General features: G+C 67.6%; 60 protein-coding genes (1 of these 60 cut by a window edge). 37 read left to right on the forward strand and 23 right to left on the reverse strand.

Annotation, left to right across the window (positions count from 1 at the left end; all coding sequences use genetic code 11):
- The first annotated feature begins 18 nt into the window (after positions 1–18).
- Positions 19–990, forward strand: coding sequence for an FAD:protein FMN transferase (locus D7T59_RS08470; RefSeq protein ID WP_180851435.1), 972 nt, complete (start codon positions 19–21; stop codon positions 988–990).
- Complete coding sequence (locus D7T59_RS08475) at positions 987–2,591, forward strand: sulfite reductase subunit alpha (RefSeq protein ID WP_180851434.1); 1,605 nt, start codon at positions 987–989, stop codon at positions 2,589–2,591. The genes D7T59_RS08470 and D7T59_RS08475 overlap by 4 nt, the downstream gene beginning before the upstream one ends.
- A gap of 113 nt (positions 2,592–2,704) precedes the next feature.
- On the opposite strand, the gene D7T59_RS08480 is transcribed toward D7T59_RS08475, so the two are convergent.
- The 4 genes from D7T59_RS08480 to D7T59_RS21305 all read right to left on the reverse strand — a co-directional run bounded on the left by D7T59_RS08480 (position 2,705) and on the right by D7T59_RS21305 (position 5,851).
- A complete protein-coding gene (locus tag D7T59_RS08480; RefSeq protein WP_180851433.1) occupies positions 2,705–3,313 on the reverse strand; it encodes a HutD/Ves family protein in 609 nt (202 codons plus the stop codon).
- A gap of 34 nt (positions 3,314–3,347) precedes the next feature.
- Positions 3,348–4,073, reverse strand: a complete 726-nt coding sequence (locus tag D7T59_RS08485; protein ID WP_012510304.1) for a murein L,D-transpeptidase catalytic domain family protein — start codon at positions 4,071–4,073, stop codon at positions 3,348–3,350.
- Between the two features lie 16 nt (positions 4,074–4,089).
- A complete protein-coding gene (locus D7T59_RS08490; RefSeq protein ID WP_164138064.1) occupies positions 4,090–5,172 on the reverse strand; it encodes a L,D-transpeptidase in 1,083 nt (360 codons plus the stop codon).
- Positions 5,173–5,524: 352 nt separating this feature from the next.
- Entirely contained in the window at positions 5,525–5,851 is a 327-nt protein-coding gene (locus tag D7T59_RS21305) for a ComEA family DNA-binding protein (RefSeq protein ID WP_239503787.1), read from the reverse strand.
- Between the two features lie 201 nt (positions 5,852–6,052).
- Between D7T59_RS21305 and D7T59_RS08500 the strand changes: the two genes are divergently transcribed.
- The 4 genes from D7T59_RS08500 (at position 6,053) to murU (ending at position 9,680) form a co-directional block, all read left to right on the forward strand.
- A complete protein-coding gene (locus D7T59_RS08500) occupies positions 6,053–7,546 on the forward strand; it encodes a M20 family metallopeptidase (RefSeq protein WP_099553086.1) in 1,494 nt (497 codons plus the stop codon).
- Between the two features lie 69 nt (positions 7,547–7,615).
- Positions 7,616–7,885, forward strand: coding sequence for a GlsB/YeaQ/YmgE family stress response membrane protein (locus D7T59_RS08505; RefSeq protein ID WP_005415577.1), 270 nt, complete (start codon positions 7,616–7,618; stop codon positions 7,883–7,885).
- Between the two features lie 62 nt (positions 7,886–7,947).
- Positions 7,948–8,973: an aminoglycoside phosphotransferase family protein gene (locus tag D7T59_RS08510; RefSeq protein ID WP_164138066.1), complete on the forward strand. Its 1,026-nt coding sequence runs from the start codon at positions 7,948–7,950 to the stop codon at positions 8,971–8,973.
- Entirely contained in the window at positions 8,970–9,680 is a 711-nt protein-coding gene (gene murU / locus D7T59_RS08515) for an N-acetylmuramate alpha-1-phosphate uridylyltransferase MurU (protein WP_180851432.1), read from the forward strand. Before D7T59_RS08510 ends, murU begins: the two co-directional genes overlap by 4 nt.
- A 488-nt stretch (positions 9,681–10,168) precedes the next feature.
- Here murU and hda read toward each other — a convergent pair whose 3' ends face one another.
- The 3 genes from hda to D7T59_RS08530 are packed head-to-tail and all read right to left on the reverse strand — an operon-like array spanning position 10,169 to position 13,181.
- Complete coding sequence (hda, locus tag D7T59_RS08520; protein ID WP_099553089.1) at positions 10,169–10,876, reverse strand: DnaA regulatory inactivator Hda; 708 nt, start codon at positions 10,874–10,876, stop codon at positions 10,169–10,171.
- Entirely contained in the window at positions 10,876–12,045 is a 1,170-nt protein-coding gene (locus D7T59_RS08525) for an AI-2E family transporter (RefSeq protein ID WP_106551083.1), read from the reverse strand. Before D7T59_RS08525 ends, hda begins: the two co-directional genes overlap by 1 nt.
- Complete coding sequence (locus tag D7T59_RS08530; protein ID WP_164138070.1) at positions 12,042–13,181, reverse strand: DUF2066 domain-containing protein; 1,140 nt, start codon at positions 13,179–13,181, stop codon at positions 12,042–12,044. Before D7T59_RS08530 ends, D7T59_RS08525 begins: the two co-directional genes overlap by 4 nt.
- Before the next feature lie 99 nt (positions 13,182–13,280).
- Here D7T59_RS08530 and purM point away from each other — a divergent pair, with 99 nt between their 5' ends.
- From purM to D7T59_RS08565, 7 genes are all read left to right on the forward strand, one after another.
- A complete protein-coding gene (purM, locus tag D7T59_RS08535) occupies positions 13,281–14,339 on the forward strand; it encodes a phosphoribosylformylglycinamidine cyclo-ligase (RefSeq protein WP_180851431.1) in 1,059 nt (352 codons plus the stop codon).
- 21 nt (positions 14,340–14,360) lie between these two features.
- A complete protein-coding gene (locus D7T59_RS08540; protein WP_106551085.1) occupies positions 14,361–14,849 on the forward strand; it encodes a hypothetical protein in 489 nt (162 codons plus the stop codon).
- Positions 14,846–15,268 (forward strand): hypothetical protein, encoded by a 423-nt coding sequence (locus tag D7T59_RS08545; RefSeq protein ID WP_164138076.1) that lies wholly within the window; start codon positions 14,846–14,848, stop codon positions 15,266–15,268. Before D7T59_RS08540 ends, D7T59_RS08545 begins: the two co-directional genes overlap by 4 nt.
- A gap of 41 nt (positions 15,269–15,309) precedes the next feature.
- Entirely contained in the window at positions 15,310–15,972 is a 663-nt protein-coding gene (locus D7T59_RS08550; RefSeq protein WP_258012982.1) for a DUF2238 domain-containing protein, read from the forward strand.
- Positions 15,969–16,628 carry a phosphoribosylglycinamide formyltransferase gene (gene purN, locus D7T59_RS08555; protein ID WP_164138079.1) on the forward strand — a complete coding sequence of 220 codons (660 nt, stop codon included), beginning with the start codon at positions 15,969–15,971 and terminating at the stop codon, positions 16,626–16,628. Before D7T59_RS08550 ends, purN begins: the two co-directional genes overlap by 4 nt.
- Before the next feature lie 67 nt (positions 16,629–16,695).
- Positions 16,696–17,523 (forward strand): DUF3108 domain-containing protein, encoded by an 828-nt coding sequence (locus D7T59_RS08560; protein WP_164138081.1) that lies wholly within the window; start codon positions 16,696–16,698, stop codon positions 17,521–17,523.
- 2 nt (positions 17,524–17,525) lie between these two features.
- Complete coding sequence (locus tag D7T59_RS08565) at positions 17,526–18,209, forward strand: DUF3108 domain-containing protein (protein WP_180851430.1); 684 nt, start codon at positions 17,526–17,528, stop codon at positions 18,207–18,209.
- Positions 18,210–18,331: 122 nt separating this feature from the next.
- Here the strand turns inward: D7T59_RS08565 and D7T59_RS08570 are convergent, their stop codons facing one another.
- Genes D7T59_RS08570 through D7T59_RS08580 form a run of 3 tightly spaced genes read right to left on the reverse strand, consistent with a single transcriptional unit; the run spans position 18,332 to position 20,178 of the window.
- On the reverse strand, positions 18,332–18,658 hold the full coding sequence (locus tag D7T59_RS08570; protein WP_049445831.1) for a hypothetical protein: 327 nt from the start codon (positions 18,656–18,658) through the stop codon (positions 18,332–18,334).
- The gene (gene murA / locus D7T59_RS08575) at positions 18,655–19,926 is read right to left on the reverse strand and encodes a UDP-N-acetylglucosamine 1-carboxyvinyltransferase (protein WP_099553100.1); all 1,272 of its coding nucleotides are present in this window, start codon (positions 19,924–19,926) and stop codon (positions 18,655–18,657) included. Before murA ends, D7T59_RS08570 begins: the two co-directional genes overlap by 4 nt.
- 21 nt (positions 19,927–19,947) lie before the next feature.
- Positions 19,948–20,178 (reverse strand): BolA family protein, encoded by a 231-nt coding sequence (locus D7T59_RS08580; RefSeq protein ID WP_005408396.1) that lies wholly within the window; start codon positions 20,176–20,178, stop codon positions 19,948–19,950.
- A gap of 54 nt (positions 20,179–20,232) precedes the next feature.
- Between D7T59_RS08580 and D7T59_RS08585 the strand changes: the two genes are divergently transcribed.
- The 17 genes from D7T59_RS08585 to D7T59_RS08665 all read left to right on the forward strand — a co-directional run bounded on the left by D7T59_RS08585 (position 20,233) and on the right by D7T59_RS08665 (position 34,176).
- Positions 20,233–21,234 (forward strand): KpsF/GutQ family sugar-phosphate isomerase, encoded by a 1,002-nt coding sequence (locus D7T59_RS08585; protein ID WP_180851429.1) that lies wholly within the window; start codon positions 20,233–20,235, stop codon positions 21,232–21,234.
- Positions 21,235–21,300: 66 nt separating this feature from the next.
- Positions 21,301–21,849 carry a KdsC family phosphatase gene (locus D7T59_RS08590; RefSeq protein ID WP_180851428.1) on the forward strand — a complete coding sequence of 183 codons (549 nt, stop codon included), beginning with the start codon at positions 21,301–21,303 and terminating at the stop codon, positions 21,847–21,849.
- Complete coding sequence (lptC, locus tag D7T59_RS08595) at positions 21,846–22,421, forward strand: LPS export ABC transporter periplasmic protein LptC (RefSeq protein WP_099555262.1); 576 nt, start codon at positions 21,846–21,848, stop codon at positions 22,419–22,421. Before D7T59_RS08590 ends, lptC begins: the two co-directional genes overlap by 4 nt.
- A gap of 103 nt (positions 22,422–22,524) precedes the next feature.
- Positions 22,525–23,076, forward strand: a complete 552-nt coding sequence (gene lptA / locus D7T59_RS08600) for a lipopolysaccharide transport periplasmic protein LptA (RefSeq protein WP_164139472.1) — start codon at positions 22,525–22,527, stop codon at positions 23,074–23,076.
- Entirely contained in the window at positions 23,076–23,795 is a 720-nt protein-coding gene (lptB, locus tag D7T59_RS08605) for an LPS export ABC transporter ATP-binding protein (RefSeq protein WP_005408391.1), read from the forward strand. The genes lptA and lptB overlap by 1 nt, the downstream gene beginning before the upstream one ends.
- A 40-nt stretch (positions 23,796–23,835) precedes the next feature.
- Positions 23,836–25,257, forward strand: coding sequence for an RNA polymerase factor sigma-54 (locus D7T59_RS08610; protein ID WP_180851427.1), 1,422 nt, complete (start codon positions 23,836–23,838; stop codon positions 25,255–25,257).
- Between the two features lie 58 nt (positions 25,258–25,315).
- Positions 25,316–25,633: a ribosome hibernation-promoting factor, HPF/YfiA family gene (hpf, locus tag D7T59_RS08615; protein WP_004147311.1), complete on the forward strand. Its 318-nt coding sequence runs from the start codon at positions 25,316–25,318 to the stop codon at positions 25,631–25,633.
- 21 nt (positions 25,634–25,654) lie between these two features.
- Complete coding sequence (locus D7T59_RS08620) at positions 25,655–26,107, forward strand: PTS sugar transporter subunit IIA (protein WP_106551096.1); 453 nt, start codon at positions 25,655–25,657, stop codon at positions 26,105–26,107.
- A complete protein-coding gene (gene hprK / locus D7T59_RS08625; RefSeq protein ID WP_005408388.1) occupies positions 26,104–27,054 on the forward strand; it encodes an HPr(Ser) kinase/phosphatase in 951 nt (316 codons plus the stop codon). The genes D7T59_RS08620 and hprK overlap by 4 nt, the downstream gene beginning before the upstream one ends.
- A gap of 25 nt (positions 27,055–27,079) precedes the next feature.
- Complete coding sequence (gene rapZ / locus D7T59_RS08630; RefSeq protein ID WP_180851426.1) at positions 27,080–27,964, forward strand: RNase adapter RapZ; 885 nt, start codon at positions 27,080–27,082, stop codon at positions 27,962–27,964.
- 410 nt (positions 27,965–28,374) lie between these two features.
- Positions 28,375–28,767 carry a PTS sugar transporter subunit IIA gene (locus D7T59_RS08635; RefSeq protein ID WP_005408386.1) on the forward strand — a complete coding sequence of 131 codons (393 nt, stop codon included), beginning with the start codon at positions 28,375–28,377 and terminating at the stop codon, positions 28,765–28,767.
- Positions 28,760–29,029 carry an HPr family phosphocarrier protein gene (locus D7T59_RS08640; RefSeq protein ID WP_005408385.1) on the forward strand — a complete coding sequence of 90 codons (270 nt, stop codon included), beginning with the start codon at positions 28,760–28,762 and terminating at the stop codon, positions 29,027–29,029. The genes D7T59_RS08635 and D7T59_RS08640 overlap by 8 nt, the downstream gene beginning before the upstream one ends.
- A gap of 2 nt (positions 29,030–29,031) precedes the next feature.
- Positions 29,032–30,801, forward strand: coding sequence for a phosphoenolpyruvate--protein phosphotransferase (gene ptsP, locus D7T59_RS08645; protein ID WP_164136988.1), 1,770 nt, complete (start codon positions 29,032–29,034; stop codon positions 30,799–30,801).
- 188 nt (positions 30,802–30,989) lie between these two features.
- Positions 30,990–32,351: a magnesium transporter gene (gene mgtE, locus D7T59_RS08650; RefSeq protein WP_005408383.1), complete on the forward strand. Its 1,362-nt coding sequence runs from the start codon at positions 30,990–30,992 to the stop codon at positions 32,349–32,351.
- Positions 32,352–32,411: 60 nt separating this feature from the next.
- Positions 32,412–32,678 carry a hypothetical protein gene (locus tag D7T59_RS08655; protein WP_164136987.1) on the forward strand — a complete coding sequence of 89 codons (267 nt, stop codon included), beginning with the start codon at positions 32,412–32,414 and terminating at the stop codon, positions 32,676–32,678.
- Between the two features lie 71 nt (positions 32,679–32,749).
- Complete coding sequence (locus D7T59_RS08660) at positions 32,750–33,547, forward strand: carboxylesterase family protein (RefSeq protein ID WP_180851425.1); 798 nt, start codon at positions 32,750–32,752, stop codon at positions 33,545–33,547.
- A 191-nt stretch (positions 33,548–33,738) separates the two neighbouring features.
- Positions 33,739–34,176 carry an REP-associated tyrosine transposase gene (locus D7T59_RS08665; RefSeq protein ID WP_343203071.1) on the forward strand — a complete coding sequence of 146 codons (438 nt, stop codon included), beginning with the start codon at positions 33,739–33,741 and terminating at the stop codon, positions 34,174–34,176.
- 87 nt (positions 34,177–34,263) lie between these two features.
- Here the strand turns inward: D7T59_RS08665 and D7T59_RS08670 are convergent, their stop codons facing one another.
- The 3 genes from D7T59_RS08670 to D7T59_RS08680 are packed head-to-tail and all read right to left on the reverse strand — an operon-like array spanning position 34,264 to position 36,284.
- Positions 34,264–35,214, reverse strand: coding sequence for an aspartate carbamoyltransferase catalytic subunit (locus tag D7T59_RS08670; RefSeq protein ID WP_180851424.1), 951 nt, complete (start codon positions 35,212–35,214; stop codon positions 34,264–34,266).
- A gap of 16 nt (positions 35,215–35,230) precedes the next feature.
- Complete coding sequence (gene ruvX / locus D7T59_RS08675; protein ID WP_180851461.1) at positions 35,231–35,698, reverse strand: Holliday junction resolvase RuvX; 468 nt, start codon at positions 35,696–35,698, stop codon at positions 35,231–35,233.
- A 19-nt stretch (positions 35,699–35,717) separates the two neighbouring features.
- Positions 35,718–36,284 carry a YqgE/AlgH family protein gene (locus D7T59_RS08680; RefSeq protein WP_109814075.1) on the reverse strand — a complete coding sequence of 189 codons (567 nt, stop codon included), beginning with the start codon at positions 36,282–36,284 and terminating at the stop codon, positions 35,718–35,720.
- 89 nt (positions 36,285–36,373) lie between these two features.
- Here D7T59_RS08680 and D7T59_RS08685 point away from each other — a divergent pair, with 89 nt between their 5' ends.
- Positions 36,374–36,919 (forward strand): DNA-3-methyladenine glycosylase I, encoded by a 546-nt coding sequence (locus tag D7T59_RS08685; RefSeq protein ID WP_180851423.1) that lies wholly within the window; start codon positions 36,374–36,376, stop codon positions 36,917–36,919.
- 123 nt (positions 36,920–37,042) lie between these two features.
- Here D7T59_RS08685 and D7T59_RS08690 read toward each other — a convergent pair whose 3' ends face one another.
- Positions 37,043–37,750, reverse strand: a complete 708-nt coding sequence (locus tag D7T59_RS08690; RefSeq protein WP_180851422.1) for a YitT family protein — start codon at positions 37,748–37,750, stop codon at positions 37,043–37,045.
- Between the two features lie 110 nt (positions 37,751–37,860).
- On the reverse strand, positions 37,861–38,073 hold the full coding sequence (locus D7T59_RS08695) for a DUF4287 domain-containing protein (RefSeq protein ID WP_164136982.1): 213 nt from the start codon (positions 38,071–38,073) through the stop codon (positions 37,861–37,863).
- A 405-nt stretch (positions 38,074–38,478) separates the two neighbouring features.
- Here D7T59_RS08695 and D7T59_RS08700 point away from each other — a divergent pair, with 405 nt between their 5' ends.
- Entirely contained in the window at positions 38,479–39,378 is a 900-nt protein-coding gene (locus D7T59_RS08700) for a LysR family transcriptional regulator (protein WP_164136981.1), read from the forward strand.
- Between the two features lie 38 nt (positions 39,379–39,416).
- Here the strand turns inward: D7T59_RS08700 and D7T59_RS08705 are convergent, their stop codons facing one another.
- The 3 genes from D7T59_RS08705 to D7T59_RS08715 all read right to left on the reverse strand — a co-directional run bounded on the left by D7T59_RS08705 (position 39,417) and on the right by D7T59_RS08715 (position 42,801).
- A complete protein-coding gene (locus D7T59_RS08705) occupies positions 39,417–40,400 on the reverse strand; it encodes an aldo/keto reductase (protein ID WP_180851421.1) in 984 nt (327 codons plus the stop codon).
- Positions 40,401–40,521: 121 nt separating this feature from the next.
- Positions 40,522–41,664, reverse strand: a complete 1,143-nt coding sequence (locus D7T59_RS08710; RefSeq protein WP_005408369.1) for a PilT/PilU family type 4a pilus ATPase — start codon at positions 41,662–41,664, stop codon at positions 40,522–40,524.
- Between the two features lie 99 nt (positions 41,665–41,763).
- Positions 41,764–42,801 (reverse strand): type IV pilus twitching motility protein PilT, encoded by a 1,038-nt coding sequence (locus D7T59_RS08715; protein ID WP_004147099.1) that lies wholly within the window; start codon positions 42,799–42,801, stop codon positions 41,764–41,766.
- 87 nt (positions 42,802–42,888) lie between these two features.
- Between D7T59_RS08715 and D7T59_RS08720 the strand changes: the two genes are divergently transcribed.
- Both D7T59_RS08720 and proC read left to right on the forward strand, forming a co-directional pair.
- Positions 42,889–43,566: a YggS family pyridoxal phosphate-dependent enzyme gene (locus tag D7T59_RS08720; RefSeq protein WP_180851420.1), complete on the forward strand. Its 678-nt coding sequence runs from the start codon at positions 42,889–42,891 to the stop codon at positions 43,564–43,566.
- An 18-nt stretch (positions 43,567–43,584) separates the two neighbouring features.
- A complete protein-coding gene (gene proC, locus D7T59_RS08725; protein ID WP_180851419.1) occupies positions 43,585–44,406 on the forward strand; it encodes a pyrroline-5-carboxylate reductase in 822 nt (273 codons plus the stop codon).
- A 110-nt stretch (positions 44,407–44,516) separates the two neighbouring features.
- On the opposite strand, the gene D7T59_RS08730 is transcribed toward proC, so the two are convergent.
- Positions 44,517–45,392, reverse strand: coding sequence for a LysR family transcriptional regulator (locus tag D7T59_RS08730; RefSeq protein ID WP_180851418.1), 876 nt, complete (start codon positions 45,390–45,392; stop codon positions 44,517–44,519).
- Between the two features lie 98 nt (positions 45,393–45,490).
- Here D7T59_RS08730 and D7T59_RS08735 point away from each other — a divergent pair, with 98 nt between their 5' ends.
- Positions 45,491–46,093 (forward strand): short chain dehydrogenase, encoded by a 603-nt coding sequence (locus D7T59_RS08735; protein WP_164136976.1) that lies wholly within the window; start codon positions 45,491–45,493, stop codon positions 46,091–46,093.
- A 72-nt stretch (positions 46,094–46,165) separates the two neighbouring features.
- Here the strand turns inward: D7T59_RS08735 and soxR are convergent, their stop codons facing one another.
- Complete coding sequence (gene soxR / locus D7T59_RS08740; protein WP_164136975.1) at positions 46,166–46,600, reverse strand: redox-sensitive transcriptional activator SoxR; 435 nt, start codon at positions 46,598–46,600, stop codon at positions 46,166–46,168.
- A 29-nt stretch (positions 46,601–46,629) separates the two neighbouring features.
- On the opposite strand from soxR, the gene D7T59_RS08745 reads away from it, so the two are divergent.
- The gene (locus D7T59_RS08745; RefSeq protein ID WP_180851417.1) at positions 46,630–48,051 is read left to right on the forward strand and encodes an MFS transporter; all 1,422 of its coding nucleotides are present in this window, start codon (positions 46,630–46,632) and stop codon (positions 48,049–48,051) included.
- Positions 48,052–48,136: 85 nt separating this feature from the next.
- Here D7T59_RS08745 and D7T59_RS08750 read toward each other — a convergent pair whose 3' ends face one another.
- Together D7T59_RS08750 and D7T59_RS08755 are read right to left on the reverse strand one after the other, a co-directional pair.
- Positions 48,137–50,161, reverse strand: coding sequence for an esterase/lipase family protein (locus D7T59_RS08750; RefSeq protein ID WP_180851416.1), 2,025 nt, complete (start codon positions 50,159–50,161; stop codon positions 48,137–48,139).
- Positions 50,161–51,135, reverse strand: a complete 975-nt coding sequence (locus D7T59_RS08755; RefSeq protein ID WP_180851460.1) for an Lnb N-terminal periplasmic domain-containing protein — start codon at positions 51,133–51,135, stop codon at positions 50,161–50,163. The genes D7T59_RS08750 and D7T59_RS08755 overlap by 1 nt, the downstream gene beginning before the upstream one ends.
- A 172-nt stretch (positions 51,136–51,307) precedes the next feature.
- Between D7T59_RS08755 and D7T59_RS08760 the strand changes: the two genes are divergently transcribed.
- A complete protein-coding gene (locus D7T59_RS08760) occupies positions 51,308–51,712 on the forward strand; it encodes a GFA family protein (RefSeq protein ID WP_180851415.1) in 405 nt (134 codons plus the stop codon).
- A gap of 267 nt (positions 51,713–51,979) precedes the next feature.
- Here the strand turns inward: D7T59_RS08760 and D7T59_RS08765 are convergent, their stop codons facing one another.
- Positions 51,980–54,733, reverse strand: the 3' portion of a protein-coding gene (locus D7T59_RS08765; protein ID WP_180851414.1) for an efflux RND transporter permease subunit. Its footprint extends 348 nt past the window's final position; only the last 2,754 of its 3,102 coding nucleotides appear in the window; its start codon lies off the right edge, out of view; its stop codon occupies positions 51,980–51,982.

Genomic DNA, 54,733 nt, shown 5'->3' on the forward strand with positions numbered 1-54,733 from the left:
CCGCCGCAACGCATCACCATGACCGATTCCCTGCTCGACATCGCCCGCCTCGGCGGCACCACCATGGGCACCACCTGGAGCGTGTCGCTGGTCGCGCCGCGCCAGCGCGACCTGCACCCGCTGCATGCCGGCATCCAGGCGCGGCTGGATGAAGTGGTCGCGCAGATGAGCACCTGGGAGCCCGGCTCGGATCTAAGCCGCTACAACCGCACCAACACAGGCCAATGGTGCGTGCTGCCGGCCGAGACGCGCCACGTTCTGGCCTGCGCACTGGCCATCGCCGCCGCCAGTGACGGTGCCTTCGATCCCACCATCGGTCCGCTGGTGGCACTGTGGGGCTTCGGTGCACATGCCGGTGAACGCCGCCAGCCCGACGACGCTACCCTGCAGGCCACGCGCGATCGTTGCGGTTGGCAGCGGCTGCAGTGGCAGGACGATGCGCTGCTGCAACCGGGTGGACTGGAACTGGATCTTTCTGCGATCGCCAAGGGCTTTGGCGTCGATCACGTGGCCGCCTGGTTGCGTGGGCAAGGCATTGCTGCAGCGCTGATCGAAGTTGGCGGCGAACTGGCCGGCTACGGCCGAAAACCGGACGGCCAGCCGTGGCGCGTGCTGGTGGAGTCCGCACCGGAAGAGGATGCGCACACCGATACCCCGCCACGGGTGCTGGCGCTGGATGGCAAGGCGGTGGCGACCTCCGGTGATCGCTGGCACCAGTACCAGGCCGATGGCGAGGCCTACAGTCACAGCCTGGACCCGCGTTCCGGCAGGCCGGTGCGGCAGGTTGCAGCGGCGGTCACGGTGGTGGCCGACGACGCCATGCACGCCGATGCCTGGGCCACGGCACTGACCGTACTCGGTCGCGAACAGGGCATGGCGCTGGCCGAACGCGAAGGACTGGCCGCGCGCTACCTGCAACGCGCTGCAGAAGGCCCGCAGGAATTCCTCAGCAGCGCCTTCCAGCGCCTGCTCGACGAGCAGGACGCATGAGCGCACGACCGTCGCGCGCGTTGCTCGGCAACGCACTTGTACTGATCGTACTGGCGCTGATCGCCTGGGCGCTGCTGCGACTTCATCTCGGCGAAGCCTGGTGGCAGGGCGCGCCACCGGCACGGCAATCGCAGATCGCCCTCATCGCCACCGCGCTGTATGCGCTGGCCTGCGCCGCACTGTGGTGGCGTGGCCGCCCGCGCGACGACGCCGCAACCGGTGACACGTCCCCGATCCTGCTGGTCTGGTCCAGCCAGACCGGCTTTGCCCGCGAACTGGCCGAACGCAGTGCCGAGGCCCTGCGCGGTGCCGGCGTGCCGGTGCGTGTGCGCGGACTGCATGAGGTGGATGCAGCGTTGCTGGCCGACAGCCAGCGCGCGCTGTTCATTGCCAGCACCACCGGCGAAGGCGATCCGCCCGACCACGCCCTGCCGTTCCTGCGCGGGGTGATGGCCGCGCCGCCTTCGCTGCAGCACCTGCACTACGGCGTGCTCGCACTGGGCGACCGCAGCTATGGCCACTTCTGCGGATTCGGCCACCAGCTCGACCAATGGCTGCGCCAGCACGGCGCGCACCCGCTGTTCGATGCGATCGAAGTCGACAACGCCGATCCGGCCGCGCTGCGCCATTGGCAGCAGTTGCTGGGACAACTTGGCGGCGGCGCCAGCGAGCTGCCCGACTGGAGCCCGGCCGAGTACCAGCCATGGACGCTGCTGCAGCGCGTGCATCTGAATCCCGGCAGCCCGGGCGGCGCGGTGTACTGGCTGCGCCTGCAGCCACCGGCAGGCAACAACGCGCATTGGCAGGCCGGCGACATTGCCGAGATCGGGCCACAACACGCACGGGACAGCGCGCGCGCGTGGCTGGACGCGCAGGGGTTCAATGCGGATAGCGTGCTGGATGATGGGCAGACGCTGCTGGCTCGCGTTGAGCGCTCGCACCTGCCCTCGCTGGTTCCACCGGGCGATCTGCCTGCGCTGCTGGCGGCATTGCAGCCGCTGCCGCATCGCGAGTACTCGATCGCCTCGGTGGTGGCCGATGGCGCGGTGGAGCTGCTGCTGCGCCGCCAGCTGCGCGCAGACGGTACACCCGGCATTGGCAGCGGCTGGCTGTGCGACCACGCGGCCATCGGCGAACCGGTGCAGCTGCGGCTGCGTCGCAACGACAACTTCCATGGCGTGCCCGCCGATGTGCCACTGCTGCTGATCGGCAACGGTACCGGCATCGCCGGCCTGCGCGCGCACCTGCACGAACGCGTACGTAGTGGCGCGCGCCGCACCTGGTTGTTGTTCGGCGAACGCACCGCCGCGCACGACTTCCACTTCGGTGAAGAACTACGGGCGATGCTGGCCGACGGCTCGCTGGCGCGGTTGGATGCAGTGTTCAGCCGAGATGGCGGCGTGCACCGTTACGTGCAGGACCGGCTGCTGGCCGAAGCGGCAACGCTGCGGCGGTGGGTGGATGAAGGCGCGACGATCCTGGTCTGCGGCAGCCTGCAGGGCATGGCCCCGGCGGTGGATACGGTGATCGAGCAGGTGCTTGGAGCGGACGGCAAGGAAGCGTTGCTGTTGGCCGGTCGTTACCGGCGGGATGTGTACTGAGGGTGCCGCATCCACGCATGGCGTGGATCTACAACGGCGTGTCCAGGCATGGTTGCAACCGCATCCCGGTAGATCCACGCCATGCGTGGATTGCGCCCACCGACGCCCAGGAATCATCCTCCCGACGCACTTACCCGTATCGCCAACAATTCGCCGCCACCCTGCACCGCATGACGCTGCCGTTCACCCGCTGACAGCCATGCGGTATCGCCGGCCTGCAGCGCCGGCAGGCCACTGTCGGCACCAAACTCCGCCCGACCGGCCAGCAGATGCAGCGCCCAGGCCACACCCGGTTCGCAGAAGAAGAACATCGACCCTACCAGTGGCCGGTGCAGCAGTTCGGCCTGCAGCAGCTCCCGCTTCCACATCAGGTTGAAGTCATGGGTTGTGCCATCGACCAGTTCGCCGTGCAGTGTTTCCTCACCCGCAAAGCGCACCCGTCCATGCGGTGGCAACACGTCGGCCACGCGGCCATCCTCGAAGCGCAGGCGCACGCCACTGCCCTGCAGCAGCACCAGCTCGCGCTCCACGCCCGGGAAGGCGGAGAACGCGGCGTCCTGCTCGATCTCGGCCACCGACAGGCGCAGCGCCCAGTCATCGCCCTGCGCCGGCAGGCGCAGGATCTCGCGGGTCCAGCCAAGTCCATTCCGCCAGCGTTCGCGGCGATAGTCCAGGTGGGAGATCACCTGGCTCGGAGTGTGCAGCAGGGAGTCGATGTTCATCGGCGCATTGCATCACGCCGCGCGCCGTCGTGCATCACCGCGTGGCGAGCGTGCCCTGGCCACCGCACTCGCCGGCCAGCAGCTGCGAGTGCTTCAGCCAATCTTGGTCGGGGTAGTAGGCAAACACCATCGTGCCGCCACGCAACGCATCGATCAGCGGCTTGGCCACCGACAGCCGCACCGCCGGGCAACCCAGGCTGCGGCCCAGCCGTCCCTGCAGCTGCGCGGTAGCCGGGTTCACGTACGGCGCACCATGGATGACGATGGCCCGGTCACGCGCGCGGTCGTTGAAGCCCGGTTCCAGGCCGGCCAGGCGCAGCGAATAGCCGTTGCCACCCATGTAGGTCTCTTGCGCGGTGAACGCGCCGAGGCTGGACATGAAACTGCCATCGCGGTTGGAAAAATGCTCGGTGCGGTTCTCACCACTGTTGCGGCCATGCGCCACCCATTCCTCGAACAGCAGGCGCTGGTGGGCCAGGTCGAACACCCACAGGCGCGGCTCGGTGGACGGCCGCGAGTAGTCGATCACGCTCAGGCGGTCACCGTTGATGCCCAGTTCCGGCCGTTGCAGTGCGCAGCGCATGGCATGCGCCGCCAGCTGCAGCACGTGGCGGTCGGCCTTGGGCGCGCTGCGCGACAGCAGGGCAGCCAGATCATCGGCAGAGGTGGCGAGGGCGGGCGTCTGTGCCAGCGCCGGGGCGCTGGCCGAGGTCGCCAGCAGGCCGAACGCGGCCAGCCGGCACAGGCGGGATGCAGTCATTGGCACAACGAGGGCGTCAGTTGCCCTTGAGGGTGGACCCTGGCGGCTCGGATTCCAAGACCGGCTGCATTCCGGATTCAGCCGGGCTTGGGCGGACCGCCGGCAGCGAGGTGACCAGCAGGGTCGTGCCCGGCACCAGCACCTGGTACAGCTGGCGGGCGAAATCGGCCGGCAGCGCCATCGGCAGCGAGGGCGTGGCCAGCAGGTCCGGGGTGGCCTGGGCACGGTCCTGGCCCAGCAGCGGGTAGGCCGTCCACTGGTGCAGGCGCTGGTTCGCGTCCAGCGGGCTGGGGGTGTCGCTGTAACCCTGCCCCATCACGAACAGCGTGGTGCCCTGGAAGGCCGGCAGGGCGTCGGCCTTCAGCGGCGATTCGCCGATCATCACGCCATCGCGCAGCACGTACAGGCGCTGGTCATGCAGGCTGACCAGGATGCCGACCTGCCCGGCCGGGGCCGCGCTGTCGTTCCACCAGGCCTGGGTGGCCGCACCCTCGGTTTCCGGCAACGCCTGCCCGCGCGCGTTGACCGGCGCCAGCACCGACGGATAGGCCAGGGTCATCGGCGAGCTCTTGGCATCGGCCACGACCACGGTATCGCCGCGCTGGGTTTCGCTGAACAGCTTCTGTGCGAAGGCCTGCGGCAGCCGCACGCAGCCATGCGAGGCCGGGTGCCCGGGCAGGCTGCCGCCATGCAGGGCGATGCCGTCCCAGGTCAGCCGCTGCATGTAGGGCATCGGCGCACTGTTGTAGAGGTTGGACTTGTGGTCCTTGTCCTTCTGCAGGATGGTGAACACACCGGTCGGCGTCTCGTGCCCGGCCTTGCCAGAGCTGATCGTGGTCAGGCCGATGGCGATGCCGTTGCGGTAGACGTAGGCGCGCTGCTCATCGAGGCTGACCACCAGCACGATCGGGCCGGTCGGCGAGATTTCCGGATGCCACAGGTATTCGCCCGGCTTGAGGTCGGTCGGCCCGCGTACCTCGGCGGTGCCGGCAGTGGCACCTGCAGACTTGGCAGCCGACGGCGGTGGCGCAGCGTGGGCCAGCAGCGGCAGGGCCAGTGCAAGGGCGAGCATCAGGGTCGTGGGGCGATGCGGAAACATCCAGCGGGTGTCCTTTCCATGCGGAGCAGCCACCGTACACCATCGACCCGTGGTGGCCGCGGCAAAACCGGGCGCCGGAAATGAAACTGCCCGGCGACACAGCCATGTGTCGTACCGGGCAATCGTTACGTCCCTGTCGGCCTGCTGCCGCCCCCTCGCATCCTGCGCTGTGGGGGTAGCGTTGCATCCTGCACGCGGCCGCGTCTGTCCTGTTTGTATCTCAGCCCCTTCCACAGGTCTGTGATGCCACCATCCTGGTGATTGGTGCCGCGTCCTGCGGCGGTCGGTGGTCACAGGCATCCTGCCTGTGTCCGGTGAACCAGCCTCCTGCCGGTTCCGACGATTCCTGCTGTCAGCGCCTGGGTACGGTTCGCACCGGTACCGATCCGGGTACCGGATCCGCCGGCAACAGCCTGTTGCCTACGGTGATCCGCTGTCGATTCCGTTCGACGATTGCATTCCCTATTCCCTTCACCTGCGTCAGGTCCTCGACGCGATGAAACGGGCCGTGTCTGCGCCGGTGCTCGACGATTGCCTCGGCCTTGGCGGCTCCGACCATCGTCAATCCCTGCTGCAGCGCCTGGGCATCGGCGCGGTTGATGTCGATCGGTTCGGCGGCATGCGCCCCAGCGATCCCCATTACCAGTACCAGCACCCTCAACACGACAAACCAAGGCACGACGTGTATCTCCTTGTGATTCTGGCCGTCCCGACCGGCAATCCCGTCGGTAGGAACAGTGTCCGTCACCACATGTGCACAGCCTATCGGTTTCCCGGATTTCCGTAAGCCAGCCAAATACCCGACGTGATGTAGGAAAAACCCTACCCCCGGCACAGGCGTAGAATGGCGCGATCACAGCCCATGCAACCGGAGTTTCAGATGGACAGCGCCAAGCTCGGCCAATTCGTCAATGACAAGTGGGACAGCGAGATCGTCCCGCAGTTGGTCGACTACATCCGCATTCCCAACAAGTCGCCGATGTTCGACGCCAATTGGGTGCAGAACGGCTACATGGAACAGGCGGTCACCCTGATGGAGAACTGGGCCAAGGCCCAGCAGCTGCCCGGCCTGAAGGTCGAAGTGGTGCGCCTGGAAGGCCGCACCCCGCTGATCTTCCTGGAAATTCCGGCCACCGGCGCCGAAACCGGCGACGACACCATCCTGCTCTACGGCCACCTGGACAAGCAGCCGGAAATGACCGGCTGGGACGACGACCTCGGCCCGTGGACCCCGGTCCTGCGCGGCGACAAGCTGTATGGCCGCGGCGGCGCCGATGACGGTTACGCCATCTTCGGTTCGCTGGCCGCGGTACTGGCGCTGCAGGCCCAGGGCTTGCCGCACGCCCGCTGCGTGGTGCTGATCGAAGCCTGTGAAGAATCGGGCAGCTACGACCTGCCGGCCTACGTCGACCATCTGGCCGATCGCATCGGCAAGCCGTCGCTGGTGGTCTGCCTGGATTCGGGCTGCGCCAACTACGACCAGCTGTGGTGCACCACCTCGCTGCGCGGCCTGACCGGCGGCAATTTCACCGTGAAGGTGCTCAACGAAGGCGTGCATTCCGGCGATGCCTCCGGCGTGATCCCGTCCAGCTTCCGCCTGCTGCGCCAGATCCTTTCGCGCATCGAGGACCAGGACACCGGCCGCATCCTGATCGACGGCATGAACGTCGAGATCCCGGCCGAGCGCCAGGAACAGGCCAAGCGTGCCGCCGAGGTGGTCGATACCGAGATCTTCGAGAAGTTCCCGATGGTCGACGGCCTGCGCCCGATGAACGAGGACCTGACCGAGCTGGTGCTCAACCGCACCTGGCGCCCGGCGCTGTCGGTCACCGGCGTCGGCGGCATGCCCCCGCTGGAATCGGCCGGCAACGTGCTGCGCCCGCAGACCTCGGTGAAGCTGTCGCTGCGCCTGCCGCCGACCGCCGATGGCAAGACCTGCGGCGAACTGCTGAAGGAAGCGCTGCTGCGCGACCCGCCGAACGGCGCGCAGGTCACCCTGGACCTTGAAAAGGCGTCCACCGGCTGGAACGCCCCGGCCATGGCGCCGTGGCTGACCCAGGCCATCGACGACGCCAGCCAGGCCTTCTTCGGCAAGCCGGCGATGTACATGGGCGAAGGCGGTTCGATCCCGTTCATGGGCATGCTCGGCGAGAAGTTCCCGGGAGCGCAGTTCATGATCACCGGCGTGCTCGGCCCGCACTCCAATGCGCACGGCCCGAACGAGTTCCTGCACATCCCGATGGGCAAGAAGGTCACCGCCTGCGTATCCAAGGTGATCAGCGAGCACTACGCCGCCAGCCTGCGCGGCGAGACCAGCGGTTCGCCGGTGGCCGCCGACAGCGGCACCCGCCACGGCGACCACGGCTGCTGCTGATCCGGCACCCGTGACGGACGCAGCCTGGCCTTGCTAGGCTGCGTCCACACTCAAGCGGAATCCGCGCGCATGAATGGTCTGTTCGGCAGCAGCAGCTGGCTGTACATCCTGCTGGTGGGCTTCTTCGTCGGCCTGCTCGGGCGCTTCTTCATGCCCGGCAACAACCGCATGGGCTGCCTGCTGACCATCGTGCTGGGCATCCTTGGCGCGCTGCTGGCCGGCTGGTTCGGCCAGTACATGGGCTGGTACGCCCCCGGTGAGCCGGCCGGTTTCCTCGGTGCGGTGGTGGGCGCGGTGGCCGTGCTGGCCGTCCTGCGCCTGTTCAGCGGCCGCCGCTGACCCCGTCCCCTTCCTTTCCTGTTCCCGACGTTGGCGCGCCCGGCGCGCCCGGATATGCCTGCATGACCGAACCCGCTTCCGATCCCCAGCGCAGCGCGCAGCGCCTGCAGTGGGCCCGTACCCAGCTCGATGATGCCAACGCGGTGGTCGAACGCGCTTCGGTCGATGCCGGCATGCGCAGCTACTGGCGCACCACCAGCACGCGCGGCAGCCACATCGTGATGGACGCCCCGCCGGGGCTGGAAGATCCGCGGCCGTGGCTGCGCATGCGCGGCCTGCTGCACGACAACGGTCTGCGCGTGCCCATGCTGCTCGCGCAGGACCTGGGGGCCGGCTTCCTGCTGCTGGAAGATCTCGGCGGCCCGACCCTGGCGAAGATCCTCGACGAGCGCAACGCCGATGAATGGTTCGGCCGCTCGATCGAACAACTGCTGCGCCTGCAGGCGATTCCGGTGCCGGCCGACTTCGGCCAGTTCGGCGAAGCGCTGCTGCAGCGTGATGCCGGCCTGTTCGACGAATGGTTCCTGCAGCGCCACCTGAACCTGGAGCTGGACTGCGGCGAGATCGAAGGCCTGCAGCTGGTGCATCGCCGCCTGATGGACAACGCGCTGGGCCAGGCCCAGCTGATGACCCATCGCGACTACATGCCGCGCAACCTGATGCCGGTCGACGACGGCCCGGCGGTACTGGATTTCCAGGACCTGGTGCGCGGCCCGATCGCCTACGACGCGGTAAGCCTGTTCAAGGACGCCTTCCTGAGCTGGCCGCTGCAGCGTGTGGACGAATGGCTGGCGCAGTACCACGAGCGTGCGCGCGATGCCGGCCTGCCGGTGCCCGACCGCGCCACCTTCCTGCGCGATGCCGACTGGATGGGCATCCAGCGCCACGTGAAGATCCTCGGCCTGTTCTGCCGCCTGCGCTATCGCGACAACAAGGGCCACTACCTGGACGACGCACCACGCTTCATCACCTATCTGGATGAAGTGCTGCCGCGCTACCGCGAGCTGGCACCGCTGCAGCAGCTGCTGGAACACCGCATCAAGCCTGCGCTGGCCGACCTGGCCGCACCGATGCGCGTGGCCCGATGAAGGCCCTGATCTTTGCTGCCGGCCTCGGCGAGCGCATGCGCCCGCTGACCCTGCACACGCCCAAGCCGCTGCTGGAAGTGGCCGGCAAGCCTCTGATCGTGTGGCATCTGGAGCGCCTCGCCGCACTCGGCGTGCGCGAGGTGGTGGTCAACACCGCGTGGCTGGCCGGGCAGTTCCCGGCGACGCTGGGCGATGGCAGCCAGTGGGGGCTGCGCCTGCATTTCCTGTACGAAGGACAGACCCCGCTGGAAACCGGCGGCGGCATCCTCAACGCACTGCCGGTGCTGGGCGACGCCCCGTTCCTGGTGGTGAACGGCGACATCTGGACCGATTTCGATTTCGCCACACTGCCACGTGAGCCACAGGGCCAGGCGCATCTGGTGCTGGTCGACAATCCCGCGCAGCACCCGGACGGTGACTACCGCCTCGATGCGCAGGGGCTGCTGCACCACGACCGCGAAGGGCAGTGCCTGACCTACGCCGGCATCGGCGTGTACCGTCCTTCGATCGTGGCCGACTGGCGTGCGGTGATCGGCGATGCGCCGGGCAGCGAGCGGCTGCCGCCGAAGTTCTCGGTGGTGCCGCTGCAGAAGCATTTCATGGCGCAGGGGTTGATGACGGGGCAGCACCATCGCGGGCGCTGGACCGATGTCGGCACGGTGGATCGCCTGCGCGCGCTGGATGCTGAGTTGGCGGCGAACGGCTGAGCCCCTCGTGGTTGGTCGCTCAGATCAAAAGCCGTGCTTGGCCGGGSGGGGKGGGTTCGCGGGGAACGCCGTGAACCCGTCCCTGGGGGCTTGGCCGCGGCATCCATGCCGCGGACACCCCCGCGAACCCACCCCACCCGGCCTCTGACAGTTTCCGTGGGCGTCCAGCCACGGAAGAAAGAATGAAAAGCAAAAGCGGGTCGCGTCGCTGCGCTCGCTCCTGTGTCGACCAACGGTCGACACCTACCACAACAGCAGTGCAGAACGCCGTCCCGACAGATCGCGGGAACCTGTCGAAGGCGGGGTGGCTCAGGTTGCGGGGGCGTGAGCGCCATGGATGGCGCGACCGAGGCTACAGGGACGTACTTGCGCCGTCCCCCGCAACCTGAGCCACCCCGCCTCCCCTCAGGAAGCCAGCTTCTGCCGTTGACGTTGACGTTGCTTCGGCTTCGGCGGGTGCAGGGCGCAGCCCTGCCGAACAACACCCCTCAGTAGCGGGGCCGGCCTTCTTCCAGCACCTGGCGCAGGAACGGCACGGTGATCCGACGCTTCGCCGCCAGTGATTCGCGGTCCAGCCAGTCCAGCAGCGTGATCAACCCACCCAGCTCGCGACCGGTGTGCGACAGCAGCCACTCGATGGACGCCTCGTCGATCGCCAACCCACGCCGCAGCGCGCGCTCGCGCAGCACCGCTGCCCGCCCTTCCTCATCCAGCGGTTGCAGCAGCACGCGCACGCACTGGCCCAGCCGCGAACGCAGGTCCGGCAGCACCAGGCCCAGCGCTTCCGGCGCCTTCTGCGCCGTGTACAGCACGGTCACGCCCGCGGCGCGCGCACGGTTGTGGAAATCGAACAGCGCGATCTCATCCTCGCGGTTGCCGGCAACCTCGTCCAGGCCGTCCAGCGCCACCAGTTCGCGCGCCTCCAGCCCATCCAGCGCCGCTCGCACGCGGCCGGCCGCGCTGGCCAGCGGCACGTAGGTCGGCAGGCGCCCGGCCTGCTCGGCGCTGGAACACATCGCCAGCGCCTGATGGGTCTTGCCGGTGCCCGCCGCCCCTTCCAGATAGACCCAATCGTGGCTGGCGCCCACTGCGATCGCGCGCAGCTGCGCCAGCGCGCCATCCGGCGCGCCGATGAAGGTCTCCAGGCGCTGGTCCCGCGGGTAATGCAGGGCCAGCGGCAGTTGCGGCACACCCATCACTTCAGGTCGGGGCCCTTGTCGTTCGGAATGATGATATGGGGGGCATCGACCACGCCATCAAGCACGATCGCCGGCTTCTCGCCCACGTACAGCTCGCTCTGGCGGTAACGCTGATGCGCGTAGCGCAGCAGCACGTTGGTCACCGCCGCCACCGGCAGCGCCAGCAGCATGCCGAGGAAGCCGAACAGCTGGCCACCGGCCATCACCGCGAAGATCACCGCCACAGGGTGCAGGCCGATCTTGTCGCCGACGATGCGCGGGGTCAGTACGTAGCTTTCCAGCAGCTGGCCCACGGTGAACACCACGCCGACCAGGATCAGCAGCTTCAGGTCGAAGCCCTGCGCCTGCACCAGTGCGGCGATGATCGCCATCAGGATGCCGGTGGTCGCGCCCAGGTAGGGGATGAAGCTGATCAGGCCGGCAATCAGGCCGATCAGCAGGCCCAGCTTGAGGCCGACCAGCGACAGGCCGCCGGCATAGATCACGCCCAGCGCCAGCATCACCAGGAACTGGCCGCGGATGAACGCGCCCAGCACCTCGTTGGATTCACGCGCCAGCGCGCTGATGGTGCCGATCTGGTTGCGCGGAATCACCGACGCGACCCGCTCGACCAGCTTGTCCCAGTCACGCAGGAAGTAGAACGCCAGGATCGGCAGCAGCAGGATGTTGACCACCCAGGTCACCATCGCGAAGCCCGAGCGCGAGACATAGCCCATGAACGTGGTGGCGAAGCCGCCGGCCTGCTGCCAGTGGCTGCGCACCCATTCGATCAGGCGGTCCGGGTCCAGCCACTGCATCACTTCCAGGCCGGTCTTCTGCTCGAACCAGGGAATCCCCTTCTCCATCAGCCACGCCTGTGCCTGCGGCGCGACCGCGATCAGGGTGGTGATCTGGCGCTCGATCATCGGCACCAGCACCAGCAGCAGCGCCACGATCACCAGCACCATCGCCGCGAACACCAGCACCACGCCGGTCATGCGCGAGCGGCCAGTGGCCTCGATGCGGTCCACCAGCGGGTCACCCAGCCAGGCCAGTGCCAGCGCCAGCACGAACGGGGTCAGGATCGGCGCCAGCAGCCACACCACCCAGCCGATCAGGCCGGCGAACAGGATGTACTTCAGGCGGCGCAGGAACTGCGCGATTTCCGCCTCCGGGGTCAGAGTCATCGCAGGCGGTACTCATTGCTGACCGGGGCGGCCACCGGGGTACCGGTGGTGTCATCGATCGGTGTGGGCAGGGCCGGCAGCGGTGCGCTCGGCACCAGTACGCCGTTGTCGCCCAGCATGCGGTTGAAGCCGGCCAGGCCGGTGGTCATCTCCAGGCTCAGTTCAAGCTGGCCGGCCGAGGCGTGCAGCGGGGTGACGTTGCGCACCACCGGCACCTCGCGCAGGCCGGCAGCCAGGCGCAGGTAGTCGTCGGCACTGTTGATGCCGGTGACCACCACCCGGTAGGTCCCGGCCTGGCCGACGGCGGCGCCCGCCTTGGCATAGCGCTTGACCAGCGCATCGGCGGCGCCGTCGGCACCGGCGGCCATCGCACGCATGGCGTTGGCGTCCTTGCTGGTCCACTTGTTCAGTTCACGGCCGTTGTCGACGAACACCCAGTCCGCCTGCCAGCCGCCGTTGGCGCGGTACAGCTTGCCGATCAGCTGCATCGGCGGTGAGTAGCGCGAGGAGGCACGGGCCACGGCGGCACTGTCCTGGCGCCAGATCGCACCTGCCAGCGCCTGTTCGGCGGCACCACCACTGGGCAGGCCCAGCTTGTAGCCACGTTCGATGGCGCGGTTCAGCAGCGGGCGGGCGGCATTGGCCTGCTGCACGCTGACCAGGCGCGGGCCGCTGCCATCGTCGACGGCCAGCCACAGCACCGGCTTCGGTCGCGGCTGCGGCCACAGTGGCAGGCCCAGCGCCGACACCAGCGAATCCACGTCGTCCTCGCGGAAGCGGGCCACCAGCAGGGTACGGAAGCTGGGGGCGCCGTTGGCGCTCACGCTCTGGTCCTGCTTGTAGTCGTAGCTGGCCACGTAGTCCTTGGCGTTGCGCAGCGCCTGCACCACGCCGGGGCGGGACATCACGCTGCGGTCGCCGGACAGCTTGCCCAGGACCACGCTCAGGGCGCGGGCCAGGGCGCCGTTGCGATCGGCCTCGGCCTGGCTGTTGACGGGCACTTCGGCCTCGTACGCGCCACTGGCGGTGGCGACATCACCCTCGGTGCGAAGGCCGCTCTGGGCCATCGTGGCCACCGGCAGGCTCAGCGCAAGGAGCAGGGTCAGAATCAGGCTGCGGCGCATCAGGACATCCATTGGCTCGACGTATCCGGGGGAATTGTTGCCCGAATACGGCCTTTGCGCCAATGCGGCCTGTTAAAATCGCCCGTTCAACCCCTGCCAGCGCCGACGCCCGTGACCAACACCCCGTCTTCCGCCCCCTCCCCCCTCACCTATCGTGACGCGGGTGTCGACATCGACGCCGGCAACGAACTGGTCGAGCGGATCAAGCCCCTGGTCAAGCGCAGCTTCCGCCCGGAAGTGATGGGCGGCCTGGGTGGCTTCGGCGCCCTGTTCGACCTGTCCAACAAGTACCGCGAGCCGGTGCTGGTGTCGGGTACCGACGGCGTGGGCACCAAGCTGAAGCTGGCCCACCAGCTGAACCGCCACGATACGATCGGCATCGACCTGGTCGCCATGTGCGTGAACGACGTGCTAGTACAGGGTGCCGAGCCGCTGTTCTTCCTGGACTACTTCGCCACCGGCAAGCTGGACATCGACACTGCGGCGGCGGTCGTGGGCGGCATCGCCAACGGCTGCACCGAGGCCGGCTGCGCCCTGATCGGCGGCGAAACCGCTGAAATGCCCGACATGTATGCCCCGGGCGAGTACGACCTGGCCGGCTTCACGGTCGCCGCGGTCGAGAAGAGCGAGCTGAAGGACGGCGCCAGCGTGGCCGCCGGCGACGTGCTGATCGGCATCGCCTCCTCCGGCCCGCACTCCAACGGCTACTCGCTGGTCCGCCGCATCTACGACCGCGCCGGCCGCCCGGCCGATCTGGAGCTGGAAGGCGGCGTGAAGCTGGTCGATGCCCTGATGGCGCCGACCCGCCTGTACGTCAAGCCGATCCTGTCGCTGCTGAAGTCGCACGGCGAGGCCATCCATGGCATGGCCCACATCACCGGTGGCGGCCTGACCGAGAACATCATCCGCGTGGTTCCCGACGGCCTCGGCCTGGACATCCAGGCGTCGTCCTGGACCCTGCCGCCGGTGTTCCAGTGGCTGCAGAAGGAAGGCGCGGTGGCCGACAGCGAGATGTGGCGCACCTTCAACTGCGGCATCGGCTTCGTGCTGATCGTCGCGCCGGACCAGGTCGCTGCCGTGTCCGAAGCGGTCAAGGCGCAGGGCCTGGAGCACTGGACCATCGGCCAGGTGGTCACCGCCGAAGGCGCCGAGCGCGTCCGCATCGGCTGAGCCCGGCAACCAGGAGCCCGCATGGACGCAACGCCCCCCTTGTCGCCCGCCCCCGTACCGCCGCCACTGGCGACGGTACCGCCGTTCAGCGCGCAGGATGCCGACCACCTGCGCATGCTGGCCATCGCACACTACGTGGTCGGTGGCCTGATCGTGCTGTTCTCGCTGATCTTCATCCTGCACATCGTGATCGGCATCGCTGCGTTGACAGGCAGCCTGCCGATGAAGTCCGGTGGCGAGCCCTCCTCGCCGGAGGAACAGCGCCTGATGGGCTGGGTGTTCACTGTTCTCGGCTGCGTCGTCGTGTTCGGTGGCATCGCGCTGGGCTCGTTCGTGGCCTATGCCGGCCGCTGCCTGTCCCGCCGCCGCCGCCATCTGCTGTGCCTGATCGCGGCTGGCCTGGCCTGCCTGTTCACGCCGGTCGGCACGGTGCTGGGGGTGTTCAGTCTGATCACCCTGCTGCGTCCGCAGGTCAAGGCTGCCTTCGACGCCCCCGCCACGGCCGCATGACCGCCTCCAACATGCCGCCGCCGTTGCCGCAGCAGACCCTGGCGCAGCTGCAGCTGGCCAGCCACCTGCAGACGCTGGGAGTGCTGTTCTACGCGTTGGTCGGTTTCCATTGGGTCGCCGCAGTGGCGTTCCTCGCCCTCAGCGGCTGGGTGGCCCACTCGCGGGGGCTGGACGATGCCTGGATGCTGACCACGGTCTATGCCTCGATGGCCGTGCTGGCCATCGTGCTGGGTGTTGTGCAGCTGCGCACCGCCCGCCTGCTGTCACGCCGCACAGGCCTGGCCTGGTGCCAGCGCGCGGCCTGGCTGGGCGTGCTGGCCGGCCCACTGGGCATGGCGCTGACCGCCTATGCCTGGGTGTTCCTGTCCAAGCCGGACATGGCCGCGCTGTTCGACCGCGGCGACCATCTCGGCGTCTGAGCCCGCAGGCAGACGACCCGCCCTTCCCAGATCGACTCTCCATGTCCTCGCCTGCCTTCTCGACAACCGCCTCACCCACCCGCTACCGCTTCTCGGGCCCGAAGAAGCTGGCCTTCGCCGCCGTACTGGCGGTCTTCGCGATCAGCTGGATCCACCCGCTGTGGCCCACCGAACAGGCCCTGCACAGCACACTGACCGTGATCGGGCTGGCCGCCCTGCTGTGGGTCGACCGTCGCGGTGGCTGGCTGGGCAATGGCGCCTTCATCGCCATCTGCGGCTTCATCGCCCTGCACTGCGTGGCCGCGCGCTGGCTGTACTCGAACGTGCCCTACGACGCCTGGGCGCAGGCGCTGACCGGCTGGTCGCCCAACGCGGCATTCGGCTGGCAGCGCAACCATTTCGACCGCCTCATCCACTTCCTGTTCGGCGTCTGCTTCACGCCGGCGCTGCTGCAGCTTGCCCGTCATGCGTGGCCGGCGCTGCGCCCGGGCCAGGCCTTCACCCTGGCGGTTATGACGGTGATGTGCGCCAGCCTGGTCTACGAATGGTTCGAATGGGCCATCGCGCTGGCGCTGTCGCCGGATGCCGCCGAAGCCTACAACGGCCAGCAGGGTGACATGTGGGATGCGCATGCCGACATGCTGATGGCGACCGTCGGCAGCCTGCTGACCTGGCCATTGATCCGCCGGAGTTCCCTGCAATGACCGCCCCAACCCGCATCGCCGTGCTCGCCTCGGGCCGCGGCAGCAACCTGCAGGCCATCCTCGACGCGATCGGCAGCAACCGCCTGCCGGCCGAGGTGGTCGGCGTGTTCTCCGACCGTCCCGCTGCAGAAGCACTGCAACGCGTCGATTCCGGCCTGCGCTGGGCACGCACGCCGAAGTCCTTCAGTGACCGCGCCGCCTACGAGCAGGCACTGGGCGATGCGCTGGCAGCAGTACAGCCGGACTGGATCGTCTGTGCAGGCTACATGCGCATCCTTGGTCCGGCCTTCGTGCAGCGCTTCGATGGCCGCCTGGTCAACATCCACCCGTCGCTGCTGCCGCTGCACAAGGGCCTGGACACCCACGCGCGGGCGCTGCAGGCCGGCGATGCCGAGCACGGTGCCAGCGTGCACCTGGTGGTGCCGGAGCTGGATGCCGGAGCCGTGCTGGCGCAGGTGCGGGTTCCCGTGCTGCCAGGCGACGACGCGCACAGCCTGGCCGAGCGGGTGCTGGCGGTGGAGCACCCGCTGCTGATCGCCACGCTGCAGCTGCTGTGCGAGGGCCGCCTGGCTGAACGGGAGGGTCAGCCCTGGCTGGACGGTCACCCCCTGTTTAGCCCCTTGGCCCTAGATTCCGCCGGAAACCTGAACCGGTAACGCCCTTGCACACGCCCCGCTGACTGCGGGGCTGGCATCCTGCCTCCTCCTGCGGTCCCTGTCCTCCATGAAGACCACGACGCTGCTGTCCACTTCACTGCTGTTGTCGCTTGCCGTGCTTCCCGGCGTGGGCTGGGGCCAGGCGCAGCCGCCTGCGGCTTCACCGGCACCGCCATCCGCACCCGCTGCGCTGCCACCGAACGAGCCCAGCGTGCCGCTGCTGCCGGCACTGGCCTGGGAGCCACCGCCGCTGCAGCCGTTCACCGCCACCTACCAGGCCTTCTACAAGGGCAAGGAAGCGGGAGATGCCAGCATGCAGGTCACCCACACCGGCGGCAGCCAGTGGCGGGTGGACATGCAGGTGGTCGGCCGCCGCGGCTTTGCCAGCGTGCTCGGCCTGAACATCGAGCAGAGCACGGTGTTCGAAGAGCGCAGTGGCGTCTACGCACCGCTCAGCCAGAGCACGGTGCGCAAGGGCCTGTTCCTGGGCAAGAAGGCCGTGGGCACCTACAACTGGCAGGCCGGTACCGCGCAGTGGACCGGCGACGTCAAGAAGGAACGTGCGCAGCCGATCCCGCTGCAGCCGGGCGACCAGAGCGCACTGCTGATCAACCTGGCGATCATGCGCGATGCGCGCCCCGGCGCCGCCATGCATTACCGCTACGTGGACATGGGCAAGGTCCGCCAGCACGACTACCAGGCCGCGCCGCAGACCGAGAACGTCGAGGTCGGCGACCTGTCCTACAACGCGCTGCGGGTCTACCGGACCAATGGCGGCAACAACGAAACCATCCTCTGGATCGCCAACGGTGTCCCCACCCCGGTGCGCATCCTGCAACGCGAAGACGGCGAAGACCGCGTCGATCTGCGCCTGATCGAATACCAAGGAGTCTGAGCATGAGCACCCTGACCCGCCCCCTCACCTGGATCGCCGCTGCCGCGCTGACCGTGGCCAGCCTGCCGGCAATGGCGCTGGAGCCGTTCAAGGCCGACTACCTGGCCAGCTACATGGGCATGCAGGCGAACGGCACCATGACCCTGTCCAGCGAAGGCGCCAACAAGTGGCGCTACAGCCTGCAGGTGAAGAACCAGCTGGCCGACCTCAGCCAGAGCACCGTGTTCGAGGAAGTGCGCGGCCAGCTGCGCCCGCTCAGCAGCCAGGACCGTTCGGCCCTGCTGGTGAAGAAGCGCAACGTGCAGGCCACCTACAACTGGAACAGCAACCAGGCCACCTGGAGCGGCGACATCAAGCCCGACCGCGCCGGACCGATCGCACTGAAGGCCGGTGACATGGATGCGCTGCTGATCAACCTGGCGATTGCCCGTGACCTGGCGGCCGGCAAGCCGCTGACCTACCGCATGGTGGACGAGGGCCGGATCAAGAACATGACCTACCGCGTGATCGGCAAGGAATCGATCACCGTGGCCGGCAAGAGTTACGAGGCCACCAAGGTGTCGCGTGCCGATGGCAACAAGGAGCTGATCGCCTGGATCGTACCGAACTTCCCGGTGCCGGCGCGGATGCTGCAGCGTGAGAGCGGCCGCGATGCGCTGGACCTGACCATCAAGGCGATGAACTGACGCGCGAACCGGTAGTGCCGGCCGCTGGCCGGCATTCTCGCGATGCTCCACGAGGTTGATGGGGTTGCCGGCCAGCGGCCGGCACTACCGAAAAGAAAACGCCCGCTTTCGCGGGCGTTTTCTTATTTCTTCGCTTCAGCCGGCTTCTCTTCAGCCGCCTTGAACTCGGTGCGGCAGTCCACGCGGATCTGCTCGCCGGTACTGCGCCAGACAAACGTACGGCAATGGCGGTTGCCGTCCTGGCTGTCGTTCACCGCAACCGCATAGAACGACTCGATGATCTCGTCACGCGTGACCGTGCCGTCGCCGTTCCAGTCCATGTCCTTCTGCTCGATGCCCTGGGTGATGGCGATGTTGGCGTACCAGGCATAGCCCAGCCACGCCAGCACGATCAGCACCAGGGCCAGCAGCGCCTTGCGGCGCGGGCTGAACTTGCCGCGCAGGATCATGGCACGCGCCGGATGGTGGCGCCGAGCGAAGACAGCTTCTCTTCGATGTTCTCGTAGCCACGATCAAGGTGGTAGATGCGGTCGATGGTGGTGTCGCCGCTGGCCATCAGGCCGGCCAGGATCAGCGAGGCCGACGCACGCAGGTCGGTCGCCATCACCGGTGCGCCACTCAGGTGCTCGCTGCCACGCACGATGGCGGTATGGCCTTCGACCTGGATGTCCGCGCCCAGGCGCAGCAGTTCGTTGACGTGCATGAAACGGTTCTCGAAGATCGTTTCGTTGATCACGCCCACGCCGTCGGCCACGCAGTTGAGCGCCATGAACTGCGCCTGCATGTCGGTCGGGAATGCCGGGTACGGCGCGGTGGTCAGGTTGACCGCCTTCGGCCTCTTGCCCTGCATGTCCAGGGTGATGCTGTCGTCGGTGGTCTCGATCTTCGCACCGGCCTCGACCAGCTTGGACAGCACCGCGTCCATGGTGTTCGGGCGTGCGCGGTTGACGGTGACCTTGCCGCCGGTCATCGCCGCGGCCACCAGGAAGGTGCCGGTCTCGATGCGGTCGGGCAGCACTTCATGGCGGCCACCGGACAGGCGCTCGACGCCTTCGATCACCAGGCGGGCGGTGCCCAGGCCTTCGATCTTCGCGCCCAGTGCGATCAGGCAGTGCGCCAGATCGGTCACTTCCGGTTCCATCGCGCAGTTGTCGAGGATGGTGGTGCCTTCAGCCAGCACCGCGCCCATCAGCACGTTCTCGGTGCCGGTGACACTGACCATGTCGAAGGTGAAGTGGCCACCCTTCAGGCGCTTGGCGGTGGCCTTGATGAAGCCGTTCTCGACCACGATCTCGGCGCCCAGCGCCTGCAGGCCCTTGATGTGCTGGTCGACCGGACGCGAGCCGATCGCGCAGCCGCCCGGCAGCGACACTTCGGCCGCGCCGAAACGGGCCAGCAGCGGGCCCAGCACCAGGATCGAGGCGCGCATGGTCTTGACCAGCTCGTACGGTGCCACGTGCTGGTTCACCGAGCGCGGGTCGACCACGATCGCGCTGCCGCGCGACAGCGTGCCCTGGTCGATGGTGACCTTGGCGCCCAGCTCGCCCAGCAGCTTCACCGTGGTGACCACATCGTGCAGGTGCGGCACGTTGGTGATCTCCACCGGCTCATCCGCCAGCAGGGTCGCGCAGAGAATGGGGAGGACGGCGTTCTTGGCGCCGGAGATGCTCACTTCACCGTGCAGCGCAGCGCCGCCGGTCACAACGATCTTGGCCATGTATTCGGGATCTTCTGCGGTTCAGCCGGCTTCGGCCGGGGTCACGGTTTTCAGCGCCAGCGCGTGGATCGCGCCGCCCATCAGGTCACCCAGGGTGGCATACACCATGCGGTGGCGGGCCAGCGGCATCTTGCCGGCAAAGGCCTCGCAGACCACGGTCGCTTCGAAATGCACGCCATCGTCGCCCTGCACGTCGGCGCGGGCGCCGGGCAGGCCGGTTTCGATCAGATTGCGGATGGTGTCGGCGTCCAACGGGCTTTCCTAATAAAATGTGCGTCCATTCTACTTCCGCTGCGTGGCGTCCGCATGGCCGAATCCCTGTTGCCCCCCCGTTCCGTCGACCCTGCCGGCCTGGTTGCCAGCGGCCGCCGCGTGTTCGAGATCGAGCGGCAGGCACTGGATGCCGTGGCCGACCGCCTCGGCGAAGCCTTCCAGCAGGCCTGCCAGGCGATCCTGGCCAGTCGTGGCCGGGTGGTCGCCACCGGCATGGGCAAGTCCGGGCATGTCGCCCGCAAGATCGCCGCCACCCTGGCCTCTACCGGCACGCCGGCGTTCTACGTGCACCCCGGCGAAGCCGGCCACGGCGATCTCGGCATGATCACCGAGGACGACGTGGTGCTGGCCCTGTCCTATTCGGGCGAATCGGACGAGGTGCTGATGCTGCTGCCGGTGCTCAAGCGCCAGGGCAACGTACTGATTTCCATGACCGGCCGCCCGCAGTCCAGCCTGGCCACCGCCGCCGACATCCATCTGGACGTGAGCGTGCCGGCCGAGGCCTGCCCGCTGGCGCTGGCGCCCACCTCCAGCACCACTGCCTCGCTGGCGATGGGCGATGCACTGGCCGTGGCCCTGCTCGACGCGCGTGGCTTCACCGCTGATGACTTCGCCCGTTCACACCCGGCCGGCAACCTTGGCCGCCGCCTGCTGCTGCACATCACCGACGTCATGCACACCGGCGACGACCTGCCCAGCGTGGGCGCCGACGCCAGCCTCAGCGAAGCGCTGATGGAGATGAGCCGCAAGCGGCTGGGCATGACCGCCGTGGTCGACGCCGACGGCGTGCTGATCGGGCTGTTCACCGACGGCGACCTGCGCCGTGCGCTGGACAGCGCGCTGGACGTACGCACGGCGAAGATCGCCGACGTGATGACCCGCAACCCGCGCACCATCGGCGCCGACCAGCTGGCGGTCGAGGCCGCCCGGCTGATGGAGACCCACAAGATCACCGGCCTGATCGTGGTCGATGGCCAGGGCCGCGCGGTCGGCGCCCTGAACATTCATGACCTGTTGCGGGCCCGGGTGGTTTAACCGACAGTCCATAGACCCCATTCAGTCTGTAATGCCGCACCCGCCCACAACGAGCCTGCCGCCCTGATGCCCTGGTCCCCCCTGCCCGCCTTTCCCGCCCACCTGCATGCCACTGCGGCCCAGATCCGCCTGGCCTGCTTTGACGTGGACGGCACCCTCACCGACGGTCAGCTGTACTACGACAAGGACGGCAACGAGAGCAAGGCGTACTTCGTGCAGGACGGCCTGGGCCTGAAACTGCTGCAGCAGCACGGCATCCACCCCGTGCTGATCACCGCGCGCAACAGCCAGTCCGCGCTCAAGCGCGGCGCCGACCTGGGCATCGACACCCAGATCGCCGTGGGCGACAAGCTGGCCAGCGTGCAGGCGCTGTGTGCGCAGCACGGCATCGGCCTGGAACAGGTGGCGTTCATGGGCGATGACCTGCCCGACCTGGCGCCGCTGGGTGCGGTCGGCCTGGCGGTGGCCCCGGCCAATGCCCATCCGTGGATCGCCGAACGCGTGCACTGGCAGACCCGCGCCGAGGGCGGCCGTGGCGCCGCGCGCGAGCTGTGCGACATCCTGCTGGCCGCCCAGGGCCGCGTGGATGCGGTGCTGGCGAGGTTCGGCGCATGAACGTGCCCACCCTGAACTGGCGCACCCTGCTCGGCATCGGCCTGCTGCTGGCCGCCCTGCTGAGCAGCTGGGCGGCGCTGCGCAACCGCGACAAGGGGCCAGCCACCGGTGGCCAGGAAATCGGCGTGGATTACATCCTGCATGACTTCCAGATCGTCGCCCTGGATGAGCACGGCAAGGAATCGACCACCCTGCGCGCACCGCTGCTGGAACGCCAGCGCGGCGACCAGACCATCAACATCGCCACCCCGCTGTTCGAGATGCCGGACAAGGACGGCAAGCACTGGACCCTGCGTGCAGAGACCGGCTGGCTCAGCGCCAAGGGCGACGAGATGAAGCTGCGCGGCAATGTCGCCGGCGACAGCCCGGCGGGCCCGGGCGTGGTGCCGACCACCTTCCGCACCGACCACCTGGACGTGTTCCCGAAGGACAACCGCGCCCGTACCGACGCCCTGGTGACCATGACCCGCCCGGGCATGGAACAGTCCGGCGTCGGCTTCGAGGTGGATTCCAAGAACAACACGTATCATTTCCTCAGCCAGTCCAAGGGCCGCTACACGCCCAAACGCTGATTCCGCCGCCAGCCCGCGACGTCTCCGGACAGGCGCAGGGCCGGCAGCCCCACCCTCCGCCCCCGGCCCGCCCGGGAGGCCCTCACCGGTAGAACGGACCCCGATGAAGATTCCCTTTGCCGCCGTACTCGCGCTCGGTCTTCTTGTCCCCAGCGCCGCCTTCGCCAAGTCCACCGACCGCAACGAAGACATGCACATCGATTCCGGCGCCCAGTCCGGCATGCTCACCGGCGACGGCAAGACCGTGCTGTCGCAGGGCGTGATCATCACCCAGGGCACGCTGGACCTGCGCTCGTCCGAGGCCGAGATCTACCTCAAGGACGGCGAGCCCGTGCGTGCGGTGTTCACCGGCAAGCAGGCCAAGATGAAGCAGCAGCTTGACGACGGTACCTGGATGGACGCGCTGGCTGATCGCATCGACTACGACATCAAGACCGAGATCATCACCCTGACCGGCAACTACAAGGTCACCAGCGCGCGCGGCACCAATGCCGGCCAGCGCATGGTCTACAACACCCGCACCGGCGAGATGAACTCCGGTGGTGACGGCAGCCGCGTGCGCACCGTCATCCCGCCGAAGAACAAGACCCCGGCCGCGCCGGCGGCACAGCCCAAGGCCACCACGCCGGCACAGCCGGCCGGGAGCAAGAAGTAATGCTCGTCGCCAAGGGCCTGCGCAAGAAGTACAAGCAACGCGAAGTGGTCAAGGACTTCGGGCTGACCCTCGATGCGGGCGAAGTGGTCGGCCTGCTTGGCCCCAACGGCGCCGGCAAGACCACCTGTTTCTACATGATCGTCGGCCTGGTCGCCGCCGATGCCGGCAGCATCGTGCTCGACGGCAAGGACATCACCGGCGACCCGATGTACACCCGCGCCAAGCAGGGTGTGGGCTACCTGCCACAGGAACCGTCGGTGTTCCGCAAGCTGACCGTGGCCGACAACATCCGCCTGGTGCTGGAACTGCGCGAGGACCTGGACTCGGCCGGCCGCGAGCGCGAATTGAACGGCCTGCTGGACGAACTGCAGCTGGGCCATGTCGCCGACCAGCTCGGCGCCAGCCTGTCCGGTGGCGAACGCCGCCGCTGCGAGATCGCCCGCGCACTGGCCGCGCAGCCGCGCCTGATCCTGCTCGACGAACCGTTCGCCGGTGTCGACCCGATTTCGGTGGGCGAGATCCAGCGCATCGTCACCCATCTCAAGCAGCGTGGCATCGGCGTGTTGATCACCGACCACAATGTGCGCGAGACCTTGGGTATCTGCGACCGCGCGTATATCCTCGCCGAGGGCAGCGTGCTGGCCCAGGGTTCGCCGGAGGCGATCCTGGACAACGCCGACGTGCGTCGGGTCTACCTTGGGGATTCCTTCAAGCTGTGACTGCGGACGCCGGGTTCCTTTCCTTCCTTTCGGCACAGGCATGAAGACTCGGCTGCAGACATCGTTGGGACAGCAACTGGTGCTCACGCCCCAGTTGCAGCAGGCGATCAAGCTGCTGCAGATGTCGACCACCGAGCTGGAGCTGGAGATCGCCCAGGCAGTGGAGAGCAACCCACTGTTGGACTGGGCCGACAGCAACGACAGCAGCGCCGCCAATGAAGGCAGCGATGGCAACGTCAACGAAGCGCCTGCAGAAGGCAGCGATGAAGGCGACGACTGGGCGCCGGCCGAACTGGACTGGACGGCGACCGGCAGCGGTGGCAGCTTCGATGATGACGACGATACCGGCAGCGCCGCCGAACGCGTGGCCGAAACCGAGACGCTCGCCGACCACCTGCTGTGGCAGCTGCACCTGTCGCATCTTTCTGCCAGCGATCGCAGCATCGGCGCGGCACTGATCGATGCACTGGACGACGACGGTTACCTGCGCGAGCCGCTGGCCACCATCGCGGAAACCCTGTTGCCGGCGATCCACGCCGACGAGGACGAGATCCTCGCCGTGCTGCATCGCATCCAGCGTTTTGATCCGGTCGGTGTGGCTGCACGCACGCTTGGCGAATGCCTGCAGCTGCAGCTGGACGTGCTGGCCGACGAAACGCCGGGCCTGCTGCTGGCGCGACAGATTGCCGCAGGACCACTGGAGCGGTTGCCGCGCAGCGGCGTCGCCGGGCTCGCCCATGAACTGAAGCAGCCGCTGGACGAGGTCGAGACCGCGGTCGCCCTGCTGCGCTCGCTGGACCCGCGTCCAGGTACCCAGATCGCCCCCCTGTCGCAGGACACCTACGTGGTGCCGGACGTAGTGGTGTGGCGGCAGAACGGCGTGTGGCGTGCGGCGCTGGCCGGGCATGCCGGACCGAAGGTGGTGATCCATCGCGGCTATGAACAGCTGATCCGCCGCTGTGGCGACGCCGATGCCGGCTACCTGCGTGCCCAGCTGCAGGAAGCCCGTTGGCTGCTGAAGGGCCTGCAGCAGCGCGGCGAGACCCTGCTGCGGGTGGTACGCAGCCTGATCCTGCAGCAGGCCGGTTTCCTGGAGTTCGGCGAGCAGGCCCTGCGCCCGCTGACCCTGCGCGAGATCGCCGCCGAGCTCGGCCTGCACGAATCCACGGTGTCGCGCGCGATCGCGCGCAAGCACGTGCGTACCCCGCGCGGCACCCTGCCGCTGCGCGCCTTCTTCGCCTCGGGCATTGATACCGAGGGCGGCGGCGAAGCATCCAGCACCGCCATCCAGGCGATGATCCGCCGCCTGATCGACGACGAGAACCCGCGCAAGCCGCTTTCTGACGCCAAGCTGGCTGACCTGCTCAAATCGTCGGGAATTCCAGTAGCGCGACGCACCGTGGCGAAGTATCGTGAAGCCATGAACATTTCCGCCTCGCACGAAAGGGTCAGAATCGCTTGACGCGCCGCCGCGCCCGGCGGAGAGGTTCATTGGCACATCCGAACACAGGAGAAACCCGATGCGCATCGAAACGTTTGGCAAAGATGTCGAAGTCACCCCGGCCCTGCAGTCCTATGTAGAGGAGAAGCTGGCCCGGATCGGCAAACACTTCGACCAGCACTGCGAAGCGCGGGTGACCCTCAAGCTGCAGAAGACCGAACACCACGTCGACGCCAGCCTCAACATTCCCGGCCAGACCCTGCACGCCGAGGCCAATGCCCAGACCATGTACGCCGCGATCGACCTGCTTGCGGACAAGCTTGACCGCCTGGTGATCAAGCACAAGGAGAAAAAACAGCAGCACGCACCGCTGCCGGTGGGCGACAATGGTGGCTGATCGCCACTGTTCCCCGCAGACATGCCCCTGACTGACCTCCTGGCGGCCGTGCAGACCCAGCTCTGCACGGCCACCGACCGTGACAGCGTCCTGCAGGCCGCCGCCGGATTGCTGGCCTGCCGCCAGGCCAACGCCGAACAGATCTATCTGAACCTGTGCCAGCGCGAAGCGCTGGGCAGCACCGCGATCGGCCACGGCATCGCCATCCCCCACGGCCGCGCGCCGACCCTGGACCGCCCCCGTGGCGCCTTGCTTCGCCTGGCCACCCCGGTCGACTTCGGTGGCGACGAGCCGGTGGACCTGGTTTTCGCGATGGCCGTTCCCGCCCACTACACCCACCAGCACCTGATGCTGCTGTCCGAGCTGGCCGAATTGTTCTCGGCAGCGGATATCCGCCAGGCACTGCGCCAGGCAGGCGACGCGCGGGCCCTGCGCGAGGCGCTGGACATGACCCCACCTGCGAGTGCCGCATGAATACCAGCATCACCGCCCGTGAACTGTTCGAACAGCAGCGCGAGCGGCTGGGGCTGCGCTGGGCAGCCGGCAAGTCCGGCGAGAAGCGCGAGCTGGAGGCCGGCAATACGGTCTCGCGGCGCCCATCGCTGGCCGGCTACCTCAATGCGATCTACCCCAACAAGGTGCAGATCCTGGGCACCGAGGAACTGTCCTGGCTGGACGCACTTGAACCGCGCCAGCGCTGGGAAACGATCGAAAAAATCATGCAGTCGCACCCGCTGGCACTGGTGCTGACCCGCAACCAGGCCTGCCCGGAAGACCTGCGTGCCGCCGCCGATGAATCCGGCACCCCGTTGTGGCTGTCGCCCAAGCGCGGCCACGAACTGCTCAACCACCTCTCCTACCATCTGGCACGGACGCTGGCGCCACGGGTGATCCTGCATGGCGTGTTCATGGAGATCTACTCCATCGGCGTGCTGATCACCGGCGAAGCGGGATCCGGCAAGAGCGAACTGGCGCTGGAACTGCTCAGCCGTGGCCATCGCCTGGTGGCCGACGATGCCCCCGAATTCACCCAGATCGCACCCGATGTACTCGACGGCACCTGCCCGGAGCTGCTGCAGGACCTGCTGGAAGTGCGCGGCCTGGGTGTGTTGAACGTGCGCGAGATGTTCGGCGACACGGCTGTAAAGAAGAACAAGTACCTTCGGCTGATCGTTCACCTGACCAAGCCGATGACCGAACCCACCCCGCATGGCTACGAGCGCCTCACCGGCGATTCGGGCACCCGCCATGTGCTGGACCTGGACGTGCCGCTGATCACCCTGCCGGTGATGCCCGGCCGCAACCTGGCCGTGCTGACCGAGGCGGCCACCCGCCTGCATATCCTGCGCACCAAGGGCATCGACCCGGCGGCAATGTTCATCGCCCGCCACAGCAACCTGCTGGAACGGCGAACGCCCTGACCCCTGCCCTTCGAAGAGCCTGTCCATGAGCACCGTCACCCCCTCCGCCCCGACCCTGATGATCGTCAGCGGCCTGTCCGGCTCGGGTAAATCCGTCGCCCTGAAGACCTTCGAGGACCAGGACTACTACTGCTCGGACAACCTGCCGATCAACCTGCTGCCGGACTTCGTGCGCAGCCTGCTGGCCCATCGCGGCGGCAGTGCACCGCGCCGGCTGGCCGTAGGCATCGACGTGCGTGGGCAGGCCGACCTGAGCCAGCTGGGCGACTGGCGGCAGCTGGCCGCCGACGCCGGCGTGGACGTGAAGGTGCTGTTCTTCGAAGCCAGCGACGAAACGCTGCTCAAGCGCTACGCCGACACCCGCCGTCGCCATCCGTTGAGCCAGCTGGGGCTGTCCCTGCCCGAAGCCATCGCCCGCGAACGCGAGTTGACCGCACCGCTGCGCCGCGAGGCCGATGCGGTGATCGACACCAGCAGCCTCAACGTGCACCAGCTGCGGCGCCGGATCATCACCGAGTTCACGATGGACCATGCCACCGGCCTGTCGCTGCTGTTCGAATCGTTCGCCTACAAGCGCGGCGTGCCGGCCGAAGCGGACTTCGTGTTCGATGCGCGGGTACTTCCCAACCCGCACTGGGACCCGGAACTGCGTGCGCTGAGTGGTCGCGAACCCGGCGTGCGCGATTACCTGGAGGCGCAGCCGGATGTGCAGCGCTACCTGGCCCAGTTGACGGACTTTCTTGACACCTGGCTGCCGAAGCTGGGGGATGGCACCCGCAGCTATGTGACCGTGGCGTTCGGCTGCACCGGCGGCAAGCACCGCTCGGTGTTCCTGGCCGAGCGCATGGCCCGGCATGCGCGTGAGATGGGCTGGGAAGACGTGGCGACCTACCACCGCGAACAGGATTGAGGAGGTCGGCCGGGCTGCGCCCGGCACCCGCKGGTAGCGCCGGCCGCTGGCCGGCAACAGCAAAAGCAAAAGCGGCATTCCGTGGCATGGCGAGGCGGTGTGGGTAGGCAGGACACGCCGTAAACCCGTCCCTGGGGGCTCGATGGCGCCATCCATGGCGCCAACGGTCCTGCCTACCCACACCGCCCCGCCTCTGACAGATTCCGTGTGCTGTTGGTAGGTGTCGACCTTGGTCGACACGGTAGATCCACGCCATGCGTGGATGAATCTCGGTCAGGCATCGAAAAACGCATGGGGTCGGATGCTTTTCCAGGGGAAAAGGGCTCCGACCCCAGCAACGCTGAATACGGGACACAGTGCCCCTCTCCTGCTGCTATCGCCGATTCACCTTGACCTGTTAACGTGCAGTAATGACCTGTGGCATTCTCCTCGTAACACATCCCGGGGTCGGGACCGCCCTGCTTGACGTGGCGACCCGGCTCCTGCGGCAATTGCCGCTGAAAACCGAAGCTTTCGAAGTACCGTTCGACGCAGACCTGGACGCCCTGCTCCCGCTTGCCTCGGCCGCCCTGCGGCGGGTCGATGGGGGTGACGGCGTGCTGATCCTGACCGACCTGTACGGCGCCAGCCCCGCCAACCTTGCCGGGCAGCTGGCCCGGCTGGGGACCCCGGTTCGCCGGGTGTCGGCGCTGAGCCTGCCGATGTTGCTGCGGGTGATGAATTATCCGGAACAGGGACTGGATCAACTGCCCGCCACAGCCGCGGCGGGTACCCGTAATGGAGCGATAGTCGACGATGCTTGAACGAGAACTCACCGTGAGCAACCGCCTGGGCCTGCACGCCCGGGCCACCGCCAAGCTGGTGCAGACCCTGGCGCCGTTCCGCTGCAACGTGACCATGGCCGCCAAAGGCCGTGAGATCAACGCCAAGAGCATCATGGGCGTGATGCTGCTGGCCGCCGGCCAGGGCACCCCGGTCACCGTGCGCATCAACGGCGAGGACGAAGCCGCCGCGATGGAGGCGGTGGTCGGCCTGTTCGAACGCCGTTTCGACGAGGACAGCTGAGCGTGCCGCGCGCACGCGCCGGCCAGCCCCCTTCCGGCCAACGGCCGGTACTGCTGCTGGCCGGGCATGGTGCCGCCCGCGGCACGGCAATGGGCCGCGCCCGCGTGCGCCTGCCGCATGCATTGGAAGTGGCCGAGCAGCGCGTTGCCGCCAACCAGGTCGAGGCCGAGCTGGCCTGCCTGCATCGCGCGGTGGACGCCGCGCGCACCGAGATGCACGAGCTGCGCCAGCGCCTGCATGGCGCGCTGAACCAGGAAGTGGGTGAGTTCCTCGACCTGCATGCGCTGCTGCTGGACGATCCCGAGCTGCTGTATGGCCTGGACGAACTGATCCGCAGCGGACCGTACAGCGCCGGCTATGCATTGCGCCTGCAGCGCGACCGCCTGGCCAAGGTCTTCGACGGCATGGACGATGCCTACCTGAAGAGCCGCATGGACGACCTCGACCATGTGATCGGCCGCATCCATGCCTTCCTGCAGCCCGAACGCCCGCCGGCGGTGAAAGGCCTGGCCGGGGAAATCCTGGTCTGCGACAACATCGCGCCCTCCGAACTGGCACAGCTGCAGGCGCAGGGCGTGGTCGGCATCGTCACCGCCGCCGGCAGCGCGCTCTCGCACAGCGCGATCCTGGCACGCAGCCTGCACCTGCCCCTGATCGTCAACGTGCCGCAGCTGCTCAGCCGCATCGCCGATGGCGACGTGCTGATCATCGACGGTGCCGACGGCAGCATCACCGCCAATCCGCAGGCTGACAATCTGCGCGACTACCGCGCACGACTGAAGGAACACGCGCGCGAACAGCGCGAGCTTGGCCGCCTGCGCAGCAAGCCCAGCCGCACCCGCGATCAGGTCGACATCGCCCTGCTGGCCAATGCCGAATCGCTGGAGGACGTGACCCAGGCGCATGCGCTGGGCGCCCATGGCCTGGGCCTGTACCGCACCGAATTCCTGTTCCTGCAGCGCAACGAGCTGCCGGACGAAGAAGAACAGTTCCAGACCTACCGCGATGCCGCACTGGGCATGAGCGGGCGGCCGGTGACCATCCGCACCCTCGACCTGGGCGCGGACAAGGCTGATCGCACCGGCCTGACCCTGAGCAACGAGGAAAACCCGGCGCTCGGCCTGCGTGGCGTACGCCTGTCGCTGGCACGGCCGAAGGTAGCCGACACCCAGCTGCGCGCGATCCTGCGCGCCTCGGCCTACGGCAAGCTGCGGGTGCTGGTGCCGATGGTCAGCACCCGTGAGGAACTGCTGGCAGTGCGCCGGCGCATGCTCAAGCTGACCGAACAGCTGCGCGGCGAAGGCCACATGGTGTCCGACCACGTGCCACTGGGCGCGATGATCGAAGTCCCTGCCGCTGCGCTGGCCCTGGAAAGCTTCATCGACCTGGTCGATTTCCTGTCGATCGGCACCAATGACCTGGTGCAGTACCTGCTGGCGGCCGACCGCAACAATGAAGCGCTGGGCGAGCTGTATTCGCCGTTGCACCCGGCGGTGCTGCGGCTGCTGCAGATGGTGATCGAGACCGGCGCGCGCCACCGCATCCCGGTGGCGGTCTGTGGCGAGATGGCCGGCGATGCGCGGATGACCCCGCTGCTGCTGGCACTGGGCCTGACCGAATTCAGCCTGCACCCGGGCACGCTGCTGGAAGTACGCCGTGCGATCCGCGAGGCCGATCTGGCGGCATTGCGTGCACGCGCGCCCAAGCTGCTGGCCGCACGCGACCGCCGCGCGATCGAACGCTGGCTGGCGCTGGTGGCCGAAACGGCCTGAGCCCGGTGCTGATTCGCCGGGCATGCACGCGCGGGGTCAGATCCCTTTTCCTGTGKAAAAGGGATCTGACCCCAGCCTCCCGTCGGGGTAGGCGTTGAAACATCCCCTTGCGATAATGACGCGCTGAACACCCCTGTTGCCGCATCCTTGCCGGGATCGCGGCTTTTCTTATCCCCGCGGGAGCTGCGATGGCTGAAGCTGTACGCCACGACAAGACTGCGCGCCAACTGCGGATGCTGTCCGATGCACTGGACAGCGGCCGGCTGGGCCCGGTGCGTCGTTTGGTCAACACCCTGGCCCCGGCCGAGATCGGCAACCTGCTCGAATCGCTGCCGCCGGGCAAGCGCGAGGTGGTGTGGGGCCTGGTTGATCCAGAAGATGATGGCGAGGTGCTGGTCCACGTCGGCGACGACGTGCGCGAAAGCCTGCTCGCGGACATGGACCCGGACGAGATCATCGCCGCGGTCGAAGACCTGGACATCGACGATCTGGCCGACCTGGTCGAAGACCTGCCGGACACGGTCATCGACGAAGTCCTCAAGTCGATGGACCGCGAGAACCGCGAGCGCCTGGAACAGGTGCTGTCCTATCCCGAGGACAGTGCCGGCCGCCTGATGAACCCGGACGTGGTGACCGTGCGCGCCGACGTCAACGTCGACGTCGTGCTGCGCTACCTGCGCCTGCGCGGTGAACTGCCAGACCACACCGACCACCTGTTCGTGGTCAGCCGCCGCCACCAGTACCTCGGCCGGGTGTCGCTGGCGGCACTGGTGACCCACGAGGACACCACACCGATCAACCGCCTGATCGACGACGAGCAGCCAGCCATCGACGTCGGCGAGAGCGACCAGGAAGTCGCCCGCCAGTTCTCCGACCATGACTGGATCTCCGCGCCGGTGGTGGATGACAACAACATCCTGATCGGCCGCATCACCATCGATGACGTGGTCGACATCATCCGCGGCCAGGCCGAGCACCAGGCGCTGGGCGCCGCCGGCCTGGACGAGGACGAGGATCTGTTCAGCCCGGTCTGGCGCGCGATGCGCCGCCGCCTGATGTGGCTGTCGGTGAACCTGTGCACGGCCTTCCTGGCCTCCAGCGTGGTCGGCCATTTCGAAGGCACCATCGACAAACTGGTGGCGCTGGCGGTGCTGATGCCGATCGTCGCCGGCCTCGGCGGCAACGCCGGTACCCAGGTGCTGGCGTTGATGGTGCGCGGCCTGGCGCTGGGCCAGGTGGGCGCCTCCAACGCCCGCACCCTGCTGTGGAAGGAAGTACGGGTCGCGCTGCTGAACGGCGTGATGCTGGGCTCGGTGCTGGGCCTGATCGTGCTGGCCTGGTTCCACTCGCCCGGATTGTCCGCAGTGATTGCCATTGCATTGACCTGCAACCTCCTGTTCGCTGCATTGGCGGGCGTTCTGGTGCCGTTGACGCTGAAACGCTTCGGCTTCGACCCGGCGTTGGCCAGCGGCATCTTCCTGACCGCCGTGACCGACTCGATGGGCTTCTTCACCTTCCTCGGCCTGGCCACCCTGGTGCTGCTGCACTGAACCCTGCAGGGTCGGATCCCCGCCACGCGGGGCCCTGACCCGATCCCAACTGGAACACCCATGGCAACGACCATCGAAAACTACTTCCAGCCCGGCTGGCGCGACCAGCAGCACACCTGCCCGGCCTGCGAATGGAAGGGCAGCTCGCGCGCCATGGAAATGGAACTGGACGAGGACGCCACCGAATACGACTGCCCGGTCTGCGAGAACCCGCTGCTGGTGGTGCTGCACCCGGACATGGCACAGGTGCAGGCCGCTGCTGCCGAAGGCAATGCCGAAGCGCAGGAGCAGCTGGAGATCATCGCCAGCTTCCCTCGGCCGGAGTGACGCAGCGCATGATGCTGCGTTGACCCACCGCGGACTACGATGCAGGTGACCCTACCACCTCGGGACGTCCCATGGTCCGTTCGATATCGCGCTGTCTGCCGCTGCTGGCCGTACTGATGATGTCCGGTTGTGCCTCGTTGCCGGACAGCGCGCGCGGGCATTTCGAGGGCCGCGCGGTGAAGGTGGATGGCGAGACCGCCTACTACCAGGTGTTCATTCCGGCCGGCGTGCAGGCCACCGCTCCCACCAACGTCCCGGTCATCCTGTTCCTGCACGGCTCCGGCGAGCGCGGCAGCGATGGTGTCAAACAGACCTACTCGGGACTGGGCCCCTATCTGCGCGAGCACCCCGGCTTCCCGGCCCTGGTCGTCTTCCCGCAGGCAGCGAAGCACTCGGAATGGAGCGGCCGCAACAACCGCATGGCGCTGGCCGCACTGGACGCGACCGTCGCTGAATTCAGCGCCGACCCGGCACGGCAGTACCTGACCGGCATGTCGATGGGCGGTTACGGCAGCTGGAACATCGCCCTGGATGACCCGCACCGCTTTGCCGCGATCGTACCGGTATGCGGTGCCGTGTTTGCACCGCGCGCGAAGCGACCGACCCTGTTCGTCGAGCAGGTCGCCCAGGAAGCCGATCCGTATGCGGTGATCGCCCAACGCCTGCGGCAGACGCCGATCTGGATCTTCCACGGCGCCCTGGACGATGTGGTGCCGCCGGACGACGACCGCCGGCTGCACAACGTCTTCCTGGCCACCAATGCGCGCGACGTGCGCTATACCGAGTACCCCGACGGCAACCACAACGCCTGGGACGCCACCTATGCGGACCCGGCGATGTGGGATTGGCTGTTCGCGCAGAAGCGCTGAACCGCAGCTCCTGATAGCTGCCAACCTTGGTTGGCATTGACTGCTCTGGTAGCTGCCCACCTTGGTTGGCACTGGCCTACCTGAAACAAAGCCATTCCCCGATGTTCACTGGAAGCAGGCCAGTCCATGCCTGCTCCATGCAGAACACCCGTCTCCTGCTCGGCCGTCGCTCCAGCATCGGCCTCAGCTAAATTCTCACCACCGTCGTCCATGACCGCGCGCCTCTCTTCACCAACGCCGCAGCGGCCGCCTTGGCAGTGCGCGAATTCCAGCGACTGGATCAGGAAGGCTTCACCCGCTCGATTGCCTACGTGGTCATGCCCGACCACATCCACTGGCTGGTCGAACTACGTGCGGGAACGCTGGAAACCGTCATGAAGCGTTTCAAGTCGCGCACAGCCCAGCAGGCAAACCGGTTGCTGGGGCGAGTCGGGCGCTTCTGGCAGGCCTGCTGTCACGATCATGCGATCCGCGCTTACGAATCGTTGCACCGGCATGCGATGTACCTGATGGGAAATCCGATCAGGGCCGGGCTGACGACCCGGCTGGGGCAATATCCCCATGCATGGTGCGAATGGGAGCTTGGGGCTTCGTGTGACCCGCTCGACAACTTGGGCACGGAGGGATAGTGCCAACCAAGGTTGGCATCTACCACAGCGGTGCGCGGACAAGCCGCGCGGTGAGTGTGTCAACCAAGGTTGCACCCACCAGGGCGATCAACCCAGCAGGGTTTCCAGCACGGCCATGCGCACGGCGACGCCGTTGGCGACCTGGCGCAGCACCCACGACTGGGGGCCGTCGGCCACTTCGTCGGTCACTTCCACGCCGCGGTTGATCGGGCCCGGGTGCAGCACCGCCGCGTCCTTGCCGGCGCGGGCCAGGCGCTCGTTGGTCAGCCCGTACTGTGCATGGTACTGCTCCAGCGACGGCACCAGACCTTCTTCCATGCGCTCGCGCTGCAGGCGCAGCATCATCAGCGCATCAACGCCTTCCAGCATCACGTCGAAATCATCGCCGACCACGCAGCCCTTCAGGGTCTCGTCGTCCGGCAGCAGCGACTGCGGGCCGCATACGCGGATCTCGCCCACGCCGAGTGTACGCAGCGCATGCAGGTCGGTGCGGGCCACGCGCGAGTGCTTCACGTCGCCGACGATCACCACCTTCAGCTTCGAGAAATCCGGGCCCTTGGCCTGGCGCAGGGTCAGCATGTCCAGCAGGCCTTGGGTCGGGTGCGAACTGCGGCCATCACCGGCATTGATCAGCGCGGTGCCCTCGCCCGCCGCTTCAGCCAGCGCGGCCACGGCGCCGTCATCGGGGTGGCGTACGACGAAGCCGCGCACGCCCATCGCTTCCAGGTTGCGCAGTGTGTCGCAGGCGGTTTCGCCCTTGCGCGTGGACGAGGTCGAGGCATCGAAGTTCAGCACATCGGCACCCAGGCGCTGCGCGGCCAGCTGGAACGAGCTGCGGGTGCGCGTGGACGGCTCGAAGAACAGCGTGCACACCGCCGAACCGGCCAGTACATGACGCTTGTTGCCGACGCGACCGACCGCGGCGTCGCGGATCTGCCCGGCGCGGTCGAGCAGCTGCAGCAGGGTTTCGCGTGGCAGGCCCTCCAGGGTCAGCAGGTGGCGCAGGCGTCCGGAGGCATCGATTTGCTGGGCAGTCATGGTGGGAGTCGGGCAGTCAGGGAATAGGGGTGGCGTCGTCCGGCGACGACAGCCAGCGGTCGATGATCACCGCCGCGGCCACGGCATCGAGGGCGGCCGCATCGCGGCGGCGCTTGCGCCCTTCGGCGCGCTCGACGGCGAAGCGGCGGGCGGCCTCGACCGAGCTGGAACGCTCGTCGATCATCACCACCGGCAGCTTGAAGCGTTCCCGCAGCTGGCGGGCGAAGCCCTGCGCGCGCTTGCGGTTGGGCTGGTCCTGGCCGTCCAGGGTCAGCGGGTCGCCGACCACCAGGCCATCGGGCTTCCATTCCTTGAGCAGGCGCTCGATCGCAGTCCAGTCCGGGCCGTTGCCGTGCACATCGACCACGGCCACCGCGCGCGCATGCGCCGCGAAGGCACTGCCGATGGCCACGCCGATCCGTCGCGAGCCGACATCGAAGCCAAGCACGGTGCCGTCACGGCGGATCGCCGGGGCAGGAGATATCGGTGCGGGCGCGGCCGGCTCAGACATGGCCGCTGTAATCAGTCAGCCGGAACAGGTCCACGCCGATACGCGAGGCCGCACCCTGCCAGCGCTGCTCCAGTGGCAGCTGGAACACCAGCTCGGCGTCGGCCGGCACGGTCAGCCAGCTGTTCTCGGACAGCTCGCTTTCCAGCTGCCCTGCACCCCAACCGGCACAGCCGAGGGTGACCACGGCATTGGCCGGGCCTTCGCCGCGCGCCATCGCTTCAAGAATGTCGCGCGAAGTGGTCAGGTACAGGCCGTCGCCCACGGTCAGGCTGGAATCCCACGCCCGCGCGTCGTCATGGATGACGAAGCCGCGCTCGGGATGCACCGGACCACCGTTGAGCACCATGCGCGCCTGCAGGTCGCCATCACCGGTGCTGATGTCCATCTGCGCGAGCACTTCACCCAGCGTGTACTCGGACGGCTGGTTGACCAGCACGCCCATCGCCCCGTTCTCGTCGTGCTGGCAGATCAGCGCGACGCTGCGGGCGAAGGTCGCGTCGAGCAGCGACGGCAGCGCGACGAGCAGGTGATCGGCAAGGGAGGTCGGCGTTACAGGCATGGCCCCATTCTAGCGGCTGGGCGCGCCGGGCGCCTCCACCCGGCGGTCACGGCGCGCATAATGACCAGCCCGTACCGCAGGAATTCAACGTGTCCGGCTACTGCCTCATCGCCCCGGGCCATCCGGTGCACGATTACTACCACGCAAACGAGTACGGCTTCCCGCAGCGGGACGAGCGCGAACTGTTCGAGCGGCTGGTGCTGGAGATCAACCAGGCCGGCCTGAGCTGGGAAACGATCCTGAAGAAGCGCGAGGGCTTCCGCGCCGCCTATGACGGCTTCGATGTGGACCGCGTGGCAGCGTATGCCGGGCAGGACATCGAACGCCTGCTGTCGGACGCGGGCATCATCCGCAACCGGCTGAAGGTGCTGGCCGCGATCCACAACGCGCAGGTGATCCAGCAGCTGCGGGCCGGCCATGGCAGCTTCGCGGCGTGGCTGGATGCGCATCACCCGCGCAGCAAGGCCGACTGGGTGAAGCTGTTCAAGAAGACGTTCCGTTTCACCGGTGGCGAGATCACCGGCGAGTTCCTGATGAGCCTGGGCTACCTGCCCGGCGCGCATGCTGCGGACTGCCCGGTGCATGCGCGGCTGCTGACGCTGTCGCCGCCGTGGTTGCAGGCCGCCGGTGGTTGATGGATATCCGCCGGGCATGGCCCGGCGCTACCCCGCGCGGGTTCCGGTAGCGCCGGCCGCTGGCCGGCAGCCTCGKAACGCCTCWGGTGTTGCCGGCCWGCGGCCGGCACTACCGTCGAATCATCACACGCCCATGTAGCGCCCGGGGCGGTGGTTGAACATCAGCACCAGGCTGAGCACCACCGCGCCGATGGCCGAATACAGCACTTTCGACGGCGACAACACGAAGAACGCAGCCACCATCAGGCAGGCGTCGTAGGACATCTGCACCTTGCCCGCACTCCAGCCGCGGGTGCGCTGCAGGTACACCGCCAGGATGCCGATGCCACCAAGGCTGGCACGGTGGCGGATGAAGAACAGGATGCCCAGGCCGGACAACGCGCCGCCGACGATCGCCGAGTACAGCGGGTGGATGTGCGAGAAGTCGATCCAGCGCGGCAGCAGGTCGGTCAGCACGCCACAGGCAGTGACCGCGGCAAAGGTCTTCAGGGTGAATTCCCAGCCCATGCGCCGCAGCGCCACCCAGTAGAACGGCAGGTTGACCAGCACGAACACCACGCCGAAGTTCCAGTCCAGCGCGTAATGCAGCAGGAAGGCCATGCCGGCCATGCCGCCGATCATCAGCCCGCTCTTGGCGAAGATGGCCAGGCCCAGCGAGGCCACCATCGTGGCCAGCACCATGCCCTGCACGTCCTCGGCGATCGAGTGGCGCAGCGCTTTTTCGCCGGCGGTGGTACCAGCGCTGTCCGGCGGCGGGGTCAGCGGACCAGCGGTGACCAGGTGGCCGTCAGCGTCGTCGCACGGCGCGGGGCCATGGGAGGGAAGGGACATACGGATGGGGGGAACAGCAGGTGGGGAGCGCTATTAGACACGATCCGCATGACAGTTGCAGATGAAATCGTTCAGCTGAATGCGCCCCACCCTGCTTGCGCCCTTGCCGATCAGCCCTTGCCGGCCAGATGGTGCGCCACCAGCGCGTTGGCGTGGCCATGGCCCAGGCCGTGCTCGCTCTTCAGGAAGCTGACCAGTTCCATGTGCTTGAGTCCCTTCTTCTTCGACAGCAGGCCAAACCAGTGCGCCACCGGCTGCCCGTAGGTCTTCTCGATGGAGGGGAAATACGAGGCCGGGCCTTTCGGCCTGGTATCAGTGCTCATGTGCAGCTCCCGTTGAAAGTCATCCATTCGACGAACCACAGACGTGGAAATCGACATCCCCACACATCCGACCCCGTGTCGACCAACGGTCGGCACCTACCATCAGCAGCAGGTTCCAACAGCTCGCGGGAAACTGTCGAAGGCGGGGTGGCTCAGGTTGCGGGGGCGTGAGCGCCATGGATGGCGCGACCGAGGCTACATGGGTGAGGGCGCTTTGCTTGCGAAGCACTGCTTCACAAGCGCCCGAGCGCACAGCCGCCAGCGGCTGGGCCGGGCCCCGGAGGGGGACTTGCGCCGTCCCCCGCAACCTGAGCCACCCCGCCTCCCGCAGGAAGCCCGCTTTTGAAGTTGACGTTGCCGTTGTTTCGGCAGGTGCCGGGCGCAGCCCGGCCGTATCATCCCGTCATGCCCCGCGAAAATCTCAACGACCTGCAGGCCTTCGTCCACGTTGCCCGCGAGGGCAGCTTCACCAGGGCCGCCGCCCAGCTCGGCGTCTCCCAGTCTGCGCTCAGCCATGCCATGCGCGGCCTGGAGCAGCGCCTTGGCGTGCGCCTGCTGACACGCACCACGCGCAGCGTGTCCACCACCGAGGCCGGCGCCCACCTGCTGGAAACGCTCGCCCCGCGCCTGGCCGAGATCGAGGACGGACTGGCCGCGCTGGCCGAATACCGCGAGCGCCCGGCCGGCACCATCCGCATCAATGCCACCGGCCACGCCGCCGAATACATCGCCTGGCCACGGCTGGCACCGCTGCTGCAGCAGTACCCGGACCTGAAGGTGGAGCTGACCGCCGACTACGGGTTGGCCGACATCGTCGCCGAGCGCTACGACATCGGCATCCGCCTGGGCGAGCGGCTGGCCCGCGACATGGTCGCCGTGCCGGTCAGTCCGCCGCTGCGCATGCGCGTGGTCGGCGCACCCACTTACTTCCGCCAGCACGTGGTGCCTCGGCACCCGGACGACCTGGCCGCACACAACTGCGTGACCCTGCGCCTGCCCACCCACGGTGGGCTGATGCCGTGGGATTTCGGCCAGGACGGCAACGAACTGAGCGTGCGCGTGAGCGGTCAGTGGATCTTCAACAGCATGGGCATGACCCGCGCCGCCGCGCTGGCGGGCAGCGGGCTGGCGTGGTTGCCGGAAGACCAGGTGCAGCCGATGCTGGACGATGGCCGGTTGCAGTCGGTGCTGGACGACTGGTGCCCGCACTTCGATGGTTATTACGCGTACTACCCGTCGCGCCGCCACGTGACCGTGGCGATGCGCACGGTGCTGGATGCGCTGCGCGGGCCGATGAAGGGCTGAGCTGGGAAGTGCGGACCAACGGTCCGCACCTACCACGGTCAGCCCTTGGCCTGCGCTGCACGCTGCGCGTTGTAGCGCTCGCCGACGATCGACACTTCGTCCAGCGCCTGCGCGATGCGCTGCAGTTCCTCCGGCCTCAGCTGCAGGTCGGCCGCGCCCAGGTTTTCTTCCAGGCGATGGACCTTGGTGGTGCCCGGAATCGGCACGATCCACGGCGCCTGCGCCAGCAGCCAGGCCAGCGCCACCTGCGCCGGTGTGGCGCCACGGGCCGCGGCGATCGTACGGATGCGGTCAACCAGCGCCTGGTTGGCGCGGCGCGCCTCCACCTCGAAACGCGGCACGGTGTTGCGGAAGTCGTTGGCGTCGAAGGTGGTGTCGGCGCTGATCGCGCCGGTCAGGAAGCCACGGCCGAGCGGGCTGAACGGCACGAACCCGATGCCCAGTTCCTCCAGGGTCGGCAGCAGTTCACGCTCCGGCTCGCGCCACCACAGCGAGTACTCGCTCTGCACGGCTGCCACCGGCTGCACCGCATGCGCGCGACGCACGGTGGCGGCGCTGGCCTCGGACAGGCCGAAGTGGCCAACCTTGCCTTCGGCGATCAGGTCGCGCACGGTGCCGGCCACATCCTCGATCGGCACGTTCGGGTCGACGCGGTGCTGGTAGAACAGGTCGATATGATCGGTGCGCAGGCGCTTGAGGCTGGCCTCGGCCACCGCGCGGATGTTCTCCGGGCGGCTGTCCAGGCCGGTATCGACGCGCGCATCCCTGAAGCCGAACTTGGTGGCGATCACCAGCCTGTCGCGGTACGGCGCCAGCGCCTGGCCGAGCAGGTCTTCGTTGGTGTACGGCCCGTACACCTCGGCGGTGTCGAAGAAGGTCACGCCTCGTTCGACGGCGGCGTGCAGCAGGGCGATGCCCTGGCTGCGCTCGACCGGCTGGCCATAGCCATGGCTCAGGCCCATGCAGCCCAGGCCAAGGGCGGAAACCTTCAGGCCGCTGCGGCCGAGTTCACGTGTCTGCATCGTCATGCTCCAGAGGGGGAGCGCTGACGATACGCCTGCATTGGCCCTGGATTGAACCGACCAGATGGCAGTCGGTCATGACCGGAATTCATCAATCTGGTCACGACCGATGCCGGCCGGGTCACCGGATCTCGGAGATCTCCACGCCATCCAGGCCCTGCGACAGCGTGCGTGCATCGCCGCCCTGGCTGAGCTTGATGCGCAGGCGCACTTCATTCTGCGAATCGGCATAGCGCAGCGCGTCCTCGTAGCTGATCTCGCCGGCCTGGTACAGCTCGAACAGGCTCTGGTCGAAGGTCTTCATGCCCAGCTGGACCGAGTCCTTCATCACTTCCTTCAGCTTGTGGATCTCGCCGTCGCGGATGTAGTCCTGCACCAGCGGCGTGCCCAGCAGGATCTCCATCGCGACCTTGCGCGAGCGGCCATCGGGCGACGGCACCAGCTGCTGCGCGACCACGCCCTTGAGGTTCAGCGACAGGTCCATCAGCAGCTGGTTGCGGCGGTCTTCCGGGAAGAAGTTGACGATGCGGTCCATCGCCTGGTTGGCGTTGTTGGCATGCAGGGTGCACAGCACCAGGTGGCCGGTTTCGGCGAACGCGATGGCATGGTCCATGCCTTCGCGGGTACGCACCTCGCCGATCATGATCACGTCCGGCGCCTGGCGCAGCGTGTTCTTCAGTGCCGCCTCCCAGCTGTCGGTATCGATGCCGACTTCACGCTGGGTGATGATGCAGCCCTCGTGCTTGTGCACGAACTCGATCGGGTCTTCGATGGTGATGATGTGGCCGGTCGAGTTCTGGTTGCGGTAGCCGATCATCGCCGCCAGCGAGGTCGATTTACCGGTACCGGTGGCGCCGACAAACAGGATGATGCCGCGCTTGGTCATCGCCAGCGTCTTGATGATCGGCGGCAGGCTCAGTTCTTCCACGGTCGGGATGCGCGTTTCAATACGACGCAGCACCATGCCCACCTGGTTGCGCTGGTAGAAGCAGCTGACACGGAAGCGGCCGACACCGGACAGGCCGATGGCGAAGTTGCATTCGTGGGTCTTCTCGAACTCCTCGCGCTGCGCCGGGGTCATCACGTTGAGGACCAGGTCGCGGCTCTGCTGGGGCGTCAGCGGCGTCTGCGTGATCGGCGAGATCTTGCCGTTGACCTTCATCGCCGGCGGCATGCCCGCAGTGATGAACAGGTCCGAGGCGCGCTGGTGCGCCATCAGCTTGAGGAACGAGGTGAAATCGATGGTGGTCGCGGTGGTGTTCACGGCGGGCTCCCGGAAAGGCGTGTGGCAGCTGATGGTCGGTGCAGGAAACAACATGGGAGCGGCCGCGCCATTGCGCGTGCCGCCCGTTGCTGCCCCGCCTTACTCGAACAGGCGCTTGTCCTTGGCGTACTCGCGGGCCTGGTTGCGCGTGATCAGGCTGCGCTTGACCAGGTCCTGCAGGTGCTGGTCCAGGGTCATCATTCCGTACTGCTGGCCGGTCTGGATGGCCGAGTACATCTGCGCCACCTTGTCCTCGCGGATCAGGTTGCGGATGGCCGGGGTGCCGACCATGATTTCCCACGCAGCGGTACGACCGCCGCCAACCTTCTTCAGCAGCGCCTGCGAGATCACCGCACGCAGCGACTCGGACAGCATCGAACGCACCATCGGCTTTTCGCCGGCCGGGAATACGTCGATGATGCGGTCGATGGTCTTGGCCGCCGAACTGGTGTGCAGGGTGCCGAACACCAGGTGGCCGGTTTCGGCGGCGGTCAGTGCCAGGCGGATGGTTTCCAGGTCACGAAGTTCGCCCACCAGGATGATGTCCGGGTCCTCACGCAGCGCCGAGCGCAGTGCTTCATTGAAGCCGTGCGTGTCGCGGTGCACTTCGCGCTGGTTGATCAGACACTTCTGCGAGGTATGCACGAACTCGATCGGATCCTCGACGGTAAGGATGTGGCCGTACTCGTTCTTGTTGATGTAGTCGATCATCGCCGCCAGCGTGGTCGACTTGCCCGAACCGGTCGGCCCGGTCACCAGGATCAGGCCCTGCGGCTGCTGGATCACCTCGCGGAACAGCGGCGGGCAGGCCAGGTCCTCGAGGGTGAGCACCTCGGACGGAATGGTACGGAACACCGCACCGGCGCCGCGGTTCTGGTTGAACGCGTTCACTCGGAAGCGCGCCAGCGACGGAATCTCGAACGAGAAGTCCACTTCGAGGAATTCCTCGTAATCGCGGCGCTGCTTGTCGGACATGATGTCGTACACCAGCGCATGGACCTGCTTGTGGTCCAGGGCCGGGATGTTGATCCGGCGAACGTCGCCGTCCACGCGGATCATCGGCGGCAGGCCTGCGGACAGGTGCAGGTCGGACGCTTTGTTCTTTACGGAAAACGCCAGCAGTTCGGCGATATCCATGAGCGGCTACTCCCCAATAACGGCTTCGACTGGAAGGATCTTTCCCCGGGCGGCAGTATAGCCTCCTGATTCAACGGAACGCGTTACGTGGCCACTCCCCTGCCCCAGATCCTGAGCAACCTGCATGCTGCCGCCGAAGCGGCCGGCCGGCCCGATCCGCGCCTGCTGGCCGTTTCCAAGACCCAACCGGCCGAAGCCGTGGCCGCGCTGGCCGCACAGGGACAGCATGCCTTCGGCGAGAACTATGTGCAGGAAGCGCTGGCCAAGATGCAGGCGCTGCAGCACCTGGCGCTGGAATGGCACCTGATCGGCCACCTGCAGTCGAACAAGGCCGATGCCGTGGCCAGCCATTTCGACTGGGTGCAGAGCGTGGACCGTTCCAAGCTGGTGACCGCGCTGGCACGCCATCGCCCGGCCGCGCGTGGCCCGCTGAACGTGCTGATCCAGGTCAACATCGACGACGAATCAAGCAAGCACGGCTGTGCGCCCGAGCAGGTGGAAGTACTGGCCTCGGCGATTGCCGCCGAGCCCAGCCTTCGCCTGCGCGGCCTGATGGCGATTCCCGCGCCGTGGCCCGAGGCCGAGCGCCGTCGGGATGCGTTCGTGCGCATGCGCACACTTTTTCAGTCACTGGCTGCCCAGCACCCGCAGGTGGACACCCTGTCGATGGGAATGAGTGGCGACTACGCTGAAGCCATCGCCGAAGGTGCCACCCTGGTGCGCATCGGTACCGCACTGTTCGGCGCGCGCCCGCGCCCAGCCTGACTTTTCGAGGAGATTTCCATGGCAGCTGATTCCATCACCTTCATCGGCGGCGGCAACATGGCGCGCAGCCTGATCGCCGGCCTGATCCGCCAGGGCATGCCCGCCACGCACATCCACGTCGCCGAACCGGTGGCCGAACTGCGCCAGGCACTGGCCGCCGACTTCGGTGTGCAGGTGCATGACAACGCGCTTGATTCCGCTGCCCAGGGCAGCACCTGGCTGCTGGCGGTGAAGCCGCAGGTACTGCGCGAGGTCTGCCAGTCACTGCAGGCACTGGCCCAGGCGAACCGGCCGCTGGTGGTATCGATTGCCGCGGGCATCACCAGCGCGCAGCTGGAACGCTGGCTGGGCGGCAACCTGCCGGTGGTGCGCGCGATGCCCAACACCCCTGCCCTGCTCGGCGCCGGTGTGACCGGCCTGTATGCCACGCCTTCGGTGGATGCGCAGCAGCACGCACAGGCCGAGAAGGTGCTGGCCAGCGCAGGCCGCACCGTGTGGATCGACAGCGAAGCACTGATGGATTCGGTCACTGCCGTATCCGGTAGCGGCCCGGCCTATGTGTTCCTGCTGGCCGAAGCGATGGAAGCAGCGGGTATCGCCCAGGGCCTGCCTGCAGAAGCAGCGCGCACGCTGGTGGTGCAGACCCTGCTGGGTGCCTCGCGCATGCTGGATGAGGCCGGCGAAAGCCCGGCCGAGCTGCGCCGCCGCGTGACCTCGCCGAACGGCACCACCCAGGCCGCGATCGAGAGCTTCCAGGCCGGTGGTTTCGAGGCGCTGGTGGACACGGCGCTGCGCGCTGCGCAGGTGCGTGGGCAGGAATTGTCTGCGGCGAATGATTGATCCCGAGGTGTGCCGACCAATGGTTGGCACCCACCATCATCCACGCATGGCGTGGATCTACTGATGGAATGCACGGCGCTCATTGGTAGATCCACGCCATGCGTGGATGCTCATTGCCCCAATGTGGTCATGACGAAATCAACGAAGCACTGCAACCGCGGGCGCGGCCTGCGGTCGGGCAGGTAGATCAGGTGCATCGGCCGCGGTTCGGGCAGGTAGTCGCGCAGCAGCGGCTTCAGGCGCCCGGCGGCAATTTCGGCAGCCAGCAACGCCGTCGGTTGCAGCACCAGACCGGCACCGGCCACGGCAGCTTCACGCAACGCGAAGCCATCGTTGCAGGTCAGGCGTGCGTCCCAATCCACCTGTTCGCCATTGGCCAGCTGCCAGCCGTGGCCACCACGCCAGGCCAGGTGGCTCAGGCAGTCGTGCCCTTCCAGATCATCGGGTGTGCGCGGCGTGCCGCGCCGGCGCAGGTACGCGGGCGCCGCGCACAGGCTCATCGCGTACGGCGGCAGCGGTCGCGCCACCACTTCCTGCGACGGCAGCGGCCCCACCCGGATCGCCACGTCGAAACCATCCTCGATCAGGTCCACGCGGCGGTTGCTCAGGTCCAGCTCGATGTTCAACTGCGGCTGCGCGCGCAACAGCGTGGCCAGCTGCGGAGCCAGCACACAGCTGCCCCAGGTGGTCGGCGCGCTGACCCGCAGCAGGCCGCGTGGCTGCACCTGCAGGCCGGCCACATCCGCCTCGGCCTGCTGCACCTGCTCCAGCACCTGCCGGCAACCGGCCAGGTAGGCCCCGCCGGCTTCGGTCAGGCGTTGGCGGCGGGTGTTCCGCTGCAGCAAGGCCGTGCCCAGATGCGCCTCCAGCTGCTGGATGTACTTGCCGACCATCACCGCCGACACCTGCAGCTGTTCGGCAGCCCCTGCAAAGCTCCCGCGCTCGGCCACGGCGACGAAGGCCTGCATGCAGCGCAACGTATCCATTACTAATCCAGAGTTAGGAATCTGCGAATTGTACGCCCCCTACCTAACACTGCAGTGACGGCGCAGACTGCGCCCATCCCCCTCCTCAAGGAACGGCCATGAAGATCCTTCTCGTCGGTGCCAGCGGCACCCTCGGCCAGGCAGTCGCCCGCCAGCTCGGCCAGCATCACCAGATCCTCGCCGCCGGTCGCCACAGCGGCGAACTGCGCGTGGACCTGACCGACGATGCCAGCGTTGCCGACCTGTTCTCGCGCACCGGGCCGGTCGATGCGGTTATCTCCACCACCGGCTCGGTACACTTCGGTCCGCTGCAGGCGATGACGCCGGCGCAGTTCAACATCGGCCTGCAGGACAAGCTGCTGGGACAGGTGCGGTTGGCACTTGCTGCCCAGCACCACCTCAACAGCGGCGGTTCGATCACCCTGACCAGCGGCATCATCAGCGCCCAGCCGATCCGTGATGGCGCCAACGCCACCTCGGTGAATGCCGCACTGGAAGGCTTCGTGCGCGCGGCGGCGCTGGAGCTGCTGCCCCGTGGCCTGCGCATCAATGTGGTCAGCCCGAACGTGCTGATCGAATCGATGGCGGCCTACGGCCCCTACTTCCCGGGCTTCGAAGCCGTGAGCGCGCAGCGCGCGGCACTGGGCTACCAGCGCGCGGTGGAAGGCATCCAGAGCGGCGAGACGATCACGGTCTGGTAGGGAAAAGGGGACGGAGGGGATTATGTCGTTTGTGCATTAACGACTTAATCCCCTCCGTCCCCTTTTCGCGGGTCACTCCCAGCGCATCGGGCCGTCGCCGCGTTCGCCAAGCACGTCACCCGGGTTGGCCAGGCGGCAGCGCTGCAGCGACAGGCAGCCGCAGCCGATGCAGCCGGTCAGTTCATCGCGCAGCAGTTCCAGCATGTGGATGCGCTCCTCCAGCTCGGTGCGCCAGCGCGCGGACAACTTGGCCCAATCCGCCTTGGTCGGTGCGCGGCCGTCGGGCAGGCTCTCGAAGGCACGGCCGACCGCTTCCAACGGCATGCCCACGCGCTGCGCTACGCGGATCACCGCCAGCCGGCGCAGCACGTCGCGGCTATAGCGGCGCTGGTTGCCCGAAGTGCGCAGGCTGCTGATCAGCCCCTTGCGCTCGTAGAAGTGCAGCGCCGAAACCGCCACGCCACTGCGCTGGGAGACTTCGCCAACGCTCAGTTCCTGGGACACCATTGCTTGACCTCAACTGCAGTTGAGGTGTCATGCTGCTATCTTCGCCGCCTGTTGACAAGCGCGGCCCGCAGCTGACCCGTATGACCCCCACGCTCTCCCCCGCCAACGCCGGTACACCGGCCGACACTTCGATCCTGTCCGCGCGCTACCGCGCCACCACCATCGGCATGGTCGCGCTGGTCGCGCTGCACGCCTTCGAGGCCTTGGCGGTGGCGGCCGCCATGCCGACCGTGGCCGTGGCACTGGACGGCCTGCGCCTGTACGCACTGGCCTTCGGCGGTACCCTGGCCACCAGCGTGATCGGCATGACCCTGGCCGGACGCTGGGCCGATCGCCATGGGCCGGCACGGCCACTCTGGTACGGGTTGGCCTGCTTCGTGCTGGGCCTGCTGCTGGCCGGCCTTGCCACGCGCATGGGCATGCTGGTGGCGGGGCGCCTGCTGCAGGGGCTGGGTGCGGGTGCGATCTCGGTCTCGCTGTACGTGATGGTCGGCCGCAGCTACCCGGAGCACCTGCGGCCGAAGGTATTTGCCGCCTTCTCGGCCGGTTGGGTGGTGCCTTCGATGGTCGGCCCGGCGTTGAGCGGCCTGATCGTGCAGCACCTGGGCTGGCGCTGGGTGTTCCTGGCGGTGCCATTGCTGGCGGTTCCGGCGGCCCTGCTGCTGCGTCCCGCGCTGGCACGCATGCAGCCCAGTCCCGCCAGCACCACCGACGATGGACGCGGCAAGGTGGTGCGCTGGGCCAGTGGTGCCTCGCTGGCCGCGTTGCTGCTGTACTTCGGCGGTCAGCAACAGGGCCTGCCTGCCCTGCTCTGCATCGGCGTGGCGATGCTGGCGCTGCTGTTCTGCGTACATCGACTGCTTCCGCCCGGAACACTGATCCTGCGCCGTGGCCTGCCCAGCGTGATCGCGCTGCGTGGCATCGCGGCGGCCGCCTTCTTCGCCTGCGAGGCCTACCTGCCGCTGCTGCTGCAGCGCGAACGTGGCCTTTCGCCCAGCTGGGCCGGGGCCGTACTCAGCCTCGGTGCGCTGGGCTGGTTCGCCGGCTCGTGGCTGCAGGGCCACCAGCGGCGTGGCTGGTCACGCCAGCAGCTGCTGCGCGCCGGCACGACGATGATGACGGTCGGCATTGCCGCCACGCTGGCAGTGCTGTTCAACGTGGTTCCACTGCCGGTGTCGCTGCTCGGCTGGGCCGTGACCGGCTTCGGCATGGGCATGATCTACGCCAGCCTGTCGGTGCTGACGCTGTCGTTGTCGGCGCCGCAGGAGCAGGGTGCCAACACCTCGGCACTGCAGCTGAGCGAGGCCCTGTCGGTGACCACCGCGCTGGCGGTCTCCGGTGCCTTGTTCGCATTGTTCGTGGAAAGCGCCCCGCACACCGGCTACCTGCTGTGCCTGGCGATCACCTTCGGCCTTGCGGTGCTGGCCACGCTGATCGCGCGACGGGTGTAACGCCACCGGGCGGATCACGTCGACGCAGCGCCCGCCGGAAAGGCGCACCACGGTAGCGCCGGGCCATGTCCGGCGAGCGCAGCGGTCAGGGTTTCGTGCCGGCTCCCATGTCATCGATGTCCCGATGCAGGATGCGCCGCACTTCCAGCACCGCCTGCGGGGTCTCCTGCACGCTGTGGCCGGAGATGATCACCTTCTCCGAAAGTGCGCCCGGCAGGTGCGCACTCCAGTACGGCACCAGTCCGTCATCGGACTTTTCCACCGGCAGCTCCGGCTTGCGCTGGGCGATGATCGAGTGGTACTTCAGGCCCGCTTCGATCGGCAACTGCGCGGCCGCCTTCACGAACGGATCGCTGGCCTTGAGGTTGTCGATGCTGTTGGGGATCTTGGGCTTGGCCGTACCATCGACCTGCTGTTCGGCCTGCGCCAGCGCCAGGAACACGTCCTCGAACTTGCCGAGAATTGTCAGCGGCAGGCGCACCAGGCGACCGATCAGGCGACCGACCTTGTTGCCTGCGATGTCGGTACCCTGATGTGGCGCGGCGATGAAGATCGCGCGCTCCACGTTCGGTTGCGCCTTGAAATGCAGCAGCGGCCCCAGCTTGTTCTGCACCCGCTTCAGGCGCTCGCCCTTCAGGTCGTAGTTGGCCAGCAGGTCATTCCACAGCACGTCACCCGAGTCGCTGACCAGCAGGCGCGCCAGCACGCCGCCCATGCTGTGCCCGATGTAGACCATGTCCTTCGATGCACGCGTACTGCCATTGGGATCGAAGTGCTTGAGCGTATCGTTGAACGCATTGGCGATCTCGTAGCGGTTCAGAGCGATCGGTGCATTGGTCGGGTAATAGACCTGCCAGACCTGGAACTGCTGGCGCAGCTCGGGATCGCCCATGATCTCGTTGGCCAGGTTCACCCAGGCTTCCGGGCTGCTGGCCAGGCCATGCAGCATGAAGATGATGCGGCGGTTCGGGTCCCACGGCTGCATCAGGTAGATGTGCGGTTCGCCGATGCCCTCGCTCATGCCGAACAGCGTGCGCAGAGATTGCCGGGCGAAACCGCTCTGCGCCAGCCACAGGCCGTAGGCCGCCGTGAAGTTGCCGGCCAGCGGCACCTGTTCGCCATGCAGGGTGATGCGCTCGGTGGCTTCCGGCGAATAGGCGTCCAGCTCGACCCGGCGCGTGCGCATCACGTCTTCCAGGCTGCTGCCCTCGAAGCGCAGCAGCGCAGTGACGTTGATCGAGGACATCTCGCTGAACTCAGGCACCGAGTCGTCATGGCGATGGCGGCGGCCACGGCGTGCGTCGTCCTCATCCTCCTGCGGCGCCTCGGCCTTGGGGCCATCGGGTGCGATCACCGGCGCGACCAGCTTCGGCGGGTCCATCACCATCACCAGTTCGGCGCCGAAGCCATCGCGGCGATAGGTGCTGCGCAGGCCGACGAAGCTGACCGTGCCGGCCGGCACCAGCTGCGCCGGGATGCTCTTCAGGTTCAGCTGCTGGTAGTTGGAGGCCAGCGACCAGCTGCCGACCGAAATCGGCTTCGTATAGTCCTCGCCGGCCAATGCAGAGGCACGCGCGCGCACGAACAGCACCACTGCCGCCTTCTCGGCCGCGTAGTTGTAGTAATCGCGTACCTGCGTCTGGCGGTCCTCGAAAGCACGATCAGACGGAGACCGGCCGCTGTAGAACAGGTAGGCGTAGGCATAGCGCGCCGCCTCCAGCCAGGCATCCAGCGCCGCATCGCTCATTGGTGGATCACCGGCAGCGGTCTTCTTCGGGGTCAGCGCCAGCGCCGCCTTCACCCACAGTTCGGACAGCGCCGACAACCGCTGCTCGACATTGAGATCGTCGGTCATCAGCAGCGTGCTGCGGCAGACCAGGAAGTCCTTTTCGCACTGCGACTCGTCCAGGCCTGCCGCGCTGAGCGTCTCGCGCGCGGCCGGGCTGAGCTTGCCGGTGTTGAGCACGTCGGCACGCTTGTTGACCAGCGAATCGCTGGACTTGACCTGCTTGACGGTGACCATCGCGCAACCGCTGCTGCCCAGCAGCAGGAAGGCAGCGAACAACACCGGCAGCAGGCGCTGCCAGCGGGACGGGAAGAATCGGGTCATTACTGCGGGTCCTGCTCGGTGCCGGGCACGCCCTGGCGGATCACGGTGGAGAAGTGCGGGCCATCGCCCAGGTCCAGCGCACGCTGGGTGATGCGGCCCTTGTCGTGCAGCTCGGCGTACGGCACGCCCGGAGTGAGCGCGCCGACCTCCTGCGCGTACTCGGCCAGGTAACCGGACAGCAGCAGGCGGTAGTCCAGCGGCAGGCGCGGCGCGATGTGGCGGGCCAGGTCGAAGACGATCGTGGTGCAGTTGCTGGTCAGCGTATTGTAGAAGCCCGGCTTCGCATCCAGGTCGCGCGCCTGCTCGATGTAGGCCGCGAACAGTTCCTTCAGTTGCGCGCGGTCCATGCCATGCAGCCGGTACAGGTAGACATCCTCACCGCGCGCATTGGTGCGGGTGCGGATGATGTCGGTCTCCTCCGACGCCACCAGGGTCATCTCGAACTTGCGGAAGAAGCCGCCCAGTGCCGAGAACGATTCACCGCGTTCCTTGCGGATCTCCAGCGAGAACACCACGTGGCGGCCATCCTGGAAGCCGAACGAGATCAGCGTGTGGGCGATGGCCGGGCCCATCCAGTACGACAGCACGAGGTCGGCCGAGCGCAGCTGGTCCAGGTCGTATTCGCGACGCACCCAGTGTGCGTCGTAGTCGGTCTCGGTGCGCCAGGTGAAATCACGCACGTTGTCGAACACCACGTGGCGGCCATCGAAGGACACCACGTGCAGACGCTGCGCGACGTCGTCGGCCCATACGCGGTCCTGGCGCGGGGTCAGCAGCAGCCACCACAGCACGGCCAGCGCCAGCGATGCGCCGAACATCAGGCCCAGCCTGCGTGAACCGCGGCCACGCGCGATCCGCCACGACGCCCACAGGGCAACCAGCAGCCACAGCACGGCCACGCCGATGGCCAACCCGCCCGGCCCCGGCAACTGGTACGCCAGCAGCCCGGTCACCCACAGCGCCGCCAGCGCCATGGCACTTCCTGTCATCCAACGTCCTGCGGCGTTCACTGGCATCCTGTCGCGGTCTTGAAGCCGCATAGTTAGCCACAAGCCGGATCAGCGTGGCATCTACGGTCCGTTCAGGCTGGCCGGCGCAGGGTCGGCAGCGGCCCTTGCGGCCGCCTTCCACCACACAGGAGCAACGATGGGTATCACGTCCGTGGCCGGTGTTCCGGTCCAACCCCGGCACCGCGCCACCTGCCACTGCGGTACGGTCGAACTGCTGCTGGACCTGCCTGATGGCATCGTCGACCCGCGCCGCTGTGACTGCTCCATGTGCCGCCGCCGTGGCGCCATCGCCGCCAGCGTCACCCGCGCGGGCCTGCAGGTGGTGCGCGGGCAGGACCACCTGCAGCTGTACCAGTTCAACACGCATGTGGCCGAGCACTACTTCTGCGGCGTGTGCGGCATCTACACCCACCACCGGCGTCGCTCCAACCCGGACCAGTACGGCTACAACGTGGCCTGCCTGGAGGGCATCGACCCGTTCGCACTGGGCATGATCCCGGTCAACGACGGGGTCAACCACCCCGCCGACCGCACCGCCTAGTGGCGTGTGCGCCGCGGCGGTGCGGCGACCTTCTGCCAGGGCGCCATACCGCTGCGCCCGGCCCGCACCGGGCGTTTCAGCCAGGGGCGACGGGGCGCGGCCTGCGGCTCGGCCGCGACCGGGGGAGGTGAAGGCCTGCGGCCTGGCCAGAGATGGTCGAGCAGCCACATGGCGGGTCTCCGTGGGGGACGGGGACGACCAACGCTAGCCCTGCATCGGCAAAGAACGGGTGATGGTGCTGCGGCAGTCGGATGACAGGCGGCCCCCTCAGTCCTGCGGCCGGGATCGGCCAAGGCGGCGGACCAGCACGAAGAACAGCGGCACCAACACCACTGCCAGCACCGTGCCGGAGAGCATGCCGCCAATCACGCTCATGCCGATTTCACGACGACTGACTGCACCCGCACCGGTCGCCAGCGCCAACGGAATCACGCCGGCCACGAAGGCCAGCGACGTCATCACGATCGGCCGCAGGCGCAGGCGTGCGCCCTGCAGCGCGGCCTCCACCGCTGAACTGCCCGCGCGATAACGGGCCTCGGCGAACTCCACGATCAGGATCGCATTCTTCGCCGACAGGCCGATGGTGGTGAGCAGGCCGACCTGGAAGTAGATGTCGTTGACGAAGCCCGCCGCGGTGGTCGCCAGCACGGTTCCAATGACGCCCAGGGGAATCACCAGTACCACCGCCACCGGCACCGTCCAGCTCTCATAGAGCGCCGCCAGGCACAGGAAGATGAAAGCAATGGAGGCGGTGTACAGCCACAACGTCTGGTTGCTGGCCAATTGTTCCTGGTAGGACAGGCCACTCCACTGCAGGTCGAACCCGGGTTGATCGGCAACCAGCGCCTGCATGCGCTGCATCGCTTCACCCGAACTGCGCCCTTCAGCGGCACTGCCCTGGATCTGCATTGCCGGCAGACCGTTGAAGCGCTGCTGCAGCTGCGGCCCGCGCGCCCAGTGGCTGCTGGCGAAACTGGCGAACGACGCCATCTGGCCGTTGCCGCCGCGCACATACCACTGGCCGATGTCGTCGGGCACGCTGCGGTAGGGCTGGTCGCCCTGCATGTAGACACGCTTGACCCGGCCACGATCGAGGAAATCGTTGATGTAGCTGCCGCCCCACGCTGCCGACAGCGTGGAATTGATGTCAGCCTGGGACAGCCCCAGCGCGCTGGCCTGGGCATGGTCGATGTCCAGCCGCAGCTCGGCCTTGTCGCCCAGGCCGTTCAGCCGCACCGAGGTGAGCCCATCGTCTTCGCCAGCCGCACGCACTACCTGTTCCTGCGCCGACTGCAGGGCCACGCGCCCGGCGGCGCTGGTGTCCTGCAGCCACAGTTCGAAGCCACTGGACTGGCCCAGTCCACGCACCGCCGGCGGCGCCAGCACGTTGACCCTGGCATCGGGCAACCCACGGAAGTAGGCATTGGCACGCGTGATGATCGCCGCAGCGGTGTTGTCGCCGGTACGCTCGTCCCAGGGTTTCAGGGCGAGGAACCCCTGTCCGGCGTTCTGGCCGGTGCCGGCATTGTTGCGGCCGACCACCACGAACACCACGTCCAGGTTCTGCTTCTCGTGCTCCATGAAGTAGCGGCTGATCTGCTCGCCCAGCGCTTCGGTACGCGCCATCGGGGTGCCCTCCGGCGTGGAGAACTGGAAGGTCACCTGGCCCTGGTCTTCCACGGGCAGGAAGCCGGTGGGCATGCGCGCATACAGCGCGATCATGGCGACCACCAGCAGCAGGTAGAACGCCATCCAGCGCCGCGGCCGGGCAACGACGCCACCGAGCTTTCCCTGATAGGCCAACTGGCTGCGCTCGACACCGCGGTTGAACGCCCTGAAGAAGCGGCCCTGAGGCTTCTGCGCCGAAGATGGCTTGAGCAGGGTCGCGCACAGCGCCGGGGTCAGTGTCAGCGCGACCAGCGCCGACAGCGCCATCGCCGAAGCAATGGTGATCGAGAACTGGCGGTAGATGATGCCGGTGGAACCACCGAACAGGGCCATCGGCAGGAACACTGCGCCCAGCACCACGGTGATGCCGATCAGCGCACCGGTGATCTCGCCCATCGATTTTTCGGTGGCCTCGCGTGGCGGCAGGTGTTCGTCGTGGATGATGCGCTCCACGTTCTCCACCACCACGATCGCGTCGTCGACCAGCAGGCCGATCGCCAGCACCATCGCGAACAGGGTGAGCGTGTTGATCGTGAATCCGGCGACCGCCAGCACGCCGAACGTGCCCAGCAGCACCACCGGCACCGTGATCGCGGGGATCAACGTGGCGCGCAGGTTCTGCAGGAACAGGAACATCACCACGACCACCAGCACGATGGCTTCGATGAGGGTATGGATGACCCCCTCGATCGAGACCCGCACGAATGGTGTGCTGTCGCGGGGGTAGGCGACCTGCAGCCCGGGCGGGAAGGTTGGCCGCAGGCGCTCGATCTCCTCACGGACCGCGTCGGCGGTGGCCAGCGCGTTGGCTCCGGAGGCCAGCGTGACCGAGAAACCCGCCGCCGGATAGCCATTGAGATAGCTGCTGGTCTGGTAGTTCTCGGCACCGATCTCCACCCGTGCCACGTCGCCCAGGTGCACTGCAGCGCCACTGGGAAGCGTGCGCAGGATGATCGCGCGGAACTGTTCGGGCGTCTGCAGGCGCGACTGGGCAGTGACGGTGGCATTCAGGCTCTGCGTTGCGCTCGATGGCAACGCCCCCAGCTCACCGGCCGTCACCTGGGTGTTCTGGGCCTGGATGGCCGTGCGCACGTCGGCCGGCATCAGGTCGTAGGCACGCAGCTTGTGCGGATCCAGCCACACGCGCATCGCATACGCCGAGCCGAACACATTGATCTCGCCGACACCCGGAATGCGGCTGATCGGATCCTGCACGTTGCTGACCAGGAAGTCGGAAACGTCCACCCGTTCCATGCGCCGGCTGGTGTCGTACAGCGAGACGACCATCAGCGAATCGCCCTGCGACTTCGCCACGGTCACGCCCTGCTGCTGCACTTCCTGCGGCAGCCGGTT

Source organism: Stenotrophomonas maltophilia (assembly GCF_013464915.1).
GTDB classification, from domain to species: domain Bacteria; phylum Pseudomonadota; class Gammaproteobacteria; order Xanthomonadales; family Xanthomonadaceae; genus Stenotrophomonas; species Stenotrophomonas maltophilia_AT.

Coding starts and splice junctions, on each gene's coding strand:
- D7T59_RS08470 (WP_180851435.1), top strand. CDS start 19: ATGACCGATTCCCTGCTCGACATCGCCCGCCTCGGCGGCACCACCATG.
- D7T59_RS08475 (WP_180851434.1), top strand. CDS start 987: ATGAGCGCACGACCGTCGCGCGCGTTGCTCGGCAACGCACTTGTACTG.
- D7T59_RS08480 (WP_180851433.1), bottom strand. CDS start 3,313: ATGAACATCGACTCCCTGCTGCACACTCCGAGCCAGGTGATCTCCCAC.
- D7T59_RS08485 (WP_012510304.1), bottom strand. CDS start 4,073: ATGACTGCATCCCGCCTGTGCCGGCTGGCCGCGTTCGGCCTGCTGGCG.
- D7T59_RS08490 (WP_164138064.1), bottom strand. CDS start 5,172: ATGTTTCCGCATCGCCCCACGACCCTGATGCTCGCCCTTGCACTGGCC.
- D7T59_RS08500 (WP_099553086.1), top strand. CDS start 6,053: ATGGACAGCGCCAAGCTCGGCCAATTCGTCAATGACAAGTGGGACAGC.
- D7T59_RS08505 (WP_005415577.1), top strand. CDS start 7,616: ATGAATGGTCTGTTCGGCAGCAGCAGCTGGCTGTACATCCTGCTGGTG.
- D7T59_RS08510 (WP_164138066.1), top strand. CDS start 7,948: ATGACCGAACCCGCTTCCGATCCCCAGCGCAGCGCGCAGCGCCTGCAG.
- murU (WP_180851432.1), top strand. CDS start 8,970: ATGAAGGCCCTGATCTTTGCTGCCGGCCTCGGCGAGCGCATGCGCCCG.
- hda (WP_099553089.1), bottom strand. CDS start 10,876: ATGGGTGTGCCGCAACTGCCGCTGGCCCTGCATTACCCGCGGGACCAG.
- D7T59_RS08525 (WP_106551083.1), bottom strand. CDS start 12,045: ATGACTCTGACCCCGGAGGCGGAAATCGCGCAGTTCCTGCGCCGCCTG.
- D7T59_RS08530 (WP_164138070.1), bottom strand. CDS start 13,181: ATGGATGTCCTGATGCGCCGCAGCCTGATTCTGACCCTGCTCCTTGCG.
- D7T59_RS08540 (WP_106551085.1), top strand. CDS start 14,361: ATGGACGCAACGCCCCCCTTGTCGCCCGCCCCCGTACCGCCGCCACTG.
- D7T59_RS08545 (WP_164138076.1), top strand. CDS start 14,846: ATGACCGCCTCCAACATGCCGCCGCCGTTGCCGCAGCAGACCCTGGCG.
- D7T59_RS08550 (WP_258012982.1), top strand. CDS start 15,310: ATGTCCTCGCCTGCCTTCTCGACAACCGCCTCACCCACCCGCTACCGC.
- purN (WP_164138079.1), top strand. CDS start 15,969: ATGACCGCCCCAACCCGCATCGCCGTGCTCGCCTCGGGCCGCGGCAGC.
- D7T59_RS08560 (WP_164138081.1), top strand. CDS start 16,696: ATGAAGACCACGACGCTGCTGTCCACTTCACTGCTGTTGTCGCTTGCC.
- D7T59_RS08565 (WP_180851430.1), top strand. CDS start 17,526: ATGAGCACCCTGACCCGCCCCCTCACCTGGATCGCCGCTGCCGCGCTG.
- D7T59_RS08570 (WP_049445831.1), bottom strand. CDS start 18,658: ATGATCCTGCGCGGCAAGTTCAGCCCGCGCCGCAAGGCGCTGCTGGCC.
- murA (WP_099553100.1), bottom strand. CDS start 19,926: ATGGCCAAGATCGTTGTGACCGGCGGCGCTGCGCTGCACGGTGAAGTG.
- D7T59_RS08585 (WP_180851429.1), top strand. CDS start 20,233: ATGGCCGAATCCCTGTTGCCCCCCCGTTCCGTCGACCCTGCCGGCCTG.
- D7T59_RS08590 (WP_180851428.1), top strand. CDS start 21,301: ATGCCCTGGTCCCCCCTGCCCGCCTTTCCCGCCCACCTGCATGCCACT.
- lptC (WP_099555262.1), top strand. CDS start 21,846: ATGAACGTGCCCACCCTGAACTGGCGCACCCTGCTCGGCATCGGCCTG.
- lptA (WP_164139472.1), top strand. CDS start 22,525: ATGAAGATTCCCTTTGCCGCCGTACTCGCGCTCGGTCTTCTTGTCCCC.
- lptB (WP_005408391.1), top strand. CDS start 23,076: ATGCTCGTCGCCAAGGGCCTGCGCAAGAAGTACAAGCAACGCGAAGTG.
- D7T59_RS08610 (WP_180851427.1), top strand. CDS start 23,836: ATGAAGACTCGGCTGCAGACATCGTTGGGACAGCAACTGGTGCTCACG.
- hpf (WP_004147311.1), top strand. CDS start 25,316: ATGCGCATCGAAACGTTTGGCAAAGATGTCGAAGTCACCCCGGCCCTG.
- D7T59_RS08620 (WP_106551096.1), top strand. CDS start 25,655: ATGCCCCTGACTGACCTCCTGGCGGCCGTGCAGACCCAGCTCTGCACG.
- hprK (WP_005408388.1), top strand. CDS start 26,104: ATGAATACCAGCATCACCGCCCGTGAACTGTTCGAACAGCAGCGCGAG.
- rapZ (WP_180851426.1), top strand. CDS start 27,080: ATGAGCACCGTCACCCCCTCCGCCCCGACCCTGATGATCGTCAGCGGC.
- D7T59_RS08635 (WP_005408386.1), top strand. CDS start 28,375: ATGACCTGTGGCATTCTCCTCGTAACACATCCCGGGGTCGGGACCGCC.
- D7T59_RS08640 (WP_005408385.1), top strand. CDS start 28,760: ATGCTTGAACGAGAACTCACCGTGAGCAACCGCCTGGGCCTGCACGCC.
- mgtE (WP_005408383.1), top strand. CDS start 30,990: ATGGCTGAAGCTGTACGCCACGACAAGACTGCGCGCCAACTGCGGATG.
- D7T59_RS08655 (WP_164136987.1), top strand. CDS start 32,412: ATGGCAACGACCATCGAAAACTACTTCCAGCCCGGCTGGCGCGACCAG.
- D7T59_RS08660 (WP_180851425.1), top strand. CDS start 32,750: ATGGTCCGTTCGATATCGCGCTGTCTGCCGCTGCTGGCCGTACTGATG.
- D7T59_RS08670 (WP_180851424.1), bottom strand. CDS start 35,214: ATGACTGCCCAGCAAATCGATGCCTCCGGACGCCTGCGCCACCTGCTG.
- D7T59_RS08680 (WP_109814075.1), bottom strand. CDS start 36,284: ATGCCTGTAACGCCGACCTCCCTTGCCGATCACCTGCTCGTCGCGCTG.
- D7T59_RS08690 (WP_180851422.1), bottom strand. CDS start 37,750: ATGTCCCTTCCCTCCCATGGCCCCGCGCCGTGCGACGACGCTGACGGC.
- D7T59_RS08695 (WP_164136982.1), bottom strand. CDS start 38,073: ATGAGCACTGATACCAGGCCGAAAGGCCCGGCCTCGTATTTCCCCTCC.
- D7T59_RS08700 (WP_164136981.1), top strand. CDS start 38,479: ATGCCCCGCGAAAATCTCAACGACCTGCAGGCCTTCGTCCACGTTGCC.
- D7T59_RS08705 (WP_180851421.1), bottom strand. CDS start 40,400: ATGCAGACACGTGAACTCGGCCGCAGCGGCCTGAAGGTTTCCGCCCTT.
- D7T59_RS08715 (WP_004147099.1), bottom strand. CDS start 42,801: ATGGATATCGCCGAACTGCTGGCGTTTTCCGTAAAGAACAAAGCGTCC.
- proC (WP_180851419.1), top strand. CDS start 43,585: ATGGCAGCTGATTCCATCACCTTCATCGGCGGCGGCAACATGGCGCGC.
- D7T59_RS08730 (WP_180851418.1), bottom strand. CDS start 45,392: ATGGATACGTTGCGCTGCATGCAGGCCTTCGTCGCCGTGGCCGAGCGC.
- D7T59_RS08735 (WP_164136976.1), top strand. CDS start 45,491: ATGAAGATCCTTCTCGTCGGTGCCAGCGGCACCCTCGGCCAGGCAGTC.
- soxR (WP_164136975.1), bottom strand. CDS start 46,600: ATGGTGTCCCAGGAACTGAGCGTTGGCGAAGTCTCCCAGCGCAGTGGC.
- D7T59_RS08745 (WP_180851417.1), top strand. CDS start 46,630: ATGCTGCTATCTTCGCCGCCTGTTGACAAGCGCGGCCCGCAGCTGACC.
- D7T59_RS08750 (WP_180851416.1), bottom strand. CDS start 50,161: ATGACCCGATTCTTCCCGTCCCGCTGGCAGCGCCTGCTGCCGGTGTTG.
- D7T59_RS08755 (WP_180851460.1), bottom strand. CDS start 51,135: ATGGCGCTGGCGGCGCTGTGGGTGACCGGGCTGCTGGCGTACCAGTTG.
- D7T59_RS08760 (WP_180851415.1), top strand. CDS start 51,308: ATGGGTATCACGTCCGTGGCCGGTGTTCCGGTCCAACCCCGGCACCGC.